Annotated in this window: 49 protein-coding genes and 3 tRNA genes (1 of these 52 running past the window's edge); 31 read left to right on the top strand and 21 right to left on the bottom strand. The window is 41.1% G+C overall.

The genetic code is table 11. The annotated features are described in order from the left end of the window. From tuf to HLH18_RS14395, 12 genes are all read left to right on the top strand, one after another. A partial coding sequence (gene tuf / locus HLH18_RS14340; protein WP_171547373.1) for an elongation factor Tu occupies positions 1 to 1,028 on the top strand: 1,028 nt, incomplete at its 5' end. 52 nt (positions 1,029 to 1,080) lie between these two features. Continuing rightward, positions 1,081 to 1,156 (top strand) — tRNA-Trp (locus HLH18_RS14345). A gap of 73 nt (positions 1,157 to 1,229) precedes the next feature. Then, complete coding sequence (gene secE / locus HLH18_RS14350; protein ID WP_131291177.1) at positions 1,230 to 1,670, top strand: preprotein translocase subunit SecE; 441 nt, start codon at positions 1,230 to 1,232, stop codon at positions 1,668 to 1,670. Positions 1,671 to 1,677: 7 nt separating this feature from the next. Next, positions 1,678 to 2,211 carry a transcription termination/antitermination protein NusG gene (gene nusG, locus HLH18_RS14355; protein WP_067726918.1) on the top strand — a complete coding sequence of 178 codons (534 nt, stop codon included), beginning with the start codon at positions 1,678 to 1,680 and terminating at the stop codon, positions 2,209 to 2,211. Between the two features lie 120 nt (positions 2,212 to 2,331). Continuing rightward, entirely contained in the window at positions 2,332 to 2,760 is a 429-nt protein-coding gene (rplK, locus tag HLH18_RS14360; protein ID WP_131291175.1) for a 50S ribosomal protein L11, read from the top strand. A 3-nt stretch (positions 2,761 to 2,763) separates the two neighbouring features. Continuing rightward, positions 2,764 to 3,459, top strand: coding sequence for a 50S ribosomal protein L1 (gene rplA / locus HLH18_RS14365; protein ID WP_131291173.1), 696 nt, complete (start codon positions 2,764 to 2,766; stop codon positions 3,457 to 3,459). Positions 3,460 to 3,761: 302 nt separating this feature from the next. After that, entirely contained in the window at positions 3,762 to 4,268 is a 507-nt protein-coding gene (rplJ, locus tag HLH18_RS14370) for a 50S ribosomal protein L10 (RefSeq protein WP_131291171.1), read from the top strand. A gap of 48 nt (positions 4,269 to 4,316) precedes the next feature. Then, positions 4,317 to 4,682 (top strand): 50S ribosomal protein L7/L12, encoded by a 366-nt coding sequence (gene rplL / locus HLH18_RS14375; protein WP_131291169.1) that lies wholly within the window; start codon positions 4,317 to 4,319, stop codon positions 4,680 to 4,682. A gap of 304 nt (positions 4,683 to 4,986) precedes the next feature. Beyond that, positions 4,987 to 9,075 (top strand): DNA-directed RNA polymerase subunit beta, encoded by a 4,089-nt coding sequence (gene rpoB, locus HLH18_RS14380; RefSeq protein ID WP_171547374.1) that lies wholly within the window; start codon positions 4,987 to 4,989, stop codon positions 9,073 to 9,075. Between the two features lie 140 nt (positions 9,076 to 9,215). Continuing rightward, positions 9,216 to 13,406, top strand: coding sequence for a DNA-directed RNA polymerase subunit beta' (gene rpoC, locus HLH18_RS14385; protein ID WP_131291166.1), 4,191 nt, complete (start codon positions 9,216 to 9,218; stop codon positions 13,404 to 13,406). Positions 13,407 to 13,573: 167 nt separating this feature from the next. Next, entirely contained in the window at positions 13,574 to 14,113 is a 540-nt protein-coding gene (locus HLH18_RS14390; protein ID WP_171547375.1) for a hypothetical protein, read from the top strand. Positions 14,114 to 14,251: 138 nt separating this feature from the next. Continuing rightward, positions 14,252 to 14,611, top strand: coding sequence for a YMGG-like glycine zipper-containing protein (locus HLH18_RS14395; protein ID WP_171547376.1), 360 nt, complete (start codon positions 14,252 to 14,254; stop codon positions 14,609 to 14,611). A 47-nt stretch (positions 14,612 to 14,658) separates the two neighbouring features. Here the strand turns inward: HLH18_RS14395 and HLH18_RS14400 are convergent, their stop codons facing one another. Then, positions 14,659 to 15,147 (bottom strand): PaaI family thioesterase, encoded by a 489-nt coding sequence (locus HLH18_RS14400; RefSeq protein WP_171547377.1) that lies wholly within the window; start codon positions 15,145 to 15,147, stop codon positions 14,659 to 14,661. A gap of 117 nt (positions 15,148 to 15,264) precedes the next feature. On the opposite strand from HLH18_RS14400, the gene HLH18_RS14405 reads away from it, so the two are divergent. The 5 genes from HLH18_RS14405 to htpG all read left to right on the top strand — a co-directional run bounded on the left by HLH18_RS14405 (position 15,265) and on the right by htpG (position 21,101). Then, on the top strand, positions 15,265 to 16,131 hold the full coding sequence (locus HLH18_RS14405) for an alpha/beta fold hydrolase (RefSeq protein WP_171547378.1): 867 nt from the start codon (positions 15,265 to 15,267) through the stop codon (positions 16,129 to 16,131). 130 nt (positions 16,132 to 16,261) lie between these two features. Next, positions 16,262 to 17,629, top strand: coding sequence for a Na+/H+ antiporter family protein (locus HLH18_RS14410; RefSeq protein WP_171547379.1), 1,368 nt, complete (start codon positions 16,262 to 16,264; stop codon positions 17,627 to 17,629). Positions 17,630 to 17,947: 318 nt separating this feature from the next. Beyond that, positions 17,948 to 18,580 carry an OmpW/AlkL family protein gene (locus HLH18_RS14415; protein WP_171547380.1) on the top strand — a complete coding sequence of 211 codons (633 nt, stop codon included), beginning with the start codon at positions 17,948 to 17,950 and terminating at the stop codon, positions 18,578 to 18,580. A gap of 163 nt (positions 18,581 to 18,743) precedes the next feature. After that, positions 18,744 to 19,088, top strand: a complete 345-nt coding sequence (locus HLH18_RS14420; RefSeq protein ID WP_171547381.1) for a lysozyme inhibitor LprI family protein — start codon at positions 18,744 to 18,746, stop codon at positions 19,086 to 19,088. A gap of 93 nt (positions 19,089 to 19,181) precedes the next feature. Then, the gene (htpG, locus tag HLH18_RS14425; protein ID WP_171547382.1) at positions 19,182 to 21,101 is read left to right on the top strand and encodes a molecular chaperone HtpG; all 1,920 of its coding nucleotides are present in this window, start codon (positions 19,182 to 19,184) and stop codon (positions 21,099 to 21,101) included. A gap of 86 nt (positions 21,102 to 21,187) precedes the next feature. On the opposite strand, the gene HLH18_RS14430 is transcribed toward htpG, so the two are convergent. The 5 genes from HLH18_RS14430 to HLH18_RS14450 all read right to left on the bottom strand — a co-directional run bounded on the left by HLH18_RS14430 (position 21,188) and on the right by HLH18_RS14450 (position 25,055). Further along, positions 21,188 to 22,312, bottom strand: a complete 1,125-nt coding sequence (locus tag HLH18_RS14430; RefSeq protein ID WP_171547383.1) for a hypothetical protein — start codon at positions 22,310 to 22,312, stop codon at positions 21,188 to 21,190. Between the two features lie 84 nt (positions 22,313 to 22,396). Beyond that, on the bottom strand, positions 22,397 to 23,872 hold the full coding sequence (locus HLH18_RS14435; protein WP_171547384.1) for a hypothetical protein: 1,476 nt from the start codon (positions 23,870 to 23,872) through the stop codon (positions 22,397 to 22,399). Positions 23,873 to 23,882: 10 nt separating this feature from the next. Then, positions 23,883 to 24,062 carry a hypothetical protein gene (locus tag HLH18_RS14440; protein ID WP_171547385.1) on the bottom strand — a complete coding sequence of 60 codons (180 nt, stop codon included), beginning with the start codon at positions 24,060 to 24,062 and terminating at the stop codon, positions 23,883 to 23,885. 348 nt (positions 24,063 to 24,410) lie between these two features. After that, entirely contained in the window at positions 24,411 to 24,596 is a 186-nt protein-coding gene (locus HLH18_RS14445; RefSeq protein WP_086194216.1) for a hypothetical protein, read from the bottom strand. 231 nt (positions 24,597 to 24,827) lie between these two features. Beyond that, positions 24,828 to 25,055, bottom strand: coding sequence for a glycine zipper domain-containing protein (locus HLH18_RS14450; RefSeq protein ID WP_131289349.1), 228 nt, complete (start codon positions 25,053 to 25,055; stop codon positions 24,828 to 24,830). A 241-nt stretch (positions 25,056 to 25,296) separates the two neighbouring features. Here HLH18_RS14450 and HLH18_RS14455 point away from each other — a divergent pair, with 241 nt between their 5' ends. After that, positions 25,297 to 25,497 carry a dodecin family protein gene (locus HLH18_RS14455; protein WP_067726883.1) on the top strand — a complete coding sequence of 67 codons (201 nt, stop codon included), beginning with the start codon at positions 25,297 to 25,299 and terminating at the stop codon, positions 25,495 to 25,497. 90 nt (positions 25,498 to 25,587) lie between these two features. Here the strand turns inward: HLH18_RS14455 and HLH18_RS14460 are convergent, their stop codons facing one another. Next, positions 25,588 to 26,289 (bottom strand): DsbA family oxidoreductase, encoded by a 702-nt coding sequence (locus tag HLH18_RS14460; protein ID WP_131289347.1) that lies wholly within the window; start codon positions 26,287 to 26,289, stop codon positions 25,588 to 25,590. 180 nt (positions 26,290 to 26,469) lie between these two features. Here HLH18_RS14460 and HLH18_RS14465 point away from each other — a divergent pair, with 180 nt between their 5' ends. Beyond that, positions 26,470 to 27,219: a hypothetical protein gene (locus tag HLH18_RS14465; RefSeq protein ID WP_171547386.1), complete on the top strand. Its 750-nt coding sequence runs from the start codon at positions 26,470 to 26,472 to the stop codon at positions 27,217 to 27,219. Between the two features lie 128 nt (positions 27,220 to 27,347). Here HLH18_RS14465 and scpC read toward each other — a convergent pair whose 3' ends face one another. The 3 genes from scpC to ompR form a co-directional block, all read right to left on the bottom strand. Beyond that, positions 27,348 to 28,865 carry a succinyl-CoA:acetate CoA-transferase ScpC gene (gene scpC, locus HLH18_RS14470; protein ID WP_171547387.1) on the bottom strand — a complete coding sequence of 506 codons (1,518 nt, stop codon included), beginning with the start codon at positions 28,863 to 28,865 and terminating at the stop codon, positions 27,348 to 27,350. Between the two features lie 206 nt (positions 28,866 to 29,071). Continuing rightward, positions 29,072 to 30,532, bottom strand: a complete 1,461-nt coding sequence (locus HLH18_RS14475) for an ATP-binding protein (protein ID WP_171547388.1) — start codon at positions 30,530 to 30,532, stop codon at positions 29,072 to 29,074. A gap of 269 nt (positions 30,533 to 30,801) precedes the next feature. Further along, entirely contained in the window at positions 30,802 to 31,566 is a 765-nt protein-coding gene (ompR, locus tag HLH18_RS14480) for an osmolarity response regulator transcription factor OmpR (protein WP_131289339.1), read from the bottom strand. Positions 31,567 to 31,902: 336 nt separating this feature from the next. On the opposite strand from ompR, the gene HLH18_RS14485 reads away from it, so the two are divergent. Then, positions 31,903 to 34,266: a Tex family protein gene (locus HLH18_RS14485; RefSeq protein ID WP_171547389.1), complete on the top strand. Its 2,364-nt coding sequence runs from the start codon at positions 31,903 to 31,905 to the stop codon at positions 34,264 to 34,266. Positions 34,267 to 34,316: 50 nt separating this feature from the next. Here HLH18_RS14485 and HLH18_RS14490 read toward each other — a convergent pair whose 3' ends face one another. From HLH18_RS14490 to HLH18_RS14505, 4 genes are all read right to left on the bottom strand, one after another. Continuing rightward, complete coding sequence (locus HLH18_RS14490; RefSeq protein ID WP_171547390.1) at positions 34,317 to 35,297, bottom strand: DUF2806 domain-containing protein; 981 nt, start codon at positions 35,295 to 35,297, stop codon at positions 34,317 to 34,319. Positions 35,298 to 35,360: 63 nt separating this feature from the next. Continuing rightward, on the bottom strand, positions 35,361 to 35,675 hold the full coding sequence (locus HLH18_RS14495; protein WP_171547391.1) for a hypothetical protein: 315 nt from the start codon (positions 35,673 to 35,675) through the stop codon (positions 35,361 to 35,363). Positions 35,676 to 35,754: 79 nt separating this feature from the next. Then, positions 35,755 to 36,642, bottom strand: a complete 888-nt coding sequence (locus HLH18_RS14500) for an SDR family NAD(P)-dependent oxidoreductase (RefSeq protein ID WP_171547392.1) — start codon at positions 36,640 to 36,642, stop codon at positions 35,755 to 35,757. A gap of 315 nt (positions 36,643 to 36,957) precedes the next feature. Continuing rightward, the gene (locus HLH18_RS14505) at positions 36,958 to 38,235 is read right to left on the bottom strand and encodes an O-acetylhomoserine aminocarboxypropyltransferase/cysteine synthase family protein (protein WP_171547393.1); all 1,278 of its coding nucleotides are present in this window, start codon (positions 38,233 to 38,235) and stop codon (positions 36,958 to 36,960) included. A gap of 306 nt (positions 38,236 to 38,541) precedes the next feature. On the opposite strand from HLH18_RS14505, the gene ettA reads away from it, so the two are divergent. Further along, positions 38,542 to 40,203 carry an energy-dependent translational throttle protein EttA gene (gene ettA / locus HLH18_RS14510; RefSeq protein WP_131289329.1) on the top strand — a complete coding sequence of 554 codons (1,662 nt, stop codon included), beginning with the start codon at positions 38,542 to 38,544 and terminating at the stop codon, positions 40,201 to 40,203. A gap of 60 nt (positions 40,204 to 40,263) precedes the next feature. Here the strand turns inward: ettA and HLH18_RS14515 are convergent, their stop codons facing one another. Then, the gene (locus HLH18_RS14515) at positions 40,264 to 40,770 is read right to left on the bottom strand and encodes a tetratricopeptide repeat protein (RefSeq protein ID WP_171547394.1); all 507 of its coding nucleotides are present in this window, start codon (positions 40,768 to 40,770) and stop codon (positions 40,264 to 40,266) included. Positions 40,771 to 41,095: 325 nt separating this feature from the next. Here HLH18_RS14515 and HLH18_RS14520 point away from each other — a divergent pair, with 325 nt between their 5' ends. After that, positions 41,096 to 42,061, top strand: a complete 966-nt coding sequence (locus HLH18_RS14520) for a cation diffusion facilitator family transporter (RefSeq protein WP_171547395.1) — start codon at positions 41,096 to 41,098, stop codon at positions 42,059 to 42,061. A 30-nt stretch (positions 42,062 to 42,091) separates the two neighbouring features. On the opposite strand, the gene HLH18_RS14525 is transcribed toward HLH18_RS14520, so the two are convergent. The 5 genes from HLH18_RS14525 to HLH18_RS14545 form a co-directional block, all read right to left on the bottom strand. After that, positions 42,092 to 42,433 carry a hypothetical protein gene (locus HLH18_RS14525; RefSeq protein WP_131268439.1) on the bottom strand — a complete coding sequence of 114 codons (342 nt, stop codon included), beginning with the start codon at positions 42,431 to 42,433 and terminating at the stop codon, positions 42,092 to 42,094. Between the two features lie 139 nt (positions 42,434 to 42,572). Beyond that, positions 42,573 to 42,648, bottom strand: a tRNA-Glu gene (locus tag HLH18_RS14530). Between the two features lie 32 nt (positions 42,649 to 42,680). After that, positions 42,681 to 42,756: transfer RNA gene (locus tag HLH18_RS14535), tRNA-Ala, on the bottom strand. A gap of 58 nt (positions 42,757 to 42,814) precedes the next feature. Continuing rightward, positions 42,815 to 44,323, bottom strand: a complete 1,509-nt coding sequence (gene gltX, locus HLH18_RS14540) for a glutamate--tRNA ligase (protein WP_171547396.1) — start codon at positions 44,321 to 44,323, stop codon at positions 42,815 to 42,817. Positions 44,324 to 44,453: 130 nt separating this feature from the next. Continuing rightward, positions 44,454 to 44,765: a hypothetical protein gene (locus HLH18_RS14545; protein ID WP_171547397.1), complete on the bottom strand. Its 312-nt coding sequence runs from the start codon at positions 44,763 to 44,765 to the stop codon at positions 44,454 to 44,456. 349 nt (positions 44,766 to 45,114) lie between these two features. On the opposite strand from HLH18_RS14545, the gene HLH18_RS14550 reads away from it, so the two are divergent. The 9 genes from HLH18_RS14550 to HLH18_RS14590 all read left to right on the top strand — a co-directional run bounded on the left by HLH18_RS14550 (position 45,115) and on the right by HLH18_RS14590 (position 55,746). After that, positions 45,115 to 46,131, top strand: coding sequence for a sulfate ABC transporter substrate-binding protein (locus tag HLH18_RS14550; RefSeq protein WP_284729615.1), 1,017 nt, complete (start codon positions 45,115 to 45,117; stop codon positions 46,129 to 46,131). Positions 46,132 to 46,376: 245 nt separating this feature from the next. Beyond that, positions 46,377 to 47,396 carry a sulfate ABC transporter substrate-binding protein gene (locus HLH18_RS14555; protein ID WP_131289321.1) on the top strand — a complete coding sequence of 340 codons (1,020 nt, stop codon included), beginning with the start codon at positions 46,377 to 46,379 and terminating at the stop codon, positions 47,394 to 47,396. Between the two features lie 329 nt (positions 47,397 to 47,725). Further along, complete coding sequence (rsmH, locus tag HLH18_RS14560; RefSeq protein WP_171547399.1) at positions 47,726 to 48,649, top strand: 16S rRNA (cytosine(1402)-N(4))-methyltransferase RsmH; 924 nt, start codon at positions 47,726 to 47,728, stop codon at positions 48,647 to 48,649. Positions 48,650 to 48,690: 41 nt separating this feature from the next. Continuing rightward, positions 48,691 to 48,981 (top strand): cell division protein FtsL, encoded by a 291-nt coding sequence (gene ftsL, locus HLH18_RS14565; RefSeq protein WP_502699802.1) that lies wholly within the window; start codon positions 48,691 to 48,693, stop codon positions 48,979 to 48,981. Between the two features lie 13 nt (positions 48,982 to 48,994). Next, complete coding sequence (gene ftsI / locus HLH18_RS14570) at positions 48,995 to 50,818, top strand: penicillin-binding protein PBP3 (RefSeq protein ID WP_171547400.1); 1,824 nt, start codon at positions 48,995 to 48,997, stop codon at positions 50,816 to 50,818. Between the two features lie 10 nt (positions 50,819 to 50,828). Then, the gene (locus HLH18_RS14575; RefSeq protein ID WP_171547401.1) at positions 50,829 to 52,325 is read left to right on the top strand and encodes a UDP-N-acetylmuramoyl-L-alanyl-D-glutamate--2,6-diaminopimelate ligase; all 1,497 of its coding nucleotides are present in this window, start codon (positions 50,829 to 50,831) and stop codon (positions 52,323 to 52,325) included. Positions 52,326 to 52,337: 12 nt separating this feature from the next. Beyond that, positions 52,338 to 53,744: a UDP-N-acetylmuramoyl-tripeptide--D-alanyl-D-alanine ligase gene (locus HLH18_RS14580; RefSeq protein ID WP_171547402.1), complete on the top strand. Its 1,407-nt coding sequence runs from the start codon at positions 52,338 to 52,340 to the stop codon at positions 53,742 to 53,744. Next, positions 53,744 to 54,862, top strand: a complete 1,119-nt coding sequence (mraY, locus tag HLH18_RS14585) for a phospho-N-acetylmuramoyl-pentapeptide-transferase (protein WP_171547403.1) — start codon at positions 53,744 to 53,746, stop codon at positions 54,860 to 54,862. Before HLH18_RS14580 ends, mraY begins: the two co-directional genes overlap by 1 nt. An 80-nt stretch (positions 54,863 to 54,942) precedes the next feature. Beyond that, entirely contained in the window at positions 54,943 to 55,746 is an 804-nt protein-coding gene (locus HLH18_RS14590) for a putative RNA methyltransferase (RefSeq protein ID WP_171547404.1), read from the top strand. Positions 55,747 to 55,787: 41 nt separating this feature from the next. On the opposite strand, the gene ponA is transcribed toward HLH18_RS14590, so the two are convergent. Continuing rightward, positions 55,788 to 57,671, bottom strand: partial view of a penicillin-binding protein PBP1a gene (ponA, locus tag HLH18_RS14595; RefSeq protein WP_171547405.1) — the 3' portion only. Its footprint extends 636 nt past the window's final position; only the last 1,884 of its 2,520 coding nucleotides appear in the window; its start codon lies beyond the right edge, outside the window; the stop codon is at positions 55,788 to 55,790.

Here is a 57,671-nt window from a genome sequence, read left to right on the forward strand (position 1 = left end):
AAGAAAAAGCACGTGGTATTACCATTAATACTTCACACGTAGAATACGATTCTCCAACTCGTCACTACGCTCACGTAGACTGTCCAGGTCACGCCGATTATGTTAAAAACATGATCACTGGTGCTGCTCAAATGGACGGCGCGATCCTTGTATGTGCTGCGACTGACGGTCCTATGCCACAGACTCGTGAACACATCCTTTTGTCTCGCCAAGTAGGTGTACCTTACATCCTTGTGTTCTTGAACAAATGTGACCTTGTTGATGACGAAGAGTTGCTTGAATTAGTAGAAATGGAAGTTCGTGAACTTCTTTCTACTTATGACTTCCCAGGTGATGACACTCCAATCATCCGTGGTTCAGCGCTTGCTGCACTGAATGGTGACCAAGGTCAGTATGGCGAATCTGCTGTAATCGAATTGGTTGCTGCGCTTGATTCTTATATTCCTGAACCAGAACGTGCGATCGACAAAGCATTCTTGATGCCAATCGAAGACGTATTCTCAATTTCAGGTCGTGGTACTGTAGTAACAGGCCGTGTTGAAGCGGGTATCGTTAAAGTTGGCGAAGAAGTTGAAATCGTTGGTATTAAAGATACAGTTAAAACAACTGTAACTGGCGTGGAAATGTTCCGTAAATTGCTTGACGAAGGTCGTGCTGGCGAGAACTGTGGTGTTCTTCTACGTGGTACTAAACGTGAAGACGTTCAACGTGGTCAAGTACTTGCTAAACCAGGTACCATCAAACCGCATACTAAATTCGACGCAGAAGTATACGTACTTTCTAAAGAAGAGGGTGGTCGTCATACTCCATTCCTTAACGGTTACCGTCCACAATTCTATTTCCGTACAACTGACGTAACTGGCGCAATCCAATTACAAGAAGGCGTGGAAATGGTAATGCCTGGTGACAACGTTGAAATGTCAGTAGAATTGATCCACCCAATCGCAATGGACCCAGGTCTACGTTTTGCGATCCGTGAAGGTGGTCGTACAGTTGGTGCTGGTGTTGTTGCTAAAGTAACTGCATAATACGATAAGTTAAAATTACAGGTCGGGGGCTTTGGTTCCCGATTTGTATTATAGGTCAGTAGTTCAATTGGTAGAGCGTCGGTCTCCAAAACCGAATGTTGGGGGTTCGAGTCCCTCCTGGCCTGCCATTTTTTTAAAAAAAAACTTGATGCTGGTTAAATTGTCATATAATAAGTCGCGAAGCCTACGACGAGTACAAAAATGTCGAATGATAAATCGCGTGACGCATTAAGCGAAGCGCCAATTCCACAAAGAAATAATTCTGCTGAAGTTGTTAATTCTGGTTCTCCTTTAGATATAGTTCTATGGGTTATCGCATTGATTTTATTAGTCGGTGCGGCCATGGCGGGTCAGTATTTGCCAGCGTATTGGGCACCTGCGAATAATGTTGGTGTACGCGTTGGTGTGATTTTGGCTTGTATCGTAGTGGCTTTAGGTTTATTATACGCCACCCATCAAGGCAAAGGCTTTGTTCGTTTGTTGAAAGATGCGCGAATTGAGTTACGTCGTGTGACTTGGCCGACCAAGCAGGAAACAGTGACCACATCTTGGCATGTTCTTGCGGTTGTTGTAATCGCTTCCATAGTTTTATGGTGTTTTGATTACATTTTAGGCTGGTTAATGAAGTTTATTATCGGGTAAGAGAGCTATGAAACGTTGGTACATTATTCATGCCTATTCAGGTTATGAAAAACAGGTGTTACGCTCGCTTAATGATCGAATCCAGCGTAGCGCTGTAGCCGATAGCTTTGGTGAAGTCCTCGTTCCGACTGAAGAAGTTGTAGAAATGAAGGATGGCAAGAAGCGTAAATCAGAGCGTAAATTCTTTCCTGGCTATGTATTAGTTGAAATGGAAATGAATGACGATACTTGGCACATTGTTAAAGAATGTCCAAAAGTATTAGGCTTTATTGGTGGTACGGCTGAAAAACCGGCTCCAATTACGCAAAAAGAAGCTGATGCAATTCTTGCACGTGTACGCAATACTGGTGAAGCACCTCGTCCTAAGACGATGTTTGAACCAGGCGAAGAATTACTTGTTATTGATGGTCCATTCACCGACTTTAAAGGCGTGGTGGAAGAAGTTCAATACGAGAAGTCACGTTTAACGTTGACGATTAATGTATTCAATCGACCAACTCAGGTTGAGCTCGAATTTCGCCAAGTCGAAAAAGCGAACTAATTTAAGTTGGTTGGAAAACGCCCGATTTGTTATGGATTGGGCATTGTTGTTGTAACGGTTATCGTTACTTGAAATCATTGGGGAGCCTTCATCGGCGTTTGCACCCAGAGGTAATTTGAAATGGCTAAGAAGATTGACGGCTATATCAAGCTGCAAGTTCCAGCTGGTAAAGCGAATCCATCTCCACCGATTGGTCCTGCACTAGGTCAACGTGGTGTTAATATCATGGCATTCTGTAAAGAATTCAATGCTGCTACACAAAAACTTGAAGCTGGTCTACCAATTCCTGTAGTGATTACTGTGTACAACGACAAGTCGTTCACATTCATCATGAAAACTCCACCTGCTGCTGTTCTTCTTAAGAAAGCTGCTGGTATTCAGAAGGGTTCAGCTGTACCTAACAAAACTAAAGTTGGTAAGTTGACTCGTGCTCAAATCGAAGAAATTGCGACTACTAAAGAACCAGATTTGACTGGTGCTGACTTAGACGCACGTGTACGTACCATTGCTGGTTCTGCGCGTTCTATGGGCTTGGAAGTGGAGCTTTAAGACATGGCTAAATTAACTAAACGTCAAAAAGCGATCGTAGCTGCTGTAGAAGCGCACAAAGTTTACACGCTAGAAGAAGCTGTTGCAGTTCTAGAGAGCCTTCCAGCTCCTAAATTCAAAGAATCTTTGGATGTTGCGGTAAACCTAGGTGTTGATCCTCGTAAATCTGACCAAGTTGTTCGTGGCGCGACTACGCTTCCTGCAGGTACTGGTAAAACTGTACGTGTAGCAGTATTCGCTCAAGGCGCTGCTGCTGAAGCAGCTAAAGCTGAAGGCGCAGACGTTGTTGGTTTTGACGATCTTGCTGAAAGCATCCAAGCGGGTAACCTTGACTTTGACGTAGTGATTGCTGCTCCAGATGCAATGCGCGTTGTAGGTAAACTTGGTACGATCCTTGGTCCACGTGGCTTAATGCCAAACCCTAAAGTGGGTACTGTAACTCCTGACGTAGCAACTGCAGTTAAAAATGCAAAAGCTGGTCAAGCACGTTACCGCGTAGACAAAGCGGGTATTATCCACGCTGCGATCGGTCAAGTAGGTTTCACTGCTGAAGCTGTTCGTTCAAACGTTGAAGCACTTGTTGCTGACTTGAAACGTTTAAAACCTGCTACGTCTAAAGGCGTATACATTCAAAAGATCACTTTGAGCTCAACTATGGGTCCTGGTCTGATCGTTGATGTAGCTAACGTTTCTAAATAAGTCTCGACTTATTACAGAATTTTAAAGCCCTGAGTAAAAATCAAAGCAGCGCTTTGATTTTTACGCAAGAAACGCTCCGTCGTATTTTGCAAACTTAGGCAAACTTTGAATTGATAAATATTTGTTTATCAGCGTCAAAGACCTCGGGCGAGGGGGGCTTCGGAACCCACTTCTTAAAAGTCCAGTCCGAGTAGACGCGGTGGTGTGATTTGTTCATCCTCCGCGTGTTAGTCCAGTGATGGATTAACGAATTGGGAGTGTGCTTCGCGTAAGCACATAAATCACCGTTAGGAGGTTTTACAATGGCTCTTCTTATCGAAGGCAAAAAACAGATCGTAGCTGAAGTAACTGAAGTTGCTTCTACTGCATTTGCTGCTGTTGTTGCTGACTACCAAGGTTTAACTGTTGAGCAATTAACCGCTCTTCGTGTTGAAGCTCGTAAACTAGGTGTTGCTACACGTGTTGTACGTAATACTCTAGCTAAACGCGCTCTTCAAGATACTCAATTCAATATCTTGAACGACAACCTTGTTGGCCCAACAATCTTAGCTTTCTCTACTTCTGAAGACGACATGGGCGCTGCTGCTCGTTTGTTCGAAGAATTTGCGAAAACTAACAAAGCATTTGAACTTAAAGCTGCTGCATTTGATGGCAAACTTTATCAAGGTGAAGAAATTAGCGTTATCGCGAATCTTCCGAACCAAGAAAAAGCGCTTACTATGCTTGCATCTGTTCTTCAAGCTCCTATTTCGAAATTGGGTCGCTTACTTACAGCACTTCAAGAGAAAAACGAGTCAGAAGCTGCATAAGCTTAAATCTATTCACACACCATTCAATACCCATTTGGAGTTACTCTCATGGCTTTAACAAACGAAGAAATCCTAAACGCAGTTGCTGAAAAAACTGTTCTTGAACTTGTTGAACTTATTTCTGCTTTCGAAGAGAAATTCAACGTATCTGCTGCTGCTGTAGCTGTAGCTGCTGGTCCTGCTGCTGCTGCTGCTGAAGAGCAATCAGAATTCAATGTTGAATTGACTTCTTTCGGCGCGAACAAAGTTGCTGTAATTAAAGCAGTTCGTGAAGTTACTGGTCTTGGCTTGAAAGAAGCTAAAGACTTAGTTGAAGGCGCTCCACAAGTTCTTAAAGAAGGCGTTTCTAAAGAAGAAGCTGAAGAACTTAAAGCTAAGCTTGAAACTACTGGTGCTACAGTTACTGTTAAGTAATTTAGCCAGGGGTCAATTTTTAAATTGATCCCGAAATTTGGCTGATGGCTCTTGGGTCATCAGCCTTTTTGCGTTACAATAATCGGCTCGATTTTTGTTTGATTGATGTAAAAACCGTCAATTATTATAATAAATCAATAAAATCAAATGTTTACCAATATTTATCATATTTGAAAATATTGCTAAGCGTTTTAATACCACTAAAAATTGCAGCATTTGTAAAAAGTGGTGGCCATATCGGCCTGTGTAATTCCTTCTAGGCTCGTTCTGCAGGCGGGCTTAGTTTACTTTCCGAGGACTCCAGATGGCATACTCATATACCGAAAAGAAACGGATCCGTAAGAATTTTGGTAAATTGCCTAGCGTCATGGATGCTCCGTACTTGCTTTCGATTCAAGTCGACTCGTACAGAACATTCCTACAAGATGGCAAAACTCCAAAAAACCGCGAAGATATCGGTCTCCAAGCCGCATTTCGTTCAGTTTTTCCTATTGAAAGTTATTCTGGCAATGCTGCTTTAGAATTTGTTGAGTATAGTCTTGGTAAGCCTGAGTTTGATGTGCGTGAATGTATTTTACGTGGTTCGACTTATGCAGCACCAATGCGCGTAAAAATTCGTTTGATCATCAAAGATCGCGAAACTAAATCAATTAAAGACGTACGTGAACAAGAAGTGTACATGGGCGAAATGCCGCTCATGACCGAAAATGGTACCTTTGTCATCAATGGTACTGAGCGTGTAATTGTGTCTCAATTACATCGTTCACCAGGTGTATTCTTTGACCACGATAAAGGCAAAACTCACTCTAGCGGTAAAGTTCTTTATTCAGCACGTATCATTCCTTACCGTGGTTCATGGTTAGACTTTGAATTCGATGCCAAAGACCTTGTCTTTGTACGTATTGACCGTCGTCGTAAATTACTCGCGACTGTTGTTTTACGTGCGTTGGGTTATAGCAACGAACAAGTCCTAGACATGTTCTATGAAAAAGTACCTGTGTATCTTGACATGGGTAGTTATCAAATTGACCTTGTGCCTGAACGCCTGCGCGGTGAAATGGCTCAATTCGACATTGCTGATGCTGATGGTAAAGTGATTGTTGAACAAGGTAAACGTATTAATGCACGTCATGTACGTCAAATGGAAGCATCTGGCTTAACCAAGCTTCCTGTTCCTGATGAGTACTTGTACGAACGCATCACTGCTGAAGATATCGCATTAAAAGATGGCGATGTCATTGCTGCAAACACAGTATTGAGCCATGAGATCATGGTGAAGATTGCAGAAGGTGGCGTTAAGCAGTTCAATATTCTATTCACCAACGATATCGATCGTGGTTCTTTTGTTGCGGACTCTTTACGTGCGGATACGACTTCTGGTCGTGAAGAAGCACTTGTAGAAATCTACAAAGTAATGCGTCCAGGTGAGCCACCAACAAAAGAAGCTGCTGAAAACTTATTCAATAACTTGTTCTTCTCTTCTGAACGTTATGACTTGTCTCCAGTCGGTCGTATGAAGTTCAACCGTCGTTTGGGTCGTCCTTACGAAGTGGGTACTGATCAGAAGTCTCGTGAAGTTGAAGGTATTCTTTCAAACGAAGATATTACAGATGTATTAAAAACACTTGTTGAAATTCGTAACGGTAAAGGTGAAGTCGACGATATCGATCACTTGGGTAACCGTCGCGTACGTTCAGTAGGTGAAATGACAGAAAACCAATTCCGTGTTGGTTTGGTTCGTGTAGAACGTGCTGTTAAAGAACGTTTAAGCCAAGCTGAAACAGATAACTTGTCTCCGCAAGATTTAATCAATGCGAAACCAGTTGCTGCTGCAATCAAAGAATTCTTTGGTTCAAGCCAGTTGTCTCAGTTCATGGACCAAAATAACCCATTGTCTGAAATTACACACAAACGTCGTGTATCAGCACTTGGACCCGGCGGTTTGACGCGTGAACGTGCAGGCTTTGAAGTACGTGACGTACATCAAACTCACTACGGTCGTGTATGTCCAATTGAGACTCCTGAGGGACCAAACATTGGTTTGATCAACTCACTTTCTGTTTATGCAAAATGTAATAACTTTGGTTTCTTGGAAACACCATACCGCAAAGTTGTTGATGGTCGTGTAACAGATGATGTTGAGTATTTATCTGCGATTGAAGAAGTAGGTACTGTGATTGCACAGGCCGATTCTGGTGTAGATAAAGACGGTAACTTGACAGAAGAATTCGTATCTGTACGTCACCAAGGTGACTTCGTGCGTATGCCTCCTGAAAAAGTAACGCATATGGATGTATCTGCTCAGCAGGTTGTATCTGTTGCGGCATCACTTATTCCATTCCTTGAACACGATGACGCCAACCGTGCGTTGATGGGTTCAAACATGCAACGTCAGGCTGTTCCTACGCTGATTGCTGACAAGCCACTTGTCGGTACCGGTATGGAAGCCAACGTAGCGCATGACTCTGGTGTATGTGTTCTTGCTAAACGTGGCGGTCGTATCGAGTTTGTTGATGCGTCGCGTGTGGTTATTCGTGTAAACGAAGAAGAAATGATCGCTGGTGAAGCAGGTGTAGATATCTACAACCTGATCAAATATACACGTTCGAACCAAAACACTTGTATTAACCAAAAAGTTCTTGTGAACATTGGTGATAAAGTGGGTCGTGGCGACGTATTGGCTGATGGTCCATCGACTGACGGTGGTGAATTGGCGCTTGGTCAAAACATGCGCGTAGCGTTCATGACGTGGAACGGTTACAACTACGAAGACTCGATCTTGTTATCTGAACGTGTTCTTCAAGAAGACCGTTTGACTTCGATTCATATTCAAGAATTGTCATGTGTTGCTCGTGATACCAAGTTAGGTGCAGAAGAAATTACTGCCGATATTCCTAACGTGGGTGAAGCTGCACTGTCTAAACTGGATGAATCAGGTATCGTTTATATCGGTGCTGAAGTGACTGCCGGTGACATCCTTGTTGGTAAAGTTACACCAAAAGGCGAAACCCAGTTAACACCGGAAGAAAAATTGCTTCGCGCAATCTTCGGTGAAAAAGCAGCTGATGTTAAAGACTCATCTTTACGCGTGTCTTCAGGCGTTAAAGGTACAGTGATTGACGTTCAAGTGTTTACACGTGACGGTCTTGAAAAAGACGAACGTGCTCAAGCAATTGAAAAAGCGCAATTGGATGCTTACCGTAAAGACTTGAAAGAAGAGTTTAAAATCTTCGAAGAAGCAGCACGCGAACGTATTATTCGCTTGTTGAAAGGTCAAGAATCGAATGGTGGTGGTACCACTAAACGTGGTGACAAACTTTCAGAAGATCTGTTATTTGGTTTAGAGCTTGTTGATCTACTTGAAATTCAACCTGTTGATGAAGGCATTGCTGAACGCCTCACTCAAATTCAAGTCTTCTTGAAAGAGAAGAGCATCGAGATTGACGAGAAATTTGCAGAGAAAAAACGCAAACTTTCTACAGGTGATGAACTGACAACTGGCGTATTGAAAGTTGTTAAAGTTTACCTGGCTGTTAAACGTCGCATCCAACCGGGTGACAAAATGGCGGGTCGTCATGGTAACAAGGGTGTTGTTTCTAACATCTTGCCAGTAGAAGACATGCCGCATGATGCCAACGGTGTACCTGTTGATATCGTGTTGAACCCACTGGGTGTACCTTCACGTATGAACGTGGGTCAGATTCTTGAAACTCACTTGGGTATGGCTGCAAAAGGTCTTGGCGATAAAATCGACAAGATGTTGCAAGAACAGCGTACTATTGCTGAACTGCGTATTTTCTTAGACAAGATTTATAACAAAGTTGGTGGCGAGCAAGAAGATCTTGATAGCCTGACTGATGATGAAATCTTGGCACTTTCTAAAAACTTGCGTAAAGGTATTCCTTTAGCAACGCCAGTATTTGATGGTGCTGATGAAAGCCAAATCAAAGAGTTGTTAGAGCTTGCAGACATTCCACGTACAGGTCAAACCGTATTGTTTGACGGACGTACCGGTGAACGTTTTGACCGTCCTGTAACTGTAGGTTACATGTACATGTTGAAACTGAATCACTTGGTTGATGACAAGATGCATGCGCGTTCTACTGGTTCTTACTCGCTTGTTACGCAACAGCCATTGGGCGGTAAAGCTCAATTCGGTGGTCAGCGTTTCGGTGAGATGGAGGTCTGGGCACTAGAAGCATACGGCGCGGCTTATACACTGCAAGAAATGCTTACAGTGAAGTCGGATGACGTTGAAGGTCGTACCCGTATCTACAAAAACATTGTAGATGGTAACCATTATATGGATCCGGGCATGCCTGAATCGTTCAACGTATTGACCAAAGAGATCCGTTCTTTAGGTATCAACATTGAACTGAAAAATGGTGACTAATTAGCCATTGAATCTCCCTTGCGAAGCAGTGCTTCTCACCTCTTGATTTAAAGAGGGGCAAGGGGGATTTCTCAGTTAAAAAACAATATTTGTGACCCAGTCGAGAAAGTGAAAATCTTCCCGACACACGGAGAAAAAAATTGAAAGACTTGCTCGATATCATGCGCAAAAAGACGGATTCAGACGGTCATGCTCCAGTAGAGTTTGATCGCATCCGTATTGGTCTTGCGTCACCAGAAATGATTAAGTCATGGTCTCACGGTGAAGTTAAAAAGCCAGAAACCATTAACTATCGTACGTTCAAACCAGAACGTGATGGTTTATTCTGTGCCAAAATTTTTGGTCCAGTAAAAGATTACGAATGCTTGTGTGGTAAATACAAGCGTATGAAATACAAAGGCGTCATTTGTGAAAAATGTGGCGTTGAAGTAACAACTGCGAAAGTACGTCGTGAACGTATGGGTCATATTGACCTTGCTTCACCGGTTGCGCACATCTGGTTCTTGAAATCATTACCATCCCGTATCGGTCTTCTTTTAGACATGACTTTACGTGATATCGAACGTGTATTGTATTTCGAATCTTATGTTGTAACAGATCCGGGTATGACTCCAATGGAGAAATACCAGCTTCTTAACGATGAAGAATACTTCACAGCGTTAGAAGAACACGGTGATGAATTCAGCGCGAAAATGGGTGCAGAAGCGATTCAGGATTTGTTGAAAGACATCGATCTTGAAGCTGAAATTGCGCGTCTTCGTGAAGAAATTCCACAAACAACTTCAGAAACGAAGCTTAAAAAAGCGTCTAAACGTTTGAAGTTGATGGAAGCGTTCAACGATTCGAACAACAAGCCTGAATGGATGGTGTTGACTGTACTTCCAGTACTTCCACCAGATCTTCGTCCTTTAGTTCCTCTTGAAGGTGGTCGTTTCGCGACTTCTGACTTGAACGATCTTTACCGTCGTGTGATCAACCGTAACAACCGTTTGAAACGTCTTCTTGACCTTTCAGCTCCAGACATCATCGTGCGTAACGAAAAACGTATGTTGCAAGAGTCTGTTGATGCATTGCTTGATAACGGTCGTCGTGGTCGCGCAATCACGGGTTCAAACAAACGTCCTCTTAAATCTTTGGCAGATATGATCAAAGGTAAACAAGGTCGTTTCCGTCAAAACTTGTTGGGTAAACGTGTCGACTATTCAGGTCGTTCGGTTATTACAGTAGGTCCGACTTTACGTTTGCACCAATGTGGTCTTCCTAAGAAAATGGCACTTGAATTATTCAAACCATTTATCTTTGCGAAACTACAAGCGTCTGGTCAAGCGACAACCATTAAAGCTGCGAAGAAAATGGTTGAACGCGAAACTCCAGAAGTTTGGGACGTTCTTGCTCATGTCATTCGTCAACATCCAGTGATGTTGAACCGTGCGCCAACACTTCACCGTTTGGGTCTTCAAGCATTTGAACCGACCCTGATTGAAGGTAAAGCGATCCGTCTTCACCCACTCGTATGTGCTGCGTTCAACGCCGACTTCGACGGTGACCAAATGGCGGTACACGTTCCATTAACACTCGAAGCTCAGTTAGAAGCTCGTGCGTTAATGATGTCGACTAACAACATCTTGTCTCCAGCGAACGGTGAACCAATCATCGTACCGTCTCAGGACGTTGTCTTGGGCTTGTATTACATCACGCGTGATGCAATCAATGCCAAAGGTGAAGGCATGGTGTTTGCGGATACCGATGAAGTAAACCGTGCATTGGCTACCGGTCAAGTTGATCTACATGCTCGCGTGAAAGCACGTGTATACCAAACTGTGATCGATGAAGATGGTAATCGCGAACAGCAAACCATTATTGTTGATACAACGCCTGGTCGTTGCCTACTTTGGGAAGTTGTTCCTGAAGGTATGGACTTCCAGCAAATTAACCTTGAGATGACCAAAAAGAACATCTCGAAGTTAATCAACTCTTGCTACCGTAAATTGGGTCTGAAAGATACGGTTATCTTTGCTGACCAATTGATGTACTTGGGCTTCCGTCAAGCGACTCGCTCTGGTGTGTCGGTGGGTATGGAAGACATGTTGATCCCGCCTGCGAAATACTCAATTATTGAGAAAGCAGAAACTGAAGTTCGTGAAATTGAACAACAGTTCGAGCAAGGTTTCGTAACTGCTGGTGAACGTTATAACAAAGTAGTCGATATTTGGGCGCGTACCAATGACCAAGTCGCGAAAGCGATGATGGACAACTTGTCTTTCACTACTGTTAAAAACAAACAGGGTGAAGACGAGAAGCAGAAATCATTCAACAGTATCTACATGATGTCTGACTCTGGTGCCCGTGGTTCGGCAGCTCAGATTCGTCAGCTTGCAGGTATGCGTGGTTTGATGGCGAAACCGGATGGTTCGATCATTGAAACCCCGATTAAAGCAAACTTCCGTGAAGGTTTGACAGTACTTCAGTACTTCATTTCAACACACGGTGCGCGTAAAGGTTTGGCCGATACAGCACTTAAAACAGCGAACTCTGGTTACTTGACTCGTCGTCTGGTAGACGTAGCGCAGGATTTGGTTATTACTGAACCTGATTGCGGTACTTTAAGCGGTCTTGTAATGACTCCATTCATTCAGGGTGGTGATGTCATCGAGAACCTGGGTGCTCGAGTATTGGGTCGTGTTGTTGCTGAAGATGTGAAACGTGCTGGTTCTGACGAAGTCATTCTTCCACGTAATACGCTTATTGACGAAAAACTTGCTGCTTTCATTGAAGAAGCGGGTGTCGACGAAGTTAAAGTACGCTCAGTGGTTTCTTGTGAATCTACTTTCGGTGTATGTGCGAAATGTTATGGTCGTGATCTTGCACGTGGTCATCAGGTAAATCCTGGTGAGTCTGTAGGTGTTATGGCTGCACAATCAATTGGTGAACCTGGTACCCAGTTAACCATGCGTACGTTCCACGTGGGTGGTGCTGCAAGCCGAACTTCTGCTGCAAACAGTGTTCAAGTGCGTAACAAAGGTACTGTACGTTTCCATAACGTGAAAACTGTACAACACGCCAAAGGTCACTTGGTATCGACTTCTCGTTCAGGTGAAATCGGTATTGCGGATGACTTAGGTCGTGAACGCGAACGTTACAAAATCCCATACGGTGCGTCTATCGTACTGAAAGATGGTGAAGCTGTAGCAGCTGGCGGTATTGTTGCAACTTGGGATCCGCATACGCATCCACTTGTTACAGAAGTTGCAGGTAAAGTACGTTTCAGCCAAATCGCTGATGGCGTAACTGTTACATCGAAAACTGATGATGCAACAGGTATGACGACAATCGAAATCTTGCCAGTTACTTCACGTCCTGCGTCAGGTAAAGATCTACGTCCTGCTGTTGTGCTAGACACAGTGGATGGTGGTGAACAGTTCTACTTCTTGCCACAAAACACGATTCTTTCTGTCCGTGATGGCGAAACAATCGGTGTGGGTGACGTTATTGGTCGTGTACCACAAGAAACTTCACGTACTCGTGATATTACCGGTGGTCTTCCACGTGTAGCTGACTTGTTTGAAGCACGTAAACCGAAAGAGCATGCAATCCTGGCTGAAATTTCAGGTGTTGTAAGCTTCGGTAAAGAGACCAAAGGTAAAAATCGTTTAGTGATTACTCCAGACGACGGCTCTGAAATTTATGAAGAGTTGATTCCGAAATGGCGTACCATTAACGTGTACGAAGGCGAACATGTAAACCGTGGTGAAACAGTTTCTGACGGTCCACAAAACCCGCATGACATCTTACGTCTGAAAGGTGAAGTGGCGTTGACCAACTACATCGTGAACGAAGTTCAGGACGTTTACCGTCTGCAAGGTGTAAAAATCAACGACAAGCACATCGAAGTTATCGTTCGTCAAATGTTGCGTAAAGTTGAAATCACTGATGGTGGTGATACCAGCTTCATTAAAGGCGAACAAGTGGATTACATCCGCATGGTTGCTGAAAACCAAGCTGTACTTGCTCAGAACAAGTTCCCTGCGAAGTATGAACGTCAATTGATGGGTATTACTAAAGCATCGCTTTCTACTGACTCGTTCATTTCTGCTGCATCGTTCCAGGAAACAACTCGTGTGTTAACTGAAGCTGCTGTAACAGGTAAAGAAGATGATTTACGTGGTCTGAAAGAAAATGTAGTTGTGGGTCGTTTGATTCCTGCAGGTACTGGTCTTGCTTATCATTTAGAACGTCGTCGTCAAGAAGCAGAAGCTGCTGAACACGAACTTGTAAATGACTTCTCTGATGTAGATCAAGCTTTAAGCCAAGCGTTTAACCAAGAATTTTAATTCTTAATTAAATGACTGAAAAAAGGCGCCTTCGGGCGTCTTTTTTTATCTCAAATAAATGAAAATTAACGCTTTCCTCAAGTCCTATAATTTTCTATATTAAAAACAGAACACATAAAAACTTTCATTTTATTTAGACACGCTTAAAAACATAACGGGGCAAACTTATGAAACTGACACAGCACTTTTTAGCACTTTCACTTTTATCTGCTTCAGTTGCAGCCATTGCTGCACCCATGCCAAATAGTATTGTGGTAGAAGATAAAGCCATCGTTCCGATCTTAAAGACTGAAGTGATTCGTCGAGTTGCAGGACAAGAACCGAAGCGTAGTGTCGATGCCACAATTTTTGAAGTGACCAATAAGGGGAAGGATATTGTTGCGCGTGAAGTGCATCTAGAAGATAAGCAAACGCAATTTTCTGAAAAGCAGCTTTCTATTCCCGTGATTCAAAAAGGTGGTGTCATTATTCCAACATCAAAAATTGAATTGAATACTACGATAAAACAAGACGGAAAAATTCTATCACAAACCAAGAAAATTGATGCTGAAGGTGTCGAGTTCAAACAAGGACAAGAGCCTATTCATCGAACCTTAAAGCTGGATCAAGAAAAAAATCTGGACAGTAACACTAAAACGTCACATGCAGTTTTCACTGAAAATGGCGTAACCACACGCGATATTGTGGTGCTGAGTGAAGATGAATAAATCTAAGTTAGAAAAACTGTGAAATGTTTCATGACTTTTACAAAATGCTGCATTTTAGCTGTAATGGGTAACATTTCCCTTTTATTACTCTCCACAAATTAGGCTAAGCTAAGAAGAGTGAGAACCAGGGGAAATTCCATGAAAAAGTTAATGAGCCTAATGGCGGTTGTGACCATGTCCACTTTTATGTTAGCAGGTTGTGACACCATGTCTCCCAATGAGCAGAGAGTTGGCGCAGCAGCACTGGGTGGTGCAATCGGTGGCGGTGTAGGTAATCAAGTCGGCGGTGGCGTTGGTGCAGCAGTCGGTGGTGGTGCAGGCGCAGCGGTCGGTAGTAAAACCCAAGATGGTTCTAACCGTAATGCAGTGTATAGTGGTGTAGGTGGTGCCATTGGTTCTGCAGTGGGTAAGAGCGTGATTGGTGGTAATGCCGGTGCTGCGATTGGTGGTGCAATTGGTGGTGGTGCCGGAGCTGCCATCGAACAGAAAAAACGTTAATTCAACGTCTTAATTGAAGTAAAAGCGCTTGATCAACAAGCGCTTTTTTATTGTCGAGTGGCAGGTTTAGGGTTTTTTCTACGGATATAGACTGTTTTTTCAATTTCTGCAATGCGGATGCCTGCATCATCAAAAATATTGACTGTATATTTGCGATAAACAGGCACGTAATTATCAGTAAGCTCTTTAATATGGGCTATTTCCACGGCATCTAGGCGAATATCAGCATAGACGGTGTTGCGTCCTGGTGAGAGAAAATTAATGTGAGCCGATTTATCCCAGACGATATATTTTGATCCGAGATGATGAAGCAGTAAAAGCATAAAAAACGGATCGACCATGGAGTACAAGCTTCCTCCAAAATGCACCCCAACCACATTTTGATTTTTACGCGTTAAAGGCATTTTTACGCGAATGTGATAATTTGCCAAATCCATTTTTTCGATCTCAATACCGGCACCATGGTAAGGTGCGTAGCGATTGATCATAAATTTAGAGATTGCAGGTATTGTCTGTAGTTTTTTTAAAAGGCTCATAGAGGTCAATTTTTTTTATGGCTACCCAGACCATACTAGAGCAGAATTAAAATTGGGACATTGATCAGGTTGCCCAATCATCAAGATAAATAGTCAATAAAAAAATGAGAAAGGCTTATGCAGAAAACCCAATGGGTAACGACCCGAGATCAACAGCATCTCTATGTGAAAACATGGGGGAATGAGGAAAAACCGGCTTTAGTCTTGGTGCATGGTTACCCTGATAATCAGGACGTATGGGAGCCAATTATTCAGGAGCTCATTCAAGATTTTTATATTGTCACTTATGATGTACGCGGAGCAGGGCAGTCCTCCATTCCAGCACGTATTCGTGACTATCGCTTAGAACAGTTATCGTTAGATTTAGAAAGTGTAGTCAATGCTGTATTAAAAGATTGGCCTTTCCATTTGGCAGCGCATGATTGGGGTTCTATTCAGTCTTGGGAGTCGGTCACCGAAGCTAAATTTAAAGCACGAATTTTATCTTATAGTACGATTTCAGGACCGTGTTTAGACCATGCTGCATTTTGGATGCGTAATCAGTTTAAACAAGACAAGGGCAAGTTCTTTCAGCAACTGACCAAGTCTTGGTATATCGCAGTATTTCAACTGCCTTTACTGGCACCTACGGTATGGAATTTTTTCAGTCCTGAAAAATGGGGCAAAGTGCTTGAAAAGTTAGAGCACAAAAAAAACTTGCCTTTAAATCCCCATATTACATCAGATGGGAAACATGGAATCGGGCTGTATCGTGCCAATTTTCTGCCACGCTTAACTCGGCCACGTCAGCGTTTTGCAGTTTGTCCGGTTCAAGCAATTGTGTTGAAACGCGACAATTTTGTCAGTCCTGAACTGATTGATGAAATACCAAAATGGGCTGAAAATTTTCAGCGTGTAGATGTCGATGCCAATCATTGGGCACTATTAAGCCAACCTCAATTGGTCGCAGATTATATCCGTAGCTTTGCTTTGGAACAGATTTAAATCCATTTACTTGTATTTAATTACATGAATTTAAATGAAAAAGTTGATGGTGGATAAAAGCCATCAATTTACAGTTTCAATGAGTTGGATCTGCTAAAATATCGGCTTTTCATCTTCCTCTCAATTGATTATGTTCGCAATTCTTGCCGCTATCGGAGTCATGTTCGGACTCTCATTAGCTCGTGTGCCTGTAGTATTTGCATTGGTGATCGGTGCTGTTGCCGGTGGTTTATTGGCCGGTCTAGGTCTACAAGGAACTTTAGATGCATTTAATAATGGCCTAGGTGGCGGGGCTAAGATTGCCTTAGCTTATGGTATTTTAGGTGCATTTGCACTTGCTTTAGCACGGTCGGGTTTGCCGGATTTATTGGCTTATAAACTGATTTCCACCTTAAAAGGGGATGCCAATGTTCAATCGCAAAATAAAGTTAAATATCTAATTTTCTTTACGATTGTCGCTGCTGCGGTGTCTTCGCAAAACCTGATTCCTGTTCATATTGCTTTTATCCCGGTTTTGATTCCACCTTTGTTAAGTGTCTTTAACCATTTAAATTTAGACCGCCGCGCTGTGGCCTGTTTATTAACTTTTGGTTTATGCGCCACCTATATGCTGGTTCCGGTCGGATTTGGTGCCATTTTCCTGAATGATATTTTAGGTCAAAACATCAATACTTTTGGTAAGCCTTACGGTTTTGAAATTAGCTACGATCAAATACCATCTGCAATGGCTATTCCCGTTTTTGGCATGTTCGTGGGACTATTGATTGCGGTCTTTTATAGCTATCGTAAACCACGAATTTATAAAGAAATTCAGCTTGAGGCAAGTCATCATAGTATTTCCGGTGAGGTTGTTACCGATGCGAATGCTAAGCCACAAATTGCAAAATTCACCTTGATAATGGCCGCTTTTGCAGTCATTGCGACCTTGGCTGTACAGCTTTATTCAGATTCGATGATTCTTGCCGGTTTGGTGGGTGTCGCGATTTTAAGCTGCGCGGGTATTTTTAAGTGGAAAGAAGCGGATGATGTGATTATTACCGGTATGCGAATGATGGCATTGGTCGGTTTTATTATGATTGCTGCACAAGGTTTTGCATCTGTCATTGAGGCCACCAATCAAGTTCCTGCTTTGGTCAATGCATCTGTTGAGTGGATCGGTAACAGTAAAGGCCTGGCTGCATTTTTAATGTTGCTGGTCGGTTTGCTGATTACCTTAGGGATTGGTTCATCGTTCTCTACGGTGCCGATTTTAGCCATTATCTATGTGCCTTTATGTATCCAGTTTGGCTTTAGTCCCGCTGCAACCATTGCAATTATTGGTACCGCCGCAGCTTTGGGTGATGCGGGTTCTCCAGCCTCTGATTCAACTTTAGGACCAACCTCAGGTTTAAATATGGATGGGCAGCATGACCATATGAGAGACAGTGTGGTTCCTACATTTATCCATTTTAATATTCCTTTATTGGTATTTGGATGGATTGCTGCAATGGTTCTTTAATCTAAACTAATATTTAAATTTAGTTTGATTATATTTTATGTATAATATTAATAGATGTATTTAAAATAAACCTTTTAAATACTTAATATAATAAACCCGATTAATATACTCGGAATATAATAATAAACTTGATTAACTTGGTTGGTATTTAAAACCAACCAAGTTAGTCTATTTAAAATAAATAATTAATATTATCAATTGCTTAAAAATAAATATAATTATTATTAATTAATCACTATTGCATATTAATTTGTCTCATGTTTATTATTAATTAATGTTTGAAAATTGTTGTTATTATTCTTCCAAGGGGTATTTAAAATGTTAAAACAAGTTGCTCTTATTACATTATTGGGGATGTCTGCTTCTGCAATGGCGGGTCAGTGGCAGGTTAAAGTAGGTGCTTCAGCATTAGCTCCACAAAATGATGATAACGGTACACTAGACCTTACATCTAAAGGTTTAGGTTATCAAAAAGCAGTTGTGAGCAATGAAGTCAATTTCACACCTTCGATTGAATATATTTTTGATAATTCACCTCTTTCTGTTGAATTACTATTGGCAGCGCCATTCAAACATGATGTGGACATTGGTCCATTTTCAGAAGCCGCTTCTTTTAAGCATTTACCTCCTACAATCACCGCAAAGTATAACTTTAAGAACTCAACTCGTTTTACTCCGTACGTAGGTGTGGGCGCGACAGTTGTGGTGCCTTGGGATGAAAAATTAAAAAATGATGCGGCTGGCTTAGGTAAGCTGGATGCTGATGTAGCCTATGGTGTAGCAGGGCAAGTTGGTTTTAACTTCCAACCAGCTGATGCGAAAAACTGGGGTGTTTATGCAGATGTGCGCTATGCTGATGTAAAAACTGATTTAACATTAGATGGTGCAAAAATTGGCGAGCTTGAAGTAAACCCTTGGGTTTATACGCTTGGTTATAGCTACAAATTCTAAGACTAAAATAAAAATAAGCGCCACAAAACCTCATCTTTATAGATGGGGTTTTTTAATGAAAAACTTACAATAAATCACATAGATTGAGCACTTTGATACTACTTGATGATCAAGATTTTGTTTAAGTTGGTTATACACAATAAGCTAAAAGAGAAAACAAATCATGAAATTATTCAATTTATACAGTGTGGTCTTTTTTAGCCTATTTAGTGGGTCTGTTTTTGCTGCTAGTTTCAATTGTGATAATGCCCGTACACAAACAGAACATGCGATTTGTGAGCATCGTGCTGTAAATGATGCCGATGTGAAAATGGCAACCACTTATAATATTATTAAGCGTCTGGTTCCTATGGGGACTCGTGGCGTGATTCAGGATGAACAGGTAAAGTGGCTACAATTACGTGATCAATGTGGTAACTCGAGCCGTTGTTTAACAGAAGTATATAAAATGCGCCAACAAAAACTGGATCTGTATATGGATCGTGTTTATAAACAAGGTCCTTTTTAAGAAAAATTTATTCCTTACTATTGAAAATTTCTCAAGTCACTCCATTCATTAAGCATTCAATAAAAAGTGTTTAATGAATTTAAGGAGTGACTGATGAGCGAACAAAGTACACAAAAACATAGTTTCCAAGCAGAAGTAGCCCAACTTTTACATTTGGTGACGCATTCACTTTATTCAAATCCGGAAATTTTCTTACGCGAACTAATTTCGAATGCATCTGATGCATGTGACAAGTTACGTTTTGAAGGAATCAATCATCCAGAATATTATGAAAATGATCCTGAACTGCATGTTCGTGTCACTCTAGATAAAGACAATAAAACCATCACCATTTCAGACAACGGGATTGGTTTAACTCAACAAGAAGCGATTGATAATTTAGGTACCATTGCTAAGTCTGGCACCAAAGATTTTATGTCTAGACTGTCAGGTGATCAGAAAGCCGATGCACAATTGATTGGCCAGTTTGGTGTCGGTTTCTATTCAGGCTTTATTGTTGCCGAAAAAATTACTGTTGAATCCCGTCATGCAGCTGCAGATGTTACTGATGGCGTACGCTGGATCAGTGAAGGCACAGGTGATTTTGAAGTTGAACAAATCACCAAGGCTTCACGTGGAACAGATATCATTTTGCATTTACGTGATAATGCACTTGAGTATTTAGAGTCTTATAAAGTTAAGCAAATCATCAATAAATATTCTGACCACATTAGCTTGCCGATTGAAATGCAAAAAGAAGTTTGGCAGCAAGAAGAAGCGGCTGAAGGTGAAGAACCTAAAGCAGGTCAGATGGTCAAAACGGATGAATGGGAAGCGATTAACTCAGCAAGTGCACTTTGGACCCGAAATAAAAATGAGATCACTGACGAGCAATACATTGAGTTTTATAAGAACTTAAGCCATGACTTTGAAGCACCATTGGCTTGGGCACACAATCGTGTTGAAGGTAGTACCGAATATACCCAATTACTCTATGTACCAAGCAAAGCTCCTCACAATATCTTTACTCGTGAAGCGAAAGCGGGCATCAAGCTGTATGTAAAACGTGTGTTCATTCTGGATGAAGCGGATAACCTGATTCCAAATTATTTGCGTTTTGTACAGGGTGTTGTCGATAGTGCTGATCTTCCACTCAATGTCAGCCGTGAACTGCTACAGGAAAGTCGTGATGTTAAAACCATTCGCGAAGGTAATACCCGCCGTATTTTAACCATGCTGGATAGCTTGGCGAAGTCGGAAGATGAAAAAGACCAAGAGAAATTCAAACAGTTCTATGCTGAATTTGGTTCAGTGATTAAAGAAGGTTTGGGCGAAGACTTTGGCAACCGTGAACGTATTTTAAAATTATTACGTTTCTCTACCTCGACCAATGATGAGATTGCAACTTCATTGGCAGATTACAAAGCACGAATGAAAGAAGGGCAAAAAGCTATTTATTACGTGACTGCCGATAGTCTAAGTGCTGCGAAAAACTCACCACAACTGGAACTGTTCAAGAAAAAAGGCATTGAAGTGCTATTGATGGCGGACCGTGTGGATGAATGGGCGATGGAATTCGTCAATGAGTTTGATGGTACAGCTATGCAAAACGTGGCTAAAGGTGCAGTGGATTTAGGTGACCTGCAAGATGCAGAGGAGAAGAAAGCACTTGAAACTGCCGCTGAACAATTTAAACCAGTGGTTGAAAAACTATCGGATTCACTGAAAGCCAAAACCAAAGAAGTGCGTGTAACCACACGTTTGGTCGATTCTCCTGCATGTTTGGTGACGGGTGAAGGTGAGCTTTCTCCACAATTGATTCGTATGTTGAAACAAGCGGGTCAGGCTGTACCAGAAAGTAAACCGATTCTGGAAATTAACCCAGAACATCCTTTGGTAAAAAAACTCGAGGGCTCGAGTCAGTTTGATGATCTGGCCAATGTGATCTTCGATCAGGCAGTGATTGCTGAAGGTGGTTTGCCTGATGACCCGGCTGAATATGTAAAACGTATTAACAGTTTGTTGTTGAAATAAGTCCTTTCCTCATGAAACAAAAAACCTCCTTCGGGAGGTTTTTTTATTGAATATTATAGCTGTGGGCAAGTAGCAGTTATGCACGATTAAAACAGTGCTTCCAAACGCACTGATGCACCAATGAAATGACTACGATCATCCCGATGATTATTAAAATAATTTAAATTGCCTTGGACATAAAACCATTCACGCCATAATGGTTGGCGCCAAGAAACGAAGGGACCCCAGCTATTTAAACGTAAGTCATTATTGTTTAAAAAACCACCGGTATAAATACCATAACTAAAGGTATTTGCATGGAAAAACTGATGCTGTCTAAACAGGTTATTATCCCAGGTTAAGTCATCATCTTGCTCATCTGCATAAGTGAGATTGAGCTGGTTAGAAAGAATAGCTTTATCAGGATGGGCATGAGTGAGCTCAAAGTTGGTTCTTAAATAATTTTTACTATCAATGCCATAGCGATAAATCTGTTCAGCATGAAAACTGAAATCATTTTCCAGTTTCCAATCCCTGGATGCTTTTAAGCGGAGATAAATATCATCCCCTGAACGAAGTCCCAAATCCAAATCAGTTTCGAAAGGGAGGCGCTTAGAAAAATCTGACCAACGCAATGCAAAAGAACTGTTATTTTCACGGGTACGTTGCCGGTCTATGATTTTATCATCGCTACTGCCTGGATTTTCATCGGTAATGGCAACATTGTTATCCAGTTCATTATCTAAAGAATCATCACCAAAAACGATACTTACTTTACGCTCTAAAGTTGGAAGTTTAATTCTGCCGCGAATACGCGGTTTAATTTCATAGTCATCATGTTTATTCCAACTATTATCCACGATTACACGTAATGTCGCCGATGCCGGTTTTTCTGGATTTGTTTTACCGAACCAATTGTCAATTTTATGCGAGGTATTATCTGCCCAGTTTCGAACTTTAAGCTGGTTGCGGTCTAACCAAGTTAGATCTGCAGTTTGCAAGATGGGCGGAACAATAGGTTCATTTGATTGTTGTGGCAAAAATGTCGGTAGCGCATCGATCCAATTTGGAATTTGATAAAGCAAATTATAGTCTTCATCTTTAGTCGATAATGAACTCGGGGGGGAATGAGTGACTTGTTCTGAAGTCTCAGATCCATTTGAGACGTTCATGATCCCAGATAGCAGTATAAATAACAGCGATTTCGATAAAGTGATTTTCTTTTTTGGCATATCCTTGCTCTTATATTTCTGATCATTTGATAGTCTTGTAAAAATTGCCCCTAAAAAGCAAGCTTTGGCTACAAAAAATAAAACTTAATCTGAAATATGCTTTTGAATTGCCTCATATAGTTGATAACAGTCGATTGGAGATTTCAGCTGGGTAATAATATTCTGAATTAATTGCCAGCTTACCCCGTGCTGACGTTCTAATAAAAAATAAGGATAAGCCGATTCAGTTCGAGCCAGCCTTAAGCGTTTCTGCCCATGAATAACCCGAATTTTTTGTCTGTCTTTTAATAAAAGCAGCGGTGTTTTAAAGTCAGCAGGACTTTCCTCAAATTGAATAAATTTTTGTGTTTGAAAAAGCTGTGCAGGAATAAAAGGAATATAGTTTTCACTTGTCCAAATTAAAGTCGCTTTTTGTGTATAGCTATAAAATAGAGCCTCAAAATCAGTAAAATTCTCTGCAATATCTTCCCAGTGAATTTCTTTAATCGCAGCGATATGCTGTTGGGATTGCTCAGTAAATCCATTCATTAAAGGAATGGCTTGCACTTGATTCTCTACACCCAACAACGCTAAATATTTAACAAAACAACCTTGCGAATTGATTTGTTCAGCCAGATAAATTGGGCGTTGTTGCCAATTTTGTAAATCTGAAGCATGTATGAGCAAATCGAGATATTGAGAAATTTCTGGAAGGCCTGGAATTTCTAAAACATATAACGTTTGTACAGAAGAATTTTCCTCATGCAGCGGATGAATATGTGCGATATAGGAGCCTAGTTTTAGGCTTTGAGGACAATCCTTTTTGCTAAGTTTTTCAGCTCTGAGGGGGGCTTGAGCCGTTATTGCAGGAATTGCCTGTTGATCCTCCTCTGATCTTTGTGGCAGTTCATTAATAACTTGTGCATCACCTTGCTGTGCCAGTGAATCCAGGGTGGTTGTAGGCTCATGAACATATGGAATATTAACTTGTGACTCGATCAAACCTGGCTCATGGATTTGATTTTGTTGTTGTATAGCATGTGTAGACAGATTCCAGTTTGTCTCGGTCTCGGTTAAAGTAGGAGCAATGGGTTGGTCTAAAAGAACTGGTTTTTGTTTTAATTCATCATCCGTTGTTAGGCAGCTATAGCGTTGTTGCTGTTCCAGCATCCAGTGATAAATATCATCTAGACTTCCCCAGTTACTGATCAATGCGCTGCGGTTTGGGGCTGGAATTAACCAGATTTGCCAGCCTTGTGCAGGGTGATGCAAAATGGCCCAACCTGATTCAGTATTTTGATATAGCGCTTGTTGTAAAATACGATCCTGTCGAAAAAGACCACGATAAGAAAGTTTAAATAGTGTTTGTTCCGTGAAATCTGTTGCGGCTTTCTCAGGTTGGGTTTGAGACTTAAATTTCAAAATTTGTTTTTTAAAAATGGGTTCATCACATAAGCGAAAAATTTCGATTAAACGTGATTTTGATTTTGCAATTTCAAAAAAAGATAAAGAGCGATGTTCCAAATCATCTAACAAATGATGTAATTCTTTAATCAGCAGAGCTTTTTCTAAGGCATTCATAAACTGACCTCTAGAGATGTTTTTGTGCTTTTTCTAGATAACTTGCCAATACAATATTAATAGCAAGTTCAAGTAATTTATATTCTGCAGACGTGGGTGCGGGGTGTTGTTCAGCCAGCGCAATCAGACGATCAATGTTGATTGTTTGCGGAGGAATTTTACCTTGAATCAGCGCTTGAAGTTCTTGCATAAGAAAACGGTTTCATTGAATGAAATTATTAATTTAATGCTTTGATTATATGGATTTAAAAAGAAAAAGCATGAAGAAATATTGTCATTTTTTGAGCATTTATAGACATAAAGAGCAAAAAATGTAGATTTTAGATAAAAAACATTCAAATTTTTTGATGGTGGAATTGGAAAATAGATTGTGATTTATCGTTTAATTTTTCATCATATTGAAAATCAATAGATTAAATTATGGTTAAAATCTTGTGTCGATCCTGAATAGGATGAGAGTAAATAAAATGATTTTTTCAGCATAAAAAAACAGACTGAGTTAGATCAGTCTGTTTTTTTAATGGAATAAGGTAACTTATTAAGCCACTTTTTCACAGGCAGCTTTATCTTGAGTTACAGGTTCCAAAGCCGATACTTTTTGGTCGGCCTTTACGGTTGTAACTGCTTTTTTAGCAGGAAAATCTGGAACAAAAACAATTTGAGCAGATACATTTGCAGAAAAAGCCACAACAGCAATAGCCAAAAAAGATTTAATAGCATTCATGATCATTTCCTTTAGTGGAAGGATGCCCAAGAAAGATGGGCAAGGGAGAGGAGTAAAATAAATTTCATGTAAATATTATCAAATAATGATCAGGTTAAGTAAGTGCTGAGGGGTGAAAAAAGATGAATGGTGAGTTTAAATTATTATATAAATCATGTATTTAGAGTTTTTGCTCTAAGACGGATTGTGTTTCAACAATCCGTCTTAAGTCATTTAGAAATATAAAAATTATCAATTTTTATGACATTTACTTTGGCACTTACTTTTGCATTTTTTCTCGTAAACTTTACCAGAAATACCACCAATAATAGCGCCACTCACGGTACCAAAAACAGGTAATACACTACCCGCAACAGCACCAATCAATGCACCTGTGACTGTAGGAGAAAAAGGTGATTTGATGTTTGAGCGCTGTTTAGGGGTAGAATCAACAGCAGCATCTTGAGTTTCAGTGTTCATATTTACCTCTTTAAGTTTCATGATTCAGAACTTAAATGTTCCGCATATCAGCCTAGCGAATTGTGCATCTGATTGTGTCCAAGCCTTGTATATATAAGTTGTGTTTTGTAAGAGCGAGATAGGGGGCAGTGATATTGTGTCTTACGTGTAAGTTTTTGCGGTGTAATGTTAAAACAAGGATTTTTGTTTAAAAAATACCCTATGATCAGGCCTCACAAGAATAAAATTTGAGGTTTAAACAATGGCTATCGCAAAAGTAGTTGAGGTTAATTCAAGCAGTAATAAAAGTTTTGAAGATGCAATTCAAACAGGTATTCACAAAGTCACCGAAACAATAAAAAATGTGCAAGGTGCATGGATCAATGAGCAAAAAGTAGTGATTAAGGACAATAAAATTACTGAGTATCGCGTGAATTTAAAAATCAGTTTCTTGGTCGATTAGATTGATGAATTGTAAAATAAAAAATCCCCTGATTCGGGGATTTTTTATGACCAGTTACAGTAATTCTATGTCATTAATAATGAAATAGAATTATTTCTCTGGAACATCACAGAGATCATCTTTACAGATTGCCGCATCTTCAGCTTCAATATTCGCTTGTTGTGGTGCTTCTAAAGCTTTTTCAAAGACTTGTAAAAATACTTCACGCGGTTGTGCACCTGCTAATGCAATGCGTTGATCAAAGACAAAGAACGGTACGCCGGTCACTTTTAATTGATCTCTTGCCACATCTTCATCAAATTTAACGAAGTCAGCGTATTCTTCTGAATTGAGCACATCTTCCACTTCAACCGGATTTAAGCCAATGCGTGCAGCAACATCTTCAATCGTTTCACGTTCGCCAATCGGTAAACCTTGGGTCATATAACTATAGAAAAAGGCTTCTTTGGCTTCTGAACCCAATCCTTTACTTTGAGCCAGGTGAATAATGCGATGAGCATTGAAGGTGTTACCTGAGTTGGCATTTTCCCAATTGAATTGGATGCCTTCTTCAGCAGCCATAGCGGCAATATTACGTTGCATCTCTTCAACGTCTGCAACGGTGCGTCCGTATTTTTGTGCAAGACGTTCAGAGTTTGAAATTTCCTGACGGATTGGCGCTTCTGGATCAAGTTCATAACTATGCCAATGAACTTCAAGTTCTAAACCGGCTTGTTCAGCAGCAGCTTCAAGACGTTTTTTACCAATATAACAAAATGGGCAAACCACATCTGACCAAATATCTACGCGCATGAGAAATCTCGAATCTTTTATTGCCTATATTGATGGGGGTTCGGACAAAAATTTAAAGCATGAAAATTGAATTAATGCTGAAACGGGCTAGAAAAACTTGATATGTTTTAGGTGAATAAATAACCGTTCAGGTTCTGAATCGGGTTATGCTATTGGAAAGTCAGTATAGGGGAGTTTCGCATGCCAAGGATTTTTCTCATCTTGGGATTGGCGACATGTGCCGTATTTGGTTGGATGTTTTATCAGTATTCGGTACAACAAAATGACCTGAGCCAACTCAAGACCTACCAAACTGTATTGTATGAAAAAGCAGAACTCATTTATGAGCAGGCCCAGGACTGGTCTGAACCGATTGATATCAATGTGTCAGATAACCGTTTACAGGGTGATTATAAAGTGATGGCCGACTTTGTCCTGAGTCAGATGATTCAAAATGCTGAAGCCCGTAATCAGTATCTGCGTGAACTCAAAGCAATTCACTGGGATAAATTTTTAGATATTGATCGCTTAGATCAAGACCGTAAACAGAAGTATGTAGAAACTGAGCAGATGTTGAAACAAGCCCATCTTCTGGCTGTACAGTATCAACAACAAACCCAGCAACGTGAAGAAGATACCTTGGCAAGAGCCAAACATTTATCCATTAAAGCCAATCTGCGGCATCAATTAACAGACAGTCTACGTGAAAGTCGCGACAGTGATAAAACCCATGCTTTATTTGCTTTAGAGTTGCAGGTGTTAAATAAAGCCGATGCTTTGTTCGAGATTCTGAAAAATAATAAATGGCAGAAAAAAAACAAGACCTTTATGTTTTATGAAGATCAGCCATTGAAGCAATTTAATGCTCTATATCAGCAGGTGTTACAGTTGAATGCAGAAATGGAAAAAATTAAAAAGCAAAATCGCCAAGCGGTTGAACAACAGCTATAACATTCGAACTTGCATTCTACTGAACATAGGATGATTGAATTTAATATTTTTTAGATCACAGAAATGACCTTCTTGAAATAAAAAAAGCGTACCGAAGTACGCTTTTTAAATGCTTTTAGTCTTTGCAATTAAGCACTTTTAGCTTCTGGTTGAGCTGCAAGCATATGACCAGTTTCTTCAAAATTAGCGTGCCATGAAAGCGCTTCACGAAGAAGGTGAGGAGTATGGCCACCTTTTGCACATGAACGGTCAAAGTAATCATTCAATGCATCACGGTACATTGGGTGAGCACAGTTGTCGATAATGGCACGAGCACGTTCACGTGGTGCTAAACCGCGCAAGTCTGCAAGACCTTGTTCAGTGACAAGAATATCAACATCATGTTCAGAATGGTCTACGTGTGACGCCATTGGTACGATTGAAGAGATGTCACCACCTTTTGCAATCGACTTGGTCACAAAAATAGCCAAGTGAGCATTACGTGCGAAGTCACCTGAACCACCGATACCGTTCATCATTTTAGTACCGCAAACGTGAGTTGAGTTTACGTTACCGTAAATGTCAAACTCGAGTGCAGTGTTGATGCCGATAATCCCTAAACGACGAACCAATTCAGGGTGGTTTGAAATTTCTTGTGGACGAAGTACAAGTTTGTCTTTGTATGCTTCAAGGTTGTTAAATACTTTTTCGCCATATTTAGCAGAAAGCGTAATTGATGAACCTGAAGCGAACTTCATTTTACCTGCATCGATTAATTCAAAGGTACAGTCTTGAAGTACTTCTGAATACATCACAAGATCTTCAAAGTTAGATTCTTTAAGACCAGTCAATACGGCATTGGCAATTGAACCAATCCCTGCTTGTAATGGGCCAAGATCTTTCGGTAAACGACCTTCAGCAACTTCTTGTTCAAAGAAATTGATCAAGTGGTTTGCGATACCTTGAGTTTCATCATCTGGCTCAGTCACAGTTGATGGAGAATCGTGGTATTCGCTGTTAAATACGATCCCTGCAATTTTAGATGGATCGATATTGATCGCATGTGTACCAATACGTTCATCGACTTGAGTCAATGGAATTGCTTGACGTGTTGGACGGTAAGTCGGGATATAAATATCGTGTAAGCCTTCAAAAGCAGGGCTTAAATTGGTATTAATTTCTACAATCACTTTTTCAGCAAAAATGGCAAAGCTTGCAGAGTTACCCACAGATGTCGTTGGGATAATGCCGCCATCTTCAGTAATTGCAACTGCTTCAATGATTGCAACATCCGGTTTTTTAAGCTGAAGATTACGCATTTGTTCAACTGTTTCAGACAAATGCTGATCGATAAACATCACTTCGCCTTTGTTGATGGCTTTACGTAAAGTATTATCAACCTGGAAAGGTAAACGGCGAGCAAGAACACCAGCTTCAGTTAATTGTTTGTCTAAGTCGTTACCCAGACTAGCACCAGTAATTAAAGTAATTTTCAAAGGATTACTGTGAGCTTGTTTTACAAGTGCTAGAGGAACAGCTTTTGCTTCACCTGCACGAGTAAATCCACTCATACCTACAGTCATACCATCTTGGATAAAAGTAGCAGCTTGTTCTGCGCTCATGACTTTGTCATGAAGTGATGCTAAACGAATACGATCTAAAGACATGGTTTACGCTCAATTCTTGTTCAATAACTAGACGGATTGTACCGCCCTAAAAAGGAATTGTGCATGCCTGTTAGGCTAAGGTCTAATTTTTTGAAAAAATGTGGGTATAATAATTTTTTATGGTTATTAATCTATTGATTTTACTGATGTAAAAATGAATGGATTAATAGTTGCACAAAACCATTTGTTTGTTATTTGATCAATTGTTAAAAATGCTCGCTGAATGTTTGTTTAATTTTCCCCAATGTACTTGGAGGAACCTCTTCTTCTGTTTTATTGTGAAGAATAGGTAAACAAATAAGCGCTTCCAACCCGCCTTGAGGGCGATTGTGAATAGTAAGTTGCCCTTGATGCATGTCGACAATACGTTTCACAATGGCTAAACCCAAACCACTGCCTTGTACCGTACGCGCCTCATTACCGCGAACAAAGGGTTGCATCAAGTCCTCGATTTGATCTTCCGGAATGCCTTCACCATTGTCTGCGACAGTAATAAAAATATGGTCATTTTCAACTTTCGCTGATAATTCGATAGGTTCAGCACCATAGCGTTTTGAGTTATTGATTAAATTGCCAATCATTCGTTTTAAAGACTGGCTACGTGCCTGAATGATGGGAACTTCCTGAGCTTCAAAACGGATATCTAATGGTTTGAACTGGATCACTAATTCCTGTAATAGCATATTAATGTCAGTGTCTTGCAACTCTTCATCTGAGCCATCTCGCATGTATGAGATGAACTGATCAAGAATCGCATCCATATCTTCGACATCATAAATTAAGCCTTCTTTAAGAAAGTCTTCATCTGGCATCATTTCTGCGCTTAAACGAATTCGGGTCAAGGGCGTACGCAAGTCATGGGAAATCCCTGCCAGCATAATACGGCGGTCACGTTCAGTCTGATCCAGGGTATAAATCATATGATTAAAGGCTTGGTTTACTTCGCGAATTTCTTGAGGACCATGATTAGTTTCCAGATAAGGCGCAGAACCGGTTTTACTATAGTTATTTGCCGCATTTTGCAGACGACGTAGGGGGCGATTTAACTGACGAACCAGAGTTAAAATGATGGCAGCGGCAATAAGCGGCACACCGAGCAACCAGCCAAACACTAGTTCAGGGCTATAGTTGGCATAGGTTTTTAAGGGTTCACGTACCCAATGGCCATTCATTTCCGGTGTTTGAATCCAAATACGCGGGCTGGGTTTAAATTGGAAATAAACTGTCACATTTTCAACTTGCAGTTCTTTGGCTAGCGTTTTTTCAATTTGATTGGTAAAAAATTCGGCAATGACTTTATCGCGAACGCTAGGATATTCTTTGGGATCGGTGATGTATTCGATTCCAACCCGATTTTTCAGCCAGGTGTCGACATCTACTTCGGCATCGTTATGAAAAATACGTAGGTCGGGGTTGTTAATAATTTCTAGTTCAACCCCTAAATAGCGGGCGTGTTGCTGAATTTCCGGAAGGTATAAGGTGCGCCAAAAGAACCACAACGACATAAATAAACTGAAGAATACAATGAATAACACAAGCACTGTAGTACGCATTGCAGCAGAACGTGGCTTGATCTTGTCCAGAAAGCGTTCCGAGCGGGTTCGCTTCTTTTCCGAATAAGCTTCGTAATCAGTAAATTTTTGTGGGTCGATGGGTTCGAGTTTCACACCAGATTCCTGTGGGCGTATTCTAAAAATTGCAGTTATTTTATTCGCGGTGGAATCTTACTGCTTGTACCTTCGATGGAAGGAGCTCAGCATGTTACTTTTTTAAAAAAATGAGTAACACTGTTACGCAAGTAAAATTTTTTGCCATTCGCTGAACTCGCTATCATTTATCTATAAATTTAGTTGAAGGATGGCTCAAACAGCAGCGAATGGCATTTCCGGACAATTTATGCGGGTGATACGGGCTAAATTGTCGGATCGAATTTTAATTACTCAGCACCATCTGGAACAAAGACATAACCGACACCCCACACGGTTTGGATGTAGCGTGCGCGGGCAGGGTTTTCTTCAACCAGACGACGTAAGCGAGACACCTGAACGTCAATAGAGCGCTCCATCGCACCCCATTCACGACCACGGGCAAGGTTCATCAATTTATCACGAGTCAACGGTTCACGCGGATGTTGTACCAGTGCTTTAAGTACAGCAAATTCACCTGTAGTCAGTGTTACCACTTGACCTTCACGAGTCAGTGTACGTGTAGACAAATCAAGCGACCATGGACCAAAGCTGACTACTTCCATTTGCTGGCTTGGTGCACCCGGAACTTCGCGTACTTGACGGCGTAACACCGCACGAATACGTGCTAACAGCTCATTTGGATTAAATGGTTTTGGCAAGTAGTCATCTGCACCGGCTTCAAGCCCGGCAATACGGTCAGAGTCACTGCCGCGTGCAGTCAGCATGATGATCGGTGTATCGATATTGGACTGGCGTAAACGACGGCAAATACTTAAGCCATCTTCCACAGGCAGCATGAAATCGAGCACGATTAAGGAGAAAAGTTCACGCTGTAATAAACGATCCATTTGTGTTGCGTCGTGTGCAGTTTTGACCACGAAGCCTTTATCTTCTAGAAAGCGCTGTAATAACGTACGTAAACGCACATCATCATCTACAACGAGAATGCGTTCGACGCGATCAGTTTCGTTTTGTACTGGATCTGTTTTTTCAGCAGGTACAACTAAACTCATGATGTGCTCCTTTATTCTTTATTGTCATCGTAAACAAAAGTTCGGATAGTCTTGAGTATACGATTCATTTGTATCTGTTTACTATGCTCTAAAGCAACAAATATAGCAGGTAAAATCAAGACATAGATACCAAATGTATACATCTAAATTATAGTTGATCTTGCTGAATATGCAGATTAAAAATCTACTTATCAATTAATTTTGTAGGGAATTATAAAAGCCACACCGATTGGCAATATTGACCACTTATAAATTTAATAAAAACAATTGTGGATTTTATGGTCTTGGTCTTTATAATCATGCCATTTAGTACTTATCCTTGTAGGATCAAACACGATGACTGACTTAGTTCAGCAGTTAGCAAAAGAAATTGCCGTACGTCCAAATCAAGTAGAAGCTGCCATCAAGCTGATTGATGAAGGTGCAAGCGTTCCCTTTATTGCACGTTACCGTAAAGAGGTCACTCAGGGCTTAGACGATACGCAGTTACGCCAACTCGATACGCGTTTATCGTATTTACGCGATTTATTTGAGCGCCGTGAAAAAGTTATTGAATCTCTGAAAGAACAAAATAAATTGTCAGATGATTTACTGAACCGCGTAAACGCTGCTGAAACCAAGAATGCTTTAGAAGAACTTTACGCACCGTACCGTCCAAAACGTACCAGCAAATCATTTAAAGCCAAAGAAGCAGGTTTAGGTCCAATCGCGGCAAAAATCTTTGCAGAGCAGGTTGATCCAACTGAAGCTTTAGCGGGCTTTAGCCATGAAGATTATCCTGATGTTGAAAGTCAGCTGGATGCGATCCAACACATTCTGATTGATGATTGGGCGCAAAATATTGCGTTGACCACAGAATTAAAAGCAACCTTTGCTAAAACCGCTGTTTTAAAAAGTGCAGTTGCAAGTGATGAGAAAAAAGAAGTCGGCAAGAAATTCCGCGATTACTTCGACTTCTCTGAAAACTTCAATAAAGTCCCTTCACACCGCTTGCTTGCCATGTTACGTGGTCGCCAAGAAAACGTATTGGGCTTAAAGGTTGATGGTGAAGATGATGCACTATTGGCGCGTATTGAAACTGAATACAATCTTGATTCGGTTCAACCACAAGCGCGTGCAGATTACTTAAAACAAACCGCGAAACTGTTCTGGTTAGGTAAAGTTCGTCCACAAATCGAGCATTCATTACTGACTGAAAAACGTCTTGCAGCTGAAAGTGAGGCAATGGACGTATTTGCTGAAAACTTACGTCATTTATTGCTTTCTGCACCAGCAGGCGCACGTACGACTTTGGGCGTTGACCCGGGTATCCGTACCGGCGTGAAATTGGCTGTAGTGAATGCATCAGGTGATGTGGTTGCACATAGCACGATTTATCCATTTGCACCCAAAGAAGACAAAGAAGGTTCAATTGCTGAACTTGCGCGTCTTTGCCGTGAATTCAATGTCGATTTAATCGCAATTGGTAATGGCACGGCTAGCCGTGAAACTGAAGCAGTTGTGGCGGAAATGATGGCTGCAAATGCAGACTTGAACCTTACCCGTGTTTCAGTCTCTGAAGCGGGTGCATCGGTGTATTCCGCTTCTGAATTGGCTTCACAAGAACTTCCAGAATTGGATGTTTCTATTCGTGGCGCAGTATCGATTGCACGTCGTTTACAAGACCCATTGGCTGAACTGGTGAAGATTGATCCTAAATCGATTGGTGTAGGTCAATATCAACATGACGTGAACCAAACAGGCTTGGCGAAAACGCTTGAAGCTGTGGTTGAAGACTGTGTGAACTCGGTTGGTGTAGATGTAAATACCGCATCTCCTGCAATCCTGTCGTATATCGCAGGTTTGAATAAATCGATTGCACAACAGATTTTTGACTACCGTAAAGAAAATGGTCGTTTTGACAACCGTCAAGCCTTGAAGAATGTACCTCGTTTAGGTGAGCGTACTTTTGAACAGGCAGCTGGTTTCTTGCGTATTCAAGATGGTTCTGAACCATTGGATGCGTCTGCAGTTCACCCTGAGTCATATGCTTTAGTGAGCAAAATTGTTGAAGCAAAAGCAACGACTGTAAAAGATATTATTGGTAATTCTGAAATCATTCGTCAGGTGAATGCTGAAGAATTTGCAGATGAGAAATTTGGTCTGCCGACTATTCAAGACGTACTGAGTGAACTTGAAAAACCAGGTCGTGATCCACGTCCAGAATTCCGTACTGCGAAATTCCGTGAAGACATTACCGAAGTATCGCAATTGACTGAAGGCATGCAACTTGAAGGCGTGATCACCAATGTTACCAACTTTGGTGCATTCGTTGATGTCGGCGTACACCAAGACGGTTTAGTCCATATTTCTGAACTTGCCAATGAATTTGTAGCAGATCCGCATAAAGTGGTGAAACCGGGTCAAATCGTTCAAGTGCGTGTATTGCAAGTAGATGCTGAACGTAACCGTGTCAACTTGTCTATGCGTCCTGAAGGTTCTGAAGCACCAACGAAAGCTCCGCGTCAACCACGCCGTGAGCCAAATGCTCAAACTGAACAACGTGGTGAACGTAAGCCACAAGCGAAGCGTCCGCAAAATGCACGTCCTCAAGGTGATCGCCCACAAGGTAAAAAACCTCAATCTGCTAAACCACAAGAGCAAAAAATTGGTGGTTTAGGTGCATTGTTATTGCAAGCAGGGATTAAAGGTTCTAAATAATTTTTAGAACTTTTTAATTGCAAAAAAAACCTCCCTTTAGGGAGGTTTTTTTAATTTCTATTTATAGGAATCCAACATTCATCTATTAGTGTAAAAAGCTCGAAATACTTAATATTTTTAAAACCTTGCATTGTTTTAATATTATTTGTAAGGTCAATAAAATACTCGTTGATATCTCGATTAGCTATTGCCATGTTCAAAAGCTTTTCTCCAATAGTAGTTAATATAAAGAAGTGTGGATGAACAGGTTTAGTTTCATCTATAAGATGTAGAATAATGATATTACGAGAGTTAATTTGAATTAATGGATATATATTTCCATCATATCTAAAATTTTTTAAGTGTCCCCAGAAATTTATATCCGCAGTCATTAAGCCTTTTATGAGGTTTAAATCTACGAGTTCATTTAAGAAATTTTCCGGGATATGAGGATAGTTCATTTCAGCAGATATAAATTCGTTGCAGAATAAAACCCCTTTGCACATATAAGGGAGTAAGTCGTTAAATACCTCCAAATGCCTTTTACTCATCATAGAGAGAGTATGTAAAAGTAAATAATTAATAGAATTGGGGATTGATATTTCCTCACTTAATATTTTGCCCCACAAGTCTTGTAATTCTTCTTCAGAAACCTCTTTCCCATAATTCATCCATTTATTGAAGAAAGTTTCTGAGATTTGTTCGTCACTGATTTCTTCATCAGCTTTTTTAGATAAATGTTCATAAGCTTTACTTAAGCATTTACCTAAGTTTTTAGATTGGTTTTGATGATTTTGAGCAAGAATTAAGCCTAAAGGGGAAGTAGGGTTTCCAATTTGGTCTTCAATAAGCAAAAACTTACCATCACGAAACTCTGCTAAGCCATTTTCAATCAATTCAATATCTTTTTTAGTTTGAGCTGCGGAAAGGTCATCTAGTCTCTTGTCTTCTCGAAGCTTTTTAGAGAATAGTAAATTCGTAAGTTTTCTAATCCCTTTATTTGCTGCTGTTGTTGCTACACCTGTAGCAGCTTTAATAACTTCTTGTTCCATATTGATAATTGTTTAATTTATTTGTTTTATCATAACTAAAAACCTCCCAATTGGGAGGTTTTTTTATGCAAGCTTTGGCACAATCCAACTACAGATAATCAGCATAATGCCTAGGTGTCCCAACTTACGGCTAACTTTTTCCACTGTTGAAACTTGCACCGGAGACTGTTGAGAACCGGCTTTCATTTTTATCGATGCAATCGACTTATTGAAATGCAAGAACATCGCCAAATCGATACAAATTAAAATACTGCCGACATCACTGACGATATCCATCAATTGATAATCTTGTAGATAGATAGAAGTCGCTATTTGGTAGCAAAGGAAAAGGGCAAAAGCAAAACAGGCATATTGGAAAATAACAGCAGCAATCCGCATAAAAATCTAAGAGCAAAAAATGATGTGTGTTTATAACATAAAAAAGCCAGTCAAATGACTGGCTTAATATTGCACAATTTTACCAATGTTCACCCGGGAACAGACGAGCATATGCTTTTTGAACCCAATTCAATTTCTGTGATTGACCAACTGAAGCTGAAGAGCTTGGGAACAGGTTATAACCAATCGACATCAATTTGTTATTGATATCTGGTGCAATAGAGTAGGTGATCGATGCCAAACGGCCTAAGTGGGTTGCCACTTTCTTCGGACGTTTCACAATTGCATAAGCAATTAAATCTGCCGCCTGTTCAGGTGAAAGCGTTGGCACATATTTATAAATTTTGGTTGGTGCGATCATCGGTGTACGTACCAATGGCATATAAACTGAAGTAATCGCAATTTTATGCGAATGAACTTCGGCAGACAGACAGCGACTGAACGCATCCAGCGCGGCTTTAGATGCCACATAAGCCGAAAAGCGCGTTGCATTGGCCAATACACCAATCGAGCTGATATTGATGATATGACCATCACGGCGAACCATCATCTGTGGCAAGATATTCATCACCAAACGAACGGCGCCGAAGTAATTCAGCTGCATGGTTCGTTCAAAATCATGAAAACGGTCTGTTGATTCATGTACCGCACGACGAATTGAGCGTCCTGCATTGTTGATTAGGATATCAATATGATCGACAGAGGCTAAGATTTGTTTTGATACTTCATCTATAGAGTCCATGTTATTTAAATCACATGGGAAAACAGAGGCTTTGCCACCTTTGGCTTCAATTTCTTGTTTGACTTGATCTAGTGTTTCTTTGGTACGAGCCACCAATAAAACGTGTGCACCTGCATCGGCAAGTTTATGTGCAGCAGTTAAGCCAATACCACTGGATGCACCTGTGATTAAAACCACTTTGCCGTTAACTCGATTTCGAAAGAGTTTCTCTAGTCTTGAATTCACGCTGTTTTTTCCTGATTTAAATAGAATAAAATTCTAGATTATGTTTTTTGTAGTTGATTATTTGGCTCAAAATATTGGGGAATTGAGCTCTTCTCATCTCGGTTATGATAACCAAAGTTTAAAAAAAATCTACAAATAAGTTATTGAATTTACAAATATAATTAGAGTAATTGCTCTATTTTCATTCTTCTTGTAACTTGATTTTTACCACGAATTCAAAACAAAGCAAAGAGAAATAAGCACAAAGTCGTTAAGAAATAAAAAACCTTCTTCCGGGTGAGGAAGAAGGGTGAATTTAAAGTAGATGATAAAAGATTAAACTTGAGCAAGTGCCTGTTCTAAATCTTCAATCAAATCATCAATATGTTCAATCCCAACCGATAGGCGAACCATATCCGTACTGACTCCCGCAGACTTTAATTCTTCTTCATTGAGCTGACGATGGGTGGTGGTAGCAGGGTGGCAGGCGAGGCTTTTTGCATCACCAATATTCACCAGACGAGTGAAGAGTTGCAGTGCATCAATAAAGCGAGTGCCACCTTCAAGACCATCTTGTACGCCAAAAGACAGAATCGCAGATGGTTTACCTTTCACATATTTTTGAGCTAAAGCATGTTGTGGATGGTCTTTTAAGCCTGCGTAATTGACCCATTTCACTTTTGGATGCTGCTGTAAATATTCCGCCACTTTTTGCGCATTTTCAGTATGCCGTTCCATACGCAGGTTAAGCGTTTCCAGACCTTGCAAGATCAGGAAGACATTCATTGGGCTAATGGCAGCACCGGTATTGCGTAATGGCACCACACGAGCACGCGCAATATAAGCTGCTTCACCTAAAGCTTCGACATAATTCACGCCATGATAGCTTGGGTCAGGACTATTCAACACTTTGAAACGCTCAGGATATTTGCCCCAAGGGAATTTGCCACTATCAACAATGGCACCGCCAATCGAGTTGCCATGACCGCCAATATATTTAGTCAGTGAATGCACGACAATGTCAGCGCCATGTTCAAAAGGTTTTAGTAGAGCAGGAGTAGCAACCGTATTGTCGACAATGACCGGTACGCCATATGCATGCGCAATTTTCGAAATCGCTTCCAGGTCGATGATATTGCCGAGTGGATTACCAATCGATTCCACAAACACCAGTTTGGTCTTGTCATCAATCAAACTGCGCAACGCTTCTGGGTCTTGATAATCGAAGAAACGTACTTCAATGCCTTGTTTTGGCAAAGTGTGTGCAAACAAGTTGTAAGTTCCACCGTATAAAGTGGAAACAGAGGCAATATTGTCGCCCGCTTCGGCAATGGTCTGAATGGAATAGGTAATCGCAGACATCCCTGAAGCAAGTGCAAGGGCACCAATCCCACCTTCGAGGGCTGCCAGACGTTGCTCTAGCACCGCTGTAGTTGGGTTCATAATACGGGTGTAGATATTCCCTTGTACCTTTAAATCGAACAAATCGGCCCCATGTTGAGTATTGTCAAAGGCATAAGATGTGGTTTGATAAATCGGTACGGCTACAGCTTTTGTTGTTGGGTCTGGGCTATAACCGGCATGAATGGCTAGGGTTTCATCTTTGTAAGTCATGTTTACATCATCTTCGTGAGTTAAATATTGATCGAGTTTAGCATTTCTATATATAAGTCAAAGTGCTATTTAAGTGAAATTGTTATCTTAAATATTCATATGAATGTTAATTTTAGTACAAGCTGAACAAAATTAACCGTGTATGGATATGTTTAAAAAATAAACGCGCCCTGAGTTGTAACATTCTATTGAAGATGGAAGCTATGCCTTATTTTTTCGGCACTTTCATCGTATAATGCCCGCGATTATTTGTTCACATAATATTATTGTTATGTGAATGTTGTTTTTTCTATAGAGGAGTCCTACGTGGCCCAATATATTTACACGATGAACCGTGTGTCGAAGATGGTTCCGCCTAAGCGCGAAATCCTGAAAGACATCTCTTTATCATTTTTCCCAGGTGCAAAAATTGGTGTACTTGGTTTAAACGGTGCAGGTAAATCTACTTTGCTTCGTATTATGGCGGGCGTAGATAAAGATTTCTCAGGTGAAGCACGTGCTCAACCGGGTATTAAAATCGGTTATCTTGAGCAGGAACCACCATTAGATCCAAATAAAGATGTTCGTGGTAACGTTGAAGATGGTTTGCGTGAACCATTGGATGCCTTGGCGCGTCTTGATGAAGTGTTTGCAGAATATGCAGCAGAAGATGCTGACTTTGATGCACTTGCAAAAGAACAAGAGAAATTAGAAGCGATTATCCAGACTTGGGATGCACATAACCTAAGCAACCAAATGGATCAGGCAGCAGCTGCATTAAACCTTCCAGCTTGGGATGCAGATGTAACATTGCTTTCAGGTGGTGAACGCCGCCGTGTAGCATTGTGTCGTTTATTGCTTTCTAAACCGGATATGTTGCTTCTTGATGAACCGACGAACCATTTGGATGCAGAATCTGTATCTTGGTTAGAACGTTTCTTGAAAGACTTCGCCGGTACTATCGTTGCGATTACGCATGACCGTTATTTCTTGGATAACGTGGCCGAGTGGATTCTGGAGCTTGACCGTGGACATGGTATTCCTTACCAAGGCAACTATTCTTCTTGGCTTGAGCAGAAAAATGCTCGTTTAGAGCAAGAGAACAAGCAGGAAGAATCTTTTGCCAAAGCATTGAAGAAAGAACTTGAATGGGTTCGTTCTAATGCGAAAGGTCAGCAAAAGAAAAACAAAGCGCGTATGGAGCGTTTTGAAGAGCTTAACTCTAAAGAATTCCAGCAACGTAACGAAACCTCTGAAATTTACATTCCACCTGGTCCACGCCTAGGGAATAAAGTTGTAGAAGTTGAAGGTATTAGCAAATCATTTGATGGTCGCTTACTCTATAAAGATTTGACCTTTACAGTACCGCCAACAGCGATTGTAGGTATTGTTGGTCCGAACGGTGCGGGTAAAACGACACTGTTCCGTATGATGACGGGCGAGCAGCAACCTGATACAGGTACTGTGACTCTGGGTGAGTCAGTTAAAGTGGCTTATGTGGGTCAGATCCGTGACACCCTAGACAACAACAAAACTGTTTGGGAAGAAGTTTCTGGCGGTTTAGATATCTTGCGTATTGGCGATTATGAAATTCCTTCTCGTGCCTATATCGGTCGCTTTAACTTCAAAGGTCAAGATCAGCAAAAACGTGTAGGTGAATTGTCAGGTGGTGAACGTAACCGTTTACAACTTGCGAAGATCCTTCAGATGGGTGCAAACGTCATCTTACTCGATGAACCATCGAACGACTTGGACATTGAAACTTTACGTGCACTTGAGGATGCCATTTTGGTATTCCCGGGTACTGTCATGGTGGTATCGCATGACCGTTGGTTCCTGGACCGTATTGCAACGCACATCTTGTCATTTGAAAATGAAACGCCTGAATTTTACGAAGGAAACTATGCTGAATATGAAGCATATCGTTTGGCTCGTTTAGGTGATGCTGCTGTACAAAAGCGTTCTAAGTACAAAAAAATCGGCGTTTAATTGCTTGTTTTTGTATGATTAAAAAAACCAGCCTTAGGGCTGGTTTTTTATTGGGAATTTTCAGGAAAAAACTAATTGGCTATACGCTTTTTCTAAGGTTATTTGTGCTTCATGATGACCTTGCTTAGCGGCTTTCTTTAGCCATTCTTCCGCATGTGTATAGTTTTTATCTAGGCCTGATTGCCCATGAAGATAACATACACCTAATTTATATTGCGCATCACTATGACCTTGTTTTGCTGCTTTTTTTAGCCATTCTTCCGCATGCGTATGGTTTTTATCTAGGCCTAATTGCCCATGAAGATAAGCTACACCTAATTTATATTGTGCATCACTATGGCCTTTTAATGCGGCACTTAAAAAGTTCCACATTGCATTTCGATTGTTATAAATGGATTGATTATCATCTAGCATGTAATTATGTTTGATCGCAAGCTGCTCGAATGCCTGCCCTTGTGCAAATTCCAAATTTGCCTCATTTGCAGTTGTATTTTGGATTCCTTGCAAATGTTGATCTGAAGGGCTAAGCAAAGCATCTACAATCTTTTTTATCTTATTCACGATCATAATCAACTCTTTTTTGCTGATGGATTATCATAGTCTAATCATTTTAATGAAATGATTATTTTTTATTCTAAAGTACAACCCGTTTGTAAGTAAATGAATTTTTTTGTTAATTTAAAAAAATTAAAAAAGCTTTTAAGTTGATTATTAATATAAATAAAGGTGAATAGTTTTCATGTTTTATATAGAGCTTATTGCCAACTCGTGAATATATTACATCCTACTAAATAGGTTGATTTATATTCGGAGAGTGCTAAAAAATTATAGTATTTCTCTCTTTTTTATGGATAAATTATTTATATAAACAGGAATAAAATGGGAGTCTGCAATGAGTGGACATCATGGGCATGATCATAGTCATGCGGTTGTGACCGAAAATAATGCCAAAAAATTAACCTTTGCCTTGGTGCTGACCACCACGTTTTTAATTGTAGAAGTGGTGGCAGGCTTGATTACGCAAAGTTTGGCTTTATTGTCAGATGCTGCCCACATGTTTACCGATGCCGCTGCGCTTGCTATAGCACTTGTTGCCATAAAAATAGGCAAATTTCCTGCCGATGATAAGCGTACTTTTGGCTATCAGCGCTTTGAAATTTTAGCAGCCCTGTTCAATGCATCTATGCTATTTGTAGTGGCGATGTATATTTTGTATGAAGCCTATCAGCGTTTTTCCAATCCACCGGAAATTCAAAGTTTGGGCATGATGATTGTCGCGATTATAGGTCTGATCATTAATCTGATTTCGATGAAAATTCTATTTTCCAGCGCCCAAGAAAGTCTGAATGTGAAAGGGGCGTACTTAGAAGTTTTGAGTGATGCTCTAGGTTCTGTGGGGGTGTTTATTGGAGCCGTGATTATTTATTTCACTCACTGGGTTTGGGTGGATACCTTAATTGCAGTGCTGATCGGTTTTTGGGTATTGCCTAGAACATGGATTTTACTGAAACAAAGTATCAATATTTTGCTTGAAGGTGTGCCTGAAGAAATTGATATTGAAAAATTACGAAATGATCTTCTTGGGTTGAAAGAGGTTGAAAGCATTCATCAACTGAAAGTTTGGGCGATTACTTCAAAGAATATACATCTGACTGTGCATTTATATGCACCACAGGCTGATCGTAATGCCTTGTATCAGCAAGCTTTGGAAATGTTGAGCCATGAGCATGGCATCACTGAAATAACGCTACAGATTGAAGAGGATGAATGTCTTGCGCATTCGCATTGTCAGCCGGTTGATCATCAACAAAAACATCCACATCATCATGATGAAGATTCACATCAGCACCTGAACTAAATATGGGGCTGATGTGAAAGTAGATTTATTTTAAATTTCCCACTCGTGGTTGCACTCACGACATTTCCATTTCTTTTGCGACTGCATAAAGCCTTGCATCGAAATTTTAAAGTCAGGTAAGTCGCGGTAAAACATAAAGCCTGCAATCAGACACAGCACGAATACAACTACAGTTGCAGATTGTAATGTTGTTCCTGCACCATCACCAAAAATCCACATTGCAATACTAATTAAAACCAACAGCAATAAGATGAAAACAGCAGGAATTAACAAGACTAAGCTTTTAGGTACCACTGGTCGTACCGCAGGTCCACCGGATTGTGCAACAGGCATAATTTTCGGGCTTTGGCATTTTGGGCAACGGTATTGCATTACAACTCCAGAATTCTAATCTATGGGTTATTCTAATCTGAATGTCGCGGAAAGCAAAAATACCGCTGATAAAATAACGTGAATAAAAAATTTAGACCATAAAAAAAGCCACTGAATAGGTCAGTGGCTTTCTTGAATTTGGCGTCCCTACGGGGATTCGAACCCCGGTTACCGCCGTGAAAGGGCGATGTCCTAGGCCTCTAGACGATAGGGACTTATCGAGGCAACACAGGTAAAACAAATAACTTGGTGGAGTCAAGGAGGATCGAACTCCTGACCTCTACAATGCCATTGTAGCGCTCTACCAACTGAGCTATAACCCCCAGTCTGTGTGAGCGCAATATTAGGGGCATTGCGCTCACACGTCAACTATAAAATCAATTATGCCTCATCAACTGCGTCATTTTTCGGCAATTTTAAGCTTTCATTGAGTTTTTCCCAAACTTTTGCTTCTTTTTTACTCGGGTCGCCGACAATTTCAAGCGCATGGCGTAAACGTGCAAAGGTTAAGTCAGGACCAATCGTTACCATAGACTGCATTACAGGGGTTGAACTGGTCGAACCGGCAATGGCAATAAAGAAGGTTGGCATGAAGTCACGTAACTTCACTTCCATTTGTGTAGCTAAATCCATCAGGGTTTGGCTAACTGTGTCGTTATTCCAGGTGAATAAGCTTTCTAAACGCCAAATTGCAAATTGTAAGCTTTGACGAACTTGTTCTTCAGACAATTTTTTGCTTTCGAACTGTTCTTTAGACAGTTGTGGGAACTGGTTGAAGTAGAAACTAGCCCAGTTCACCGCTTCAGACAACAAGTTGATACGTGGTTGAATCGCAGCAGCGATATCTTCCAAAGTCTTACGGTCTGATTTCCAGGCCAAAAGTGTATTTAACAATTCAGCAGGAGAGAGCGCTTTAATCCACTGACCGTTGAGCCAGTTGAGTTTTTCAACATCAAAGATTGGACCACCAAGGGATACACGCTTAATATCGAAATGTTCAATCATTTCAGCTAAAGTGAATTTTTCACTTTCGTCCGGCATTGACCAGCCCATACGGCCTAAATAGTTCAATAACGCTTCTGGAAGTACGCCGATGTCTTTGTAGTAATTGATTGAGGTTGGGTTTTTACGTTTAGACAGTTTTGATTTATCCGGATTACGTAATAACGGCATGTGACAAAGCACAGGCATATCCCAGCCAAAGTATTGGTACAACAATTGGTGTTTAGGCGCAGATGGAATCCATTCTTCACCACGAATCACGTGGGTGATTTCCATTAAATGGTCATCAACCACATTGGCCAAATGGTAAGTTGGCAAGCCATCCGTTTTAAGCAAAATTTGCATATCGACTTGTGCCCATGGAATTTCCACTTCGCCACGCAGCATATCGTCAAATTTGCAACTGCCTTCAGCAGGCACTTTCATGCGAATCACGTGTGCTTCGCCTGCAGCTAAACGATTTTGAACTTCTTCTTGAGATAAAAGTAAACCACGACCGTCATAACGAGGACTTTCACCGCGGGCTTGCTGTTCAGCACGCATTTGATCCAATTCTTCACTCGTTGCAAAACAGTAAAATGCATGACCTTTTTCAACAAGTTCTAAAGCATATTTTTTATAGATGTCCATACGTTCCGATTGACGATATGGTGCATGTGGACCACCAACATCAGGACCTTCTGACCAATTCAAACCTAACCAACGCAATGAATCTAAAATCATTTTTTCAGATTCAGGGGTTGAGCGAAGTTGATCGGTGTCTTCAATGCGAAGAATAAATTCACCCCCATGCTGTTTGGCAAAACATAAGTTGAACAAGGCAATATATGCAGTGCCTACATGTGGGAAGCCTGTAGGAGAAGGGGCAATACGAGTACGAACAGTCATAATCAATATTTTTCAGAATGTGAATGGAAAGTATTATAACGAAAAAGCCTAATCACTTAATGTTAAATTCAACATTGAGATGATTAGGCTTGGTCTAAACTTCTAAAGGGGCAAGAAGTTCGGTATGAGGTTAAGAATTATTTTGTTGGAAAAATACTTGTACAAAACGAGTAAATTTTTGATTTTGAGCAGCAAAAAAGCTTTGTGTAGGGGCAACTTTAATTTCAGTAAGGACTTTTAAATCATTGTCATTATAAAAAGTATTTGAACCTTGCTTGTCTTGCTTATGTTGTTGCAATGCTTTTTCAATCAGTGATGATCTTTCAGTTGAAAGACTGATTTTGCTATCGGTGGTTTTAATGGCAGCCGCATGTCCGATTTGAGCCATAAATCCTAAAGTTAGACTTAAACTCAATGCTGTTATAACTGGTGTAAATTTCATTTCCATATCCCCCTTACTGGTGCTGGAATTCTCTAGATATTGTTTTTCTATCCTAGTGATACCATTTAAACACATAAAAAAATACAAAAGTAGAACTGGGTCACACTTTTTTACAAAATGATAAATAACCAATTCAATGTAGTCACTTTGTATCAAACAACTATGGAGATAGCATGGAGATTGAGTGAAAGATGAAGATTTACACCTGTTTATGCGTCTTTTAGTGGTAAAAATGCATAGCAAAGCATTTTAGTGGATATCTATAAAACTGATTTTTAATCAATAAAACAATATAACCATATGATTGTTAAAAATATTTCAAATTTATATAGTGCTTTCATCATTAAAGATGAGCTTAAAGCGCATGAAAAAAATAATAGCATCTACAATTCTTGCGGTATTAGGGGGAATCACTTCACATAGCTTCGCCGCAAAAGATTTTCTCAATGTTTCCTATGATCCAACGCGCGAATTTTACCAAGAATATAATCAGGCCTTTAGTGAATTCTGGAAACAGCGCACAAGACAAGAAGTGAATTTTAAACAATCCCATGGCGGCTCGGGTAAGCAAGCGCGTTCAGTGATCGATGGTTTACAAGCCGACGTAGTGACCTTGGCTTTAGCCAATGATATTGAAGAAATTGTAAATGCAGGTCTAATCAATAAAAACTGGCAGAAACAGTTCCCGAATAATTCAGCGCCTTATACTTCAACCGTGGTGTTCTTGGTACGCAAAGGCAATCCTAAAAGTATTAAAGACTGGAATGATTTAACCAAGCCAGGTGTAGAAATTATCACACCCAATCCTAAAACCGGGGGTGCGCCACGTTGGATTTATCTTTCAGCTTGGGGGTATGCACTAAAACAACCGGGCGGTAACGAGGCTAAAGCCAAAGAGTTGGTGAAAAAACTTTATCAAAATGTGAAAGTGCTTGACTCTGGTGCACGCGGTTCTTTAACCACTTTTGCTGAACGTGGCATTGGTGATGTGCTGTTGTCTTGGGAAAATGAAGCTTTATTGGCAACCCAAGGTTTGGGTAAAGATAAATACCAGATTATCTATCCTTCGATTTCAATTTTGGCAGAGCCATCGGTCGCAATTGTCGATAAAAACGTGGATAGAGATGGTAACCGTAATTTAGCCAAGGGTTATCTCAACTATTTGTATTCACCAAAAGGACAGGATCTGGCTGCACAATATTTCTTCCGTCCACGTCATCCGCAAGTTGCAGCAAAATATGCAGCACAATTTCCAAAAATTAAACTTTTTACCATCGGTGATGTTTTTGGTGGCTGGGCAAAAGCGCAGAAAACCCATTTTGTGAATGGGGCGATTTTTGATCAGATTTATAGTGAGAAAAATTAAATCTAATTAATGATTAAAGATTTTTAGAAGAAATGGATAATGAAAGTTATCCATTTTTTGCATATATAATTCAGAAAATAGTATATATAAGGAATAAGTAAACTGTTTAATTTATTATTAATAAAAACATGAATTTAACAATTTAATGTAAGTATTTTGTTGAATGCTAAAGGGTTTAATTCATTGCGATTTATGATTTTATTTCATATATTTAGCAGTAATGAAGATAACTTGTCTGTACCGTAATGAAAACTCAATTTAAAGCGTTATTCAGTGCGGCATTGCTGGCAACCGGCATTGCTTTTACTGCAACGACTGCTCAGGCAGCTGATCGTGAATTTTTAAACGTATCTTATGATGCAACCCGTGAATTTTACGATGAATTCAATAAATCATTTGGTGCTTACTGGAAAGAACGTACTGGTCGTAGTGTAAATTTCAAACAGTCCCACGGTGGTTCAGGTAAACAAGCGCGTTCAGTCGTGGATGGCTTAAAAGCCGATGTAGTGACTTTAGCTTTGGCCAACGATATTGAAGAAATTGTAAAATCCGGTCAAATCCAGCCGGGTTGGCAAAAAGAGTTCCCGCATAATTCTGCACCTTATACCTCTACCATCGTATTTATGGTGCGTAAAGGCAATCCAAAGCATATTAAAGACTGGTCTGACTTAACTAAACCGGGCATACAAATTATTACCCCAAATCCAAAAACTGGTGGTTTACCACGTTGGGTGTATTTATCCGCTTGGGGTTATGCACTGAAACAACCCGGTGGTAGCGATGCCAAAGCAAAAGACTTTGTCGGCAAAATGTACCACAACGTCAAAGTGATGGATTCTGCTGCGCGTGCATCGATGACGACTTTTGCGGAACGTGGCATTGGGGATGTGTTGTTGACTTGGGAAAATGAAGCTCTAGTCACTCAAAAGACCATGGGTAAAAACAAGTTCGATATTATCTATCCATCGATGTCAATTTTAACTGAACCTTCAGTGGCAATCGTGGATAAAAATGTCGAAAAAGATGGCAACAAGTGGTTAGCTAAAGGTTATATCAATTACTTGTATTCACCTTTGGGTCAAGACATGGCAGCAAAATATTTCTACCGTCCACGTAACCCGGAAGTGTTAGCCAAATATTCTGCTCAATTCCCTAAACTTAAAACCTTCACTATTGATGAAGTGTTTGGTGGCTGGGCCCAGGCACAAAAAACTCACTTTGTGAATGGTGCGACTTTCGATCAGATTTACAATACTCGTAAATAACTGATTGATGTGTAATTTAAAAAGCCTCCTGATTTGGGGGCTTTTTTATTTCTGACAAGATCTGTTTTTAAATAAAATTTTGAATCAAAAAATAAATTTTCTTTTCTTAATTTTTATAGAGAACTTTATTTTAATAAAGAATCAGGATAAGTATTGAGCTTTAAAATGATATAAAAGCACATGAAATATGAGCTAAATCTGAGTTGAATAAATCCAGAAACGGTTTTCTCTATGGAAAGTAATATTTCCCTACAAAAAGTCGTTTGGAGCTTTATCAAAACAAGGTAATAATGTGCAGTTACATTTTTCATAGTATTGATTGAACCCTTATGTCGCATATTTCTGTATTACTTCACGAAACTGTTGATGCCTTATTGGCAGATCGAAATACAGGGATTTATGTAGATGGTACCTTTGGCCGAGGTGGTCATACCCGTTTATTGCTTTCTAAATTAGATGAAAATGCACGTGTATATGGGTTTGATAAAGATCCACAAGCGTTGGAAACTGCGGCACTCTTAGAACAAGAAGATTCACGTTTTAAAATTATTCATGCCAGTTTTGCCGATTTAAAACAAGAGCTTGAAGCACGTGGCATTGGTCAGGTTGATGGCGTGATGGCAGATTTAGGGGTGTCATCTCCACAACTCGATCAGGCGGAACGTGGTTTTAGCTTTATGAAAGATGGTCCACTGGATATGCGCATGGACAATTCAAAAGGTCCGACCGCGGCTGAATGGCTGGTGAATATTGAAGAAGAAGCCTTGGCCAATGTTATTTTTCAATATGGTGAAGAACGTTATAGCCGTCGTATTGCTAAAGCCATCAAAGCTGCAGGCTATATCGAAACGACAGCGCAATTGGCTGAAATTGTGAAAGTTGCCCATCCGAAATGGGAAAAAAATAAACATGCTGCAACACGAACTTTTCAGGGTATCCGTATTGCCATTAATAAAGAATTAGAAGATATTGAAGCATTCTTGCCGCAAGCTGTGGATGTGCTAAAAACAGGGGGGCGTTTAGCTGTCATTAGTTTCCACTCGCTAGAAGACCGTTTAATTAAACAGTTTATTCAAAAAGAATCGACTTTAGCGGAAGATACCAGTTGGGGTATGCCACAAGAACGGGAAGATACCCGTCGATTAAAGAAAATTTCCCGAGTCTGTGCCAGTGAAGAAGAGATTAAAGCCAATTTTCGTTCACGTAGTGCATGGCTTAGAGTTGCAGAACGCTTAGCTTCGAAAGGCGAATAATGAAAACTGAAGTTGTTGAAAAGAAAACAGAAAAATTGCCGATGAAGAAATTCATCAGTTATATCATTTTACTGGTCTTGGTCTTTTTCAGCGCAATCATGGTGGTGTTTCAGGTATTTGAATACCGTCATGATTACCGTGAATTAAGTGCCTTTAACCGAGAAAGGGATGATCTGAATGCAGAATGGGGGCGTTTGCTCATCGAGCAGCAAACCTTCGGTGCAACAGCGCAAATTGGCACACGCGCTGTGACTCAGTTGCGAATGTACTCGCCACCTGCAGGGCAGACGGTTGTAATTTCTTTACCAATGACTTCAGAAGATAAAAAATAAGGCTAGCTGTAATATGGTGGACAAGAGAAATAAGCAAGTGCGTAAAAAACAGCAGTCTGTTACGGATAAAAACACCCTTAGTGTAGATATGTGGCGTTTTTATTTGATGTGGAGTGTGGTTTTACTCTGCTTTTTAGCTTTAGTGGGTCGTGCATTTTATGTGCAGATCATCAACAAAGACTTTTTGCAAAACAAAGCCAATGCCAATATTTTAAGAACTGAAAAAGTCAAGGCGATGCGTGGCGTGATTTATGATCGTCACGGTGTGCCCTTGGCGATTAGTACGCCGGTCATGAAGGTGGTGATTGATCCGCGTGACTATTTCGAAACTAAAAAACTGTTTGATGAAATTACTGCTGAACTGGCTAAAGATCCAAATAACCGTAAACTAAAACGCCAATTGCCGGATAAAAATTTAAACCTGGACGAGCTTGCCGATGCGGTGGGTATGGATCGTGCCGAGCTGAAAAAGAAAATGAACGAGAAACCTCGTTCACGTTATTTGGTTCTGCAAAAAGAAATTCCGCCGCAGCAAGCTGAACTGATTGCCAAGCGTGAGTTCCAGGCGGTTTATACCGAGAAGAACTATAAACGTTACTATCCTCAGCCGCAGCCGAATGCACAAATTATTGGCCTAACCAATAGCGAAGGTACTGGAATTGAAGGTCTGGAAATGCAACTGAATACGGCTTTATCGGGTCATGATGGCGAGCAGCAGATCGTCCGTGATAAAAAAGGTAATCGTTTTAAAGACCCGGAAGTGATTAAAGAAGTTGAAGCCGGAGAAAATATCACTTTAAGTATTGATTCACGTCTGCAATATATTATGTACCGTGAATTGACCGCTGCTGGTGTAGCTAATAATGCCCGTTCAGCCACTGCCATTGCAGTAGATATCAAAACCGGTGAAATTCTGGCAATGACCAGTTGGCCGTCTTACAACCCGAATGATAAAAAAAGTTTAGGCAATAAAGATGCCATGCGTAACCGCGGTGCAGTGGATTCATTTGAACCCGGTTCAACCATGAAACCCCTGACGGTCGCTATGGCTCTGGAAAGTGGTAAATATACTGCAAATTCAGTGGTGAATACTTCACCGGGTAGTATGCGCATTGGTAACCATACCATTCGTGATACGCATAACTATGGTGCACTGACTTTGGGTGGCATCATTCAGAAATCATCTAACGTGGGTGTTGCGAAACTTGCATTGTCCTTGCCTTATACCACCTTGCCAACTTTTTATAAGCGTGTCGGCTTGGGACAGCGTTCAGCAGTGAAATTCCCGGGTGAAAGTGGAGGTTTGATCTTGCCACCAAGCAAATGGAATGTCTCTGAAGTGGGCACCATGGCTTATGGTTATGGTCTGAATGCGACAGTGCTGCAAATTGCGGATGCCTACGCCATGCTTGCCAATAAAGGTGTCAAAGTTCCTTTGAGTTTATATAAATTGGAACAGCCACCGAAGGGTGAGCAAATTGTTGATGCGAAAATTGCCGATCAAGTACTCTTGATGATGGAAACAGCGACATTGCCAGGCGGAACGGCTACACGTGCCACTATTCCAGGCTATCGTGTGGCGGGTAAAACAGGGACTGCACATAAACTGCGCGCTGACCGCAAAGGTTATTCAACCAACGAATATCGTGCTTTATTTGCCGGTGTGGCACCGGTGAGCGATCCGCGTTTGGCCATGATTGTCGTGGTGGAAAATCCTCAAGGCTCTTACTATGGTGGTACGGTTTCAGCCCCTGTATTCGCCCGGGTGATGCAAGAATCGCTACGTTTAATGAACGTGCCTTTAGATAAACCTTTAGATACTCCCAAAATCCAGTAACAGGTGATGAATGTCCATTACATTTCAAGATCTCTACACCGCTGAAAAAATCACTGGATGGATGACCAAGCCATTCAGTGGTTTTGGTTTAGATAGTCGTAAAGTTGAGCCAGGGCAAATTTTTATTGCCCTGAATAGTTTTTCTCAGCCTGAAAAAACCTTGCAGTTTGCCCAGTCGGCTTTGGCAAACGGTGCCTTGGCTGTGGTTAGTGAAGCCGACTTGGGTTTGGAAAATAGTATTGTGGTGCCAAAAGTCCGTCATCTGATGGGGCAATGGCAAAAGCAATATTTACAAGCGACTCAGCCCATACAGGCGGCACGAATTCTGGCGGTGACTGGGACCAATGGTAAAACCACCATTTCACGACTGGTCGCCGAATTGCTAATGTTGCAAGGCAAGAAATGTGCAGTGATGGGAACCACGGGTAACGGAATTTTACCGAATCTGGAAGCATCTTCGCATACCACACTAGATGCCTTGCATCTGCAAAATGCCTTGCATGGCTATGCCCAAGCTGGCGCTGAATTTGCCGCGATTGAAGCCAGTTCGCATGGTTTGGAACAGGGCCGCTTGAATGGCTGTGATATTGAAATTTCCGCTTATAGTAATTTAAGCCGAGATCATCTGGATTATCACGGCACACTAGAAGCCTATGCCGAAGCCAAGTCAGGCCTATTTAAATTTGCCTCGCTTAAAGTCGCGATTATCAATATTGATGACGAATATGCATCGATCATGTTGGATGCAGCAAAAAATAATCCTGCACACCCGAAAATTCTGACCTATTCAACCACACAGGCAGCGGATTATCAGGTTCAAGATATTCAATACAGTTTGAATGGCGCAAACTTTAAACTGATCACCAATCAAGGTGAGTTTGACGTGCAGAGTCCGTTGCTGGGTCATTTTAATATAGAAAACCTGGTGGCAAGTTTAGTGAGTGCAGAACAAGCCGGCTTTGATCTTGCCACGCTGATTTCAACAGTTGGACAATTAAAAGGTGCACCGGGTCGTATGCAGGTGATCCGTGATGCTGACCGATTGTTCGTCGTAGATTATGCCCATACACCGGATGCCTTAATTCAGGTGCTCAAAACCTTGAAACGTCATGTCTCTCAAAATTTATGGGCGGTGTTTGGTTGTGGTGGTGATCGCGATCGTGGCAAACGTCCACTGATGGCTCAAGCGGCACTCAATGGTGCTGATATTGTATTGATTACATCAGATAATCCGAGAACTGAAAATCCAGAACAAATTTTTGCTGACATGAAAGCGGGGATCGATTTTTCTACCCATGTCATGTATGAAATTCATGACCGCCGTGAAGCGATTAAATTTGCCGTGCAAAAAGCCCAAGCAGGCGATATTGTAGTTATTGCAGGTAAAGGCCATGAAAATTATCAAGAAATTGATGGGGTGCGTCATTGGTTTGATGATGTGGTTGAAGTGCAATCGGCCATTAATGTACAACATCACACACCAGATTTAGCTTATCCGGCTCAATAGGAAACAACAAAAATGCATACATCGACTACCAGTACAGTGCCTTTAGAGCCGTGGACAGCTGCGCAGCTTGCTGATGCCACTCAAGGTTACTGGTTGAATGAGAAAGTGCCTCAAGGCGAAATTAAACGGATTTTGACGGATTCGCGTGATGCTGAAAAAGCCGATGCTTTTTTGGCTCTGCAAGGTGAACGCTTTGATGCACATGATTTTGTTGCTCAAGTCGCGGAAAATGGTTGTGAAATTGCCATCGTCAGTCATCCGGTGGATGCCGATATTTGTCAACTCGTGGTTGAAGACACGCGTTTGGCCCTCGGTCGTTTAGGGGCTTATCGTCGCGCACAAAATTCACAAGTGAAAGTGATTGCGCTGACCGGCAGTAGCGGTAAAACCACGACTAAAGAAATGCTCGGCAGTATTTTATCGCGCTTGGCACCCACGTTGATTACTCGCGGTAACTTAAATAATGATTTGGGTGTGCCGGTGATGTTGTTAGAGCTTTGCGCTGAACACCAATATGCAGTGATGGAATTGGGTGCGAGTCATCAGGGTGAAATTGATTACACCTCGAATCTGGTTCAACCGCATGTCGCAGGCATCATTAACATTGGTACTGCACATTTGGGGGAATTTGGTGGGCGTGAGGGTATCTGCCGTGCCAAATCTGAAATTTATGCACATATCGCCAAAACAGGTACCTCGATTGTTCCTGCTGCAGATGATTTTGCCGAACCGATTCGTCAAGCCGTACAAACCGAACAGGTATTAAGCTTTGGTGAAAATGGTGATGTTTTTGCCACAGAAATTGAATTGCATCCGCAATCCTCTACATTCACATTAAACACACCGCAAGGTGTTCGTCAGGTGAATCTGCCGTTTGCCGGTGAACATAATGTCCAAAATGCCACGGCTGCGGCTGCTTTTGCACTCGCGATTGGTGTTGCTCTGGATGATATTGTGACAGGTTTAGAGCAGGCAACCGGTGCCAAAGGTCGCCTGCATTTTATTCCCGCTAAAAAACATTTATTTATTGATGATACTTACAACGCCAACCCAACCTCGATGCGTGCAGCAGCTGAAGTGCTAGCTCAGCAGCAAGGCGTGAAAGTGATGGTGATTGGTGATATCGGTGAATTAGGCGCAAGTGCGGCACAACAACACTATATGTTGGGTCGGGATCTTGTCGCAACAGGTGTCAATTTTGTGGTGGCGGTAGGTGAATTTTCACCTGCCACACAAGAAGGGGCACGTAGTACCCAATATGGTAAAAAAATGCAGGCTTTCCTGACTCAGGAACAAGCTTTGCCTTTCTTACTGAGTCTAATTGAAACACATCAACCTCAATCCATGAGTTTCCTGTTTAAAGGTTCTCGTTATACCCACATGGAAACATTGATGGCTGATTTGATGGAGAAACTTTAATGCTGTTATGGCTATTTGAACAACTTGCGGGTTATAACAGCTCGTTTCAGGTGGTTCGTTATTTAACATTACGTGCTTTGCTCAGTGTCTTAACCGCACTGACGATTGGACTGGTCTTGGGCCCCGTGATGATCCGTAAGCTACAAGCACTCAAATACGGTCAGGCAGTCAGTTCTTTTGCTCCTGAAGGTCATGCCAAGAAAATGGGTACACCAACCATGGGCGGGATTTTGATCCTGCTCTCGATCGGGATATCGACCTTGCTTTGGGCCGATTTATCCAACCCCTATGTCTGGATTGTGCTTGGCGTGATGGTGATCTTTGGTGCTGTGGGCTGGGCAGATGACTGGATTAAAGTTCGTTATAAAGACAATGCCGGTTTGCCTGCACGTAAAAAATTCTTCTGGACTTCAGTGGGTTCTTTAGGTGCGGGTATTGCACTGTATGTGATTGCGACCCAACAGGCGAATCCTGTGCATACTGCCAATATGCTGGATCTGCTGATTCCATTCTTTAAAAACATCAGTATTCCTTTCTCAGCCATTCCGCTAGGTATCGGTTTTATTATCTTTACTTATCTGGTGATTAACGGTGCATCCAATGCGGTCAACCTGACTGACGGTCTGGATGGTTTGGCGATTATGCCAATCGTTCTTGTTGCGGCAGGTTTGGGGGTATTTGCCTACCTTGCTGGCGATGTTCGTTTTGCCAATTACCTGCATATGCCTTATGTGAAATATTCATCTGAGTTGGTGGTAATCTGCGCGGCAATGATTGGTGCAGGCTTGGCCTTCCTTTGGTATAACGCGCATCCAGCTCAAGTCTTCATGGGTGATGTCGGTGCATTATCTTTGGGTGCGATGCTGGGGACGATTGCCGTAATGGTTCGTCAAGAAATCGTTTTTGCGATTATGGGTGGTGTGTTTGTGGTCGAAGCTATTTCAGTGTTCCTGCAAATTGGTTCACTGCGTATGCGTAACAAACGTGTATTCCTGATGGCGCCTTTACATCACCATTATGAGAAAAAAGGCTGGCGTGAAACCCAAGTGGTGATTCGTTTCTGGATTATCACGATTATGCTGGTAGTTTTAGGCTTAATGACCTTAAAATTGCGTTAAGCAAATATTCGAAAAAGCCGGCATTTGCTCCCACATCTGCCGGCTTTTTTAACGCCTGATTTCAGGCTCTGGAGAAAAATATGAATCTGCTGATGTGTCCTGTATGTCATGAAGCATTGAAACTGACCGAGAAAACATGGCGCTGTATCAATAACCACAGTTATGATGTGGCAAAACAGGGATATGTGAATTTACATGTCGTACAGCACAAACACAGTAAAAACCCGGGTGATACCTTGGAGTCGGTGCAGGCGCGCCGTGCATTTTTAAGTGCCGGGTTCTATGCACCTTTGCAAAAAGCAGTGGTTGATAAAATTCGTGAATTACGCATTGAAAACCTGCTGGATATTGGCTGTGGTGAAGGCTATTACACCAATGCCATGCAAGCTGAAGTGCTGCAATGTGTGGGTGTAGATATTGCTAAAAATGCAGTACAGGTTGCGGCCAAGTTGAATAAAAAAGTGACCTGGGTGGTGGGGACGGGTGCAACACTTCCTGTTTTAGATGCTTCAATTGACTTATGTACCAGTTTATTTAGTCCTATTCCAAAGCAGGAAATATTGCGTGTACTAAAGCCCAATGCTTATTTGATGGTCGTGACACCCGCAACTGAACACTTATATGCGATGCGTGAGGCATTGTTTGAAGAAGTGAACCCACATGAACCGCATAAGTTTGTTGATCAATTGGCAGATGCTTTTGAATTGGTAGATCAGAGTGTTGTTGAAGCGCCGTTTACAGTACAACAAGCGGACTTGAAAAACCTGATTGCGATGACCCCTTATGCTTATAAAGCGAAGCCAGAACGTCGTCAGGCTTTAGAGCAGGTTGAGCAATTTGAGTTAAAAGGGCAGTTTCAAATTTATTTATTTAAAAAGAAATGATCCTAATAAAAAAGCCCTCATTTGAGGGCTTTTTTATTACTTTATTCGAATACATCTAGGAGCTGTTCAATTGCATCCGGTCTATTGTTGGCTGGTTTTTGTGATGTGTTGTCTGGAGTCTGTATTTCTTCTCCAGGCAGGTCATCAAAGTCACGTTCAGGTGCTCGAACTGGGGCAATAGGTGCTGGACGATACAATGGGCGGGCCAGTGGTGGAGAAGAGCGATCCTCTCTGACAGGTTCACCAATAGTTACCGTCTGGTTTCGGCTGGTCGGTGCTTTGGCATTTTTATCAAAATGTACCCACGCTGCTGGTGTGCCTTTTAAGGCATTACCCATAAAGTTGGTCCAGATCGGTAAAGCTGCAACACCACCATATTCACGACGACCGAGTGTGGTGGGTTGGTCAAAGCCGACCCAAGTCACAGTAACGAGCTTGCCATTGAATCCAGCAAACCAGGCATCTTTAGCATCGTTGGTGGTACCGGTTTTACCGCCAATATCGTCACGACCAATTTTAAGTGCTGCACGACCTGTACCCTGTTGAATTACATCACGCAGAATGTTGGCCATGTCATAAGCAGAGCTTGATTTTAAAATGCGCTGTGCTTGGCGATATTGGCTTTTTGATTCATCCAGTTGCAGTTGCGCCAGTTCTTTTTCTGCTTGCAAGGTTTGATTGGTGACTTTAATCACTTCGTCATCTGGAGTAACTGGTTCAGCTGATTCCAGTTCTGCATCATTTTGATTGATACAAGAAATACACGCATATTCTGGATTGCTTTGATAAATCACTTTGCCATAAGCATCTTCAATACGATCAATAAAATGTGGCTGAATGCGGTAACCCCCATTGGCAAAGGTTGCATAACCGGTTGCCATTTGAATTGGGAGAACTTGTGGTGTACCTAGAGCAATGGTGTAGTTACGCGGGATTTGATCTTCATGTAGACCAAAATCCATGAATAATTGTCGCGTACGTTCAATCCCGACAGTTTGTAACAATCGCACAGAAACGGTATTTCGTGATAAGTACAAGGCACGACGTAAAGGAATCATCCCTAAATAACGACCATCCGAGTTCTTCGGTGACCATTTGCCAATCGTAATCGGGCTGTCATTGACCATGCTATAAGGGGTCATGCCGCGTTCGAGTGCCAAAGCATAAACAAACGGCTTAATGGTTGAACCCGGTTGACGCCAGCCTTGTAGCGCACGATTGAATTTAGATTGATAAAAATTATATCCCCCAACAATGGCTTCAATTGCACCGTTATTCGGGTTGATTGCAATCAGTTGGCCTTGAGCTTTAGGAATTTGAACAAGTGCCCATGAAGTTTTATTGTCATTAGGACGTAATCGAATAATATCTTTAACTTTAATAATTTGAGATGCTTGACGTGGAGCAGGGCCGACACTGTTGGCATTTCTATAAGGATAAGCCCATGACATCCCTGACCATGGCACGGTCACTGTAGACCCGTCTTGCATCAGTGCATCAAAAGAATTTCTATCTACTTTAATGACTTTCGCGGGATAGGTGTTTGCATAAGCACTGAATTCAGTAAGTGGTTTGTCATTTGCTTCAGCACCGCGCCAACCATGGCGACGATCGTAAGCCTCTAAACCTTCTTGCACTGCCTGTTCTGCATAAGCTTGGCGCTTGCTGTCGACGGTTGTATAAACTTTATAACCTGAATCAATGGCTTGTTCGCCAAATTTTTCAACCAGTTCCGAGCGTACCATTTCCCCGACATAGGGATATTTGTTATTGATTCCACGGTCTGGCATATCGAGGTTGACGGGTTCGGCAATGGCTTTTTGATACTGTGACTGGTTGATATAACCCAATTGCAGCATACGTCCCAGAATCCAGTTACGACGTTCTAAGGCACGTGTTGGGTTGACTACAGGATTATATTTAGA

The organism is Acinetobacter sp. ANC 5414, assembly GCF_013004295.1.
Taxonomy (GTDB): Bacteria; Pseudomonadota; Gammaproteobacteria; order Pseudomonadales; family Moraxellaceae; genus Acinetobacter.

Bases quoted from the DNA above. Each gene is read 5' to 3' on its own strand.
- secE (WP_131291177.1), top strand. From the start codon at position 1,230: ATGTCGAATGATAAATCGCGTGACGCATTAAGCGAAGCGCCAATTCCA.
- nusG (WP_067726918.1), top strand. From the start codon at position 1,678: ATGAAACGTTGGTACATTATTCATGCCTATTCAGGTTATGAAAAACAG.
- rplK (WP_131291175.1), top strand. From the start codon at position 2,332: ATGGCTAAGAAGATTGACGGCTATATCAAGCTGCAAGTTCCAGCTGGT.
- rplA (WP_131291173.1), top strand. From the start codon at position 2,764: ATGGCTAAATTAACTAAACGTCAAAAAGCGATCGTAGCTGCTGTAGAA.
- rplJ (WP_131291171.1), top strand. From the start codon at position 3,762: ATGGCTCTTCTTATCGAAGGCAAAAAACAGATCGTAGCTGAAGTAACT.
- rplL (WP_131291169.1), top strand. From the start codon at position 4,317: ATGGCTTTAACAAACGAAGAAATCCTAAACGCAGTTGCTGAAAAAACT.
- rpoB (WP_171547374.1), top strand. From the start codon at position 4,987: ATGGCATACTCATATACCGAAAAGAAACGGATCCGTAAGAATTTTGGT.
- HLH18_RS14390 (WP_171547375.1), top strand. From the start codon at position 13,574: ATGAAACTGACACAGCACTTTTTAGCACTTTCACTTTTATCTGCTTCA.
- HLH18_RS14395 (WP_171547376.1), top strand. From the start codon at position 14,252: ATGAAAAAGTTAATGAGCCTAATGGCGGTTGTGACCATGTCCACTTTT.
- HLH18_RS14400 (WP_171547377.1), bottom strand. From the start codon at position 15,147: ATGAGCCTTTTAAAAAAACTACAGACAATACCTGCAATCTCTAAATTT.
- HLH18_RS14405 (WP_171547378.1), top strand. From the start codon at position 15,265: ATGCAGAAAACCCAATGGGTAACGACCCGAGATCAACAGCATCTCTAT.
- HLH18_RS14410 (WP_171547379.1), top strand. From the start codon at position 16,262: ATGTTCGCAATTCTTGCCGCTATCGGAGTCATGTTCGGACTCTCATTA.
- HLH18_RS14415 (WP_171547380.1), top strand. From the start codon at position 17,948: ATGTTAAAACAAGTTGCTCTTATTACATTATTGGGGATGTCTGCTTCT.
- HLH18_RS14420 (WP_171547381.1), top strand. From the start codon at position 18,744: ATGAAATTATTCAATTTATACAGTGTGGTCTTTTTTAGCCTATTTAGT.
- htpG (WP_171547382.1), top strand. From the start codon at position 19,182: ATGAGCGAACAAAGTACACAAAAACATAGTTTCCAAGCAGAAGTAGCC.
- HLH18_RS14430 (WP_171547383.1), bottom strand. From the start codon at position 22,312: ATGCCAAAAAAGAAAATCACTTTATCGAAATCGCTGTTATTTATACTG.
- HLH18_RS14435 (WP_171547384.1), bottom strand. From the start codon at position 23,872: ATGAATGCCTTAGAAAAAGCTCTGCTGATTAAAGAATTACATCATTTG.
- HLH18_RS14440 (WP_171547385.1), bottom strand. From the start codon at position 24,062: ATGCAAGAACTTCAAGCGCTGATTCAAGGTAAAATTCCTCCGCAAACA.
- HLH18_RS14445 (WP_086194216.1), bottom strand. From the start codon at position 24,596: ATGAATGCTATTAAATCTTTTTTGGCTATTGCTGTTGTGGCTTTTTCT.
- HLH18_RS14450 (WP_131289349.1), bottom strand. From the start codon at position 25,055: ATGAACACTGAAACTCAAGATGCTGCTGTTGATTCTACCCCTAAACAG.
- HLH18_RS14455 (WP_067726883.1), top strand. From the start codon at position 25,297: ATGGCTATCGCAAAAGTAGTTGAGGTTAATTCAAGCAGTAATAAAAGT.
- HLH18_RS14460 (WP_131289347.1), bottom strand. From the start codon at position 26,289: ATGCGCGTAGATATTTGGTCAGATGTGGTTTGCCCATTTTGTTATATT.
- HLH18_RS14465 (WP_171547386.1), top strand. From the start codon at position 26,470: ATGCCAAGGATTTTTCTCATCTTGGGATTGGCGACATGTGCCGTATTT.
- scpC (WP_171547387.1), bottom strand. From the start codon at position 28,865: ATGTCTTTAGATCGTATTCGTTTAGCATCACTTCATGACAAAGTCATG.
- ompR (WP_131289339.1), bottom strand. From the start codon at position 31,566: ATGAGTTTAGTTGTACCTGCTGAAAAAACAGATCCAGTACAAAACGAA.
- HLH18_RS14485 (WP_171547389.1), top strand. From the start codon at position 31,903: ATGACTGACTTAGTTCAGCAGTTAGCAAAAGAAATTGCCGTACGTCCA.
- HLH18_RS14490 (WP_171547390.1), bottom strand. From the start codon at position 35,297: ATGGAACAAGAAGTTATTAAAGCTGCTACAGGTGTAGCAACAACAGCA.
- HLH18_RS14495 (WP_171547391.1), bottom strand. From the start codon at position 35,675: ATGCGGATTGCTGCTGTTATTTTCCAATATGCCTGTTTTGCTTTTGCC.
- HLH18_RS14505 (WP_171547393.1), bottom strand. From the start codon at position 38,235: ATGACTTACAAAGATGAAACCCTAGCCATTCATGCCGGTTATAGCCCA.
- HLH18_RS14515 (WP_171547394.1), bottom strand. From the start codon at position 40,770: ATGATCGTGAATAAGATAAAAAAGATTGTAGATGCTTTGCTTAGCCCT.
- HLH18_RS14520 (WP_171547395.1), top strand. From the start codon at position 41,096: ATGAGTGGACATCATGGGCATGATCATAGTCATGCGGTTGTGACCGAA.
- HLH18_RS14525 (WP_131268439.1), bottom strand. From the start codon at position 42,433: ATGCAATACCGTTGCCCAAAATGCCAAAGCCCGAAAATTATGCCTGTT.
- gltX (WP_171547396.1), bottom strand. From the start codon at position 44,323: ATGACTGTTCGTACTCGTATTGCCCCTTCTCCTACAGGCTTCCCACAT.
- HLH18_RS14545 (WP_171547397.1), bottom strand. From the start codon at position 44,765: ATGAAATTTACACCAGTTATAACAGCATTGAGTTTAAGTCTAACTTTA.
- HLH18_RS14550 (WP_284729615.1), top strand. From the start codon at position 45,115: ATGAGCTTAAAGCGCATGAAAAAAATAATAGCATCTACAATTCTTGCG.
- HLH18_RS14555 (WP_131289321.1), top strand. From the start codon at position 46,377: ATGAAAACTCAATTTAAAGCGTTATTCAGTGCGGCATTGCTGGCAACC.
- rsmH (WP_171547399.1), top strand. From the start codon at position 47,726: ATGTCGCATATTTCTGTATTACTTCACGAAACTGTTGATGCCTTATTG.
- ftsL (WP_502699802.1), top strand. From the start codon at position 48,691: ATGAAGAAATTCATCAGTTATATCATTTTACTGGTCTTGGTCTTTTTC.
- ftsI (WP_171547400.1), top strand. From the start codon at position 48,995: ATGGTGGACAAGAGAAATAAGCAAGTGCGTAAAAAACAGCAGTCTGTT.
- HLH18_RS14575 (WP_171547401.1), top strand. From the start codon at position 50,829: ATGTCCATTACATTTCAAGATCTCTACACCGCTGAAAAAATCACTGGA.
- HLH18_RS14580 (WP_171547402.1), top strand. From the start codon at position 52,338: ATGCATACATCGACTACCAGTACAGTGCCTTTAGAGCCGTGGACAGCT.
- mraY (WP_171547403.1), top strand. From the start codon at position 53,744: ATGCTGTTATGGCTATTTGAACAACTTGCGGGTTATAACAGCTCGTTT.
- HLH18_RS14590 (WP_171547404.1), top strand. From the start codon at position 54,943: ATGAATCTGCTGATGTGTCCTGTATGTCATGAAGCATTGAAACTGACC.